Origin of the sequence: Streptomyces zingiberis (assembly GCF_012034935.1) — a bacterium.
Lineage (GTDB): Bacteria > Actinomycetota > Actinomycetes > Streptomycetales > Streptomycetaceae > Streptomyces > Streptomyces zingiberis.
In genome coordinates this window covers 57672-115342 of record NZ_JAATEN010000008.1, presented here as the reverse complement: position 1 = coordinate 115342, position 57671 = coordinate 57672, and the positions used below count along the sequence as shown (strand labels likewise).

At 75.8% G+C, this 57671-nt stretch carries 45 protein-coding genes, 1 tRNA gene and 2 pseudogenes (2 of these 48 cut by a window edge); 25 read left to right on the top strand and 23 right to left on the bottom strand.

The annotated features are described in order from the left end of the window. The 3 genes and pseudogenes from glpK to HCK00_RS12845 form a co-directional block, all read left to right on the top strand. Positions 1–102, top strand: a pseudogene (gene glpK / locus HCK00_RS12855) (glycerol kinase GlpK) (its annotated part extends 1425 nt beyond the left edge of the window); the annotation flags it as partial. A gap of 95 nt (positions 103–197) precedes the next feature. Further along, complete coding sequence (locus HCK00_RS12850) at positions 198–1811, top strand: glycerol-3-phosphate dehydrogenase/oxidase (protein WP_168101994.1); 1614 nt, start codon at positions 198–200, stop codon at positions 1809–1811. A gap of 443 nt (positions 1812–2254) precedes the next feature. Further along, the gene (locus HCK00_RS12845) at positions 2255–3502 is read left to right on the top strand and encodes a PAC2 family protein (protein WP_168101993.1); all 1248 of its coding nucleotides are present in this window, start codon (positions 2255–2257) and stop codon (positions 3500–3502) included. Between the two features lie 423 nt (positions 3503–3925). Here HCK00_RS12845 and mshC read toward each other — a convergent pair whose 3' ends face one another. The 4 genes from mshC to HCK00_RS12825 form a co-directional block, all read right to left on the bottom strand. Then, positions 3926–5155, bottom strand: coding sequence for a cysteine--1-D-myo-inosityl 2-amino-2-deoxy-alpha-D-glucopyranoside ligase (gene mshC, locus HCK00_RS12840; RefSeq protein ID WP_168101992.1), 1230 nt, complete (start codon positions 5153–5155; stop codon positions 3926–3928). A gap of 543 nt (positions 5156–5698) precedes the next feature. Further along, complete coding sequence (locus tag HCK00_RS12835) at positions 5699–6547, bottom strand: Rv2133c family protein (RefSeq protein WP_168101991.1); 849 nt, start codon at positions 6545–6547, stop codon at positions 5699–5701. Continuing rightward, positions 6511–7101, bottom strand: a complete 591-nt coding sequence (locus HCK00_RS12830; protein WP_168102159.1) for an Rv2134c family protein — start codon at positions 7099–7101, stop codon at positions 6511–6513. Before HCK00_RS12830 ends, HCK00_RS12835 begins: the two co-directional genes overlap by 37 nt. Before the next feature lie 132 nt (positions 7102–7233). Beyond that, on the bottom strand, positions 7234–7938 hold the full coding sequence (locus tag HCK00_RS12825; protein ID WP_168101990.1) for a histidine phosphatase family protein: 705 nt from the start codon (positions 7936–7938) through the stop codon (positions 7234–7236). 61 nt (positions 7939–7999) lie between these two features. Between HCK00_RS12825 and corA the strand changes: the two genes are divergently transcribed. Next, on the top strand, positions 8000–8986 hold the full coding sequence (corA, locus tag HCK00_RS12820; RefSeq protein ID WP_311765294.1) for a magnesium/cobalt transporter CorA: 987 nt from the start codon (positions 8000–8002) through the stop codon (positions 8984–8986). Between the two features lie 161 nt (positions 8987–9147). Further along, complete coding sequence (locus HCK00_RS12815; RefSeq protein ID WP_311765293.1) at positions 9148–9762, top strand: hypothetical protein; 615 nt, start codon at positions 9148–9150, stop codon at positions 9760–9762. A 143-nt stretch (positions 9763–9905) separates the two neighbouring features. Here the strand turns inward: HCK00_RS12815 and HCK00_RS12810 are convergent, their stop codons facing one another. Further along, positions 9906–10955, bottom strand: coding sequence for an LLM class F420-dependent oxidoreductase (locus HCK00_RS12810; RefSeq protein WP_168101988.1), 1050 nt, complete (start codon positions 10953–10955; stop codon positions 9906–9908). A 175-nt stretch (positions 10956–11130) separates the two neighbouring features. On the opposite strand from HCK00_RS12810, the gene HCK00_RS12805 reads away from it, so the two are divergent. Together HCK00_RS12805 and HCK00_RS12800 are read left to right on the top strand one after the other, a co-directional pair. Then, positions 11131–12111, top strand: coding sequence for an aldo/keto reductase (locus tag HCK00_RS12805; RefSeq protein WP_168101987.1), 981 nt, complete (start codon positions 11131–11133; stop codon positions 12109–12111). Continuing rightward, positions 12096–14483 (top strand): helix-hairpin-helix domain-containing protein, encoded by a 2388-nt coding sequence (locus tag HCK00_RS12800; protein ID WP_446459017.1) that lies wholly within the window; start codon positions 12096–12098, stop codon positions 14481–14483. Before HCK00_RS12805 ends, HCK00_RS12800 begins: the two co-directional genes overlap by 16 nt. 205 nt (positions 14484–14688) lie before the next feature. Here HCK00_RS12800 and HCK00_RS12795 read toward each other — a convergent pair whose 3' ends face one another. Beyond that, a complete protein-coding gene (locus tag HCK00_RS12795) occupies positions 14689–15486 on the bottom strand; it encodes a hypothetical protein (RefSeq protein WP_240965541.1) in 798 nt (265 codons plus the stop codon). 47 nt (positions 15487–15533) lie between these two features. On the opposite strand from HCK00_RS12795, the gene HCK00_RS12790 reads away from it, so the two are divergent. Next, a complete protein-coding gene (locus HCK00_RS12790) occupies positions 15534–15722 on the top strand; it encodes a DUF5703 family protein (protein WP_168101986.1) in 189 nt (62 codons plus the stop codon). Between the two features lie 103 nt (positions 15723–15825). Here HCK00_RS12790 and HCK00_RS12785 read toward each other — a convergent pair whose 3' ends face one another. The 3 genes from HCK00_RS12785 to HCK00_RS12775 form a co-directional block, all read right to left on the bottom strand. Further along, positions 15826–16602 (bottom strand): chaplin, encoded by a 777-nt coding sequence (locus HCK00_RS12785; protein ID WP_168101985.1) that lies wholly within the window; start codon positions 16600–16602, stop codon positions 15826–15828. A gap of 140 nt (positions 16603–16742) precedes the next feature. Beyond that, positions 16743–16976: a chaplin gene (locus tag HCK00_RS12780; RefSeq protein ID WP_168102156.1), complete on the bottom strand. Its 234-nt coding sequence runs from the start codon at positions 16974–16976 to the stop codon at positions 16743–16745. 366 nt (positions 16977–17342) lie between these two features. Further along, positions 17343–18680: a M20/M25/M40 family metallo-hydrolase gene (locus HCK00_RS12775; RefSeq protein WP_168101984.1), complete on the bottom strand. Its 1338-nt coding sequence runs from the start codon at positions 18678–18680 to the stop codon at positions 17343–17345. 326 nt (positions 18681–19006) lie between these two features. On the opposite strand from HCK00_RS12775, the gene HCK00_RS12770 reads away from it, so the two are divergent. The 3 genes from HCK00_RS12770 (at position 19007) to glxA (ending at position 23732) form a co-directional block, all read left to right on the top strand. After that, positions 19007–19091, top strand: a tRNA-Leu gene (locus HCK00_RS12770). Positions 19092–19854: 763 nt separating this feature from the next. Next, positions 19855–21813: a glycosyltransferase family 2 protein gene (locus HCK00_RS12765; protein WP_168101983.1), complete on the top strand. Its 1959-nt coding sequence runs from the start codon at positions 19855–19857 to the stop codon at positions 21811–21813. Further along, positions 21810–23732, top strand: coding sequence for a radical copper oxidase GlxA (glxA, locus tag HCK00_RS12760; RefSeq protein WP_168101982.1), 1923 nt, complete (start codon positions 21810–21812; stop codon positions 23730–23732). Before HCK00_RS12765 ends, glxA begins: the two co-directional genes overlap by 4 nt. 67 nt (positions 23733–23799) lie before the next feature. On the opposite strand, the gene HCK00_RS12755 is transcribed toward glxA, so the two are convergent. From HCK00_RS12755 to HCK00_RS12745, 3 genes are all read right to left on the bottom strand, one after another. Further along, positions 23800–25632 carry an AMP-dependent synthetase/ligase gene (locus tag HCK00_RS12755; protein WP_168101981.1) on the bottom strand — a complete coding sequence of 611 codons (1833 nt, stop codon included), beginning with the start codon at positions 25630–25632 and terminating at the stop codon, positions 23800–23802. A gap of 183 nt (positions 25633–25815) precedes the next feature. Next, positions 25816–27360 carry an APC family permease gene (locus tag HCK00_RS12750; protein ID WP_168101980.1) on the bottom strand — a complete coding sequence of 515 codons (1545 nt, stop codon included), beginning with the start codon at positions 27358–27360 and terminating at the stop codon, positions 25816–25818. 179 nt (positions 27361–27539) lie between these two features. Beyond that, on the bottom strand, positions 27540–28496 hold the full coding sequence (locus HCK00_RS12745) for a hypothetical protein (RefSeq protein ID WP_168101979.1): 957 nt from the start codon (positions 28494–28496) through the stop codon (positions 27540–27542). Positions 28497–28876: 380 nt separating this feature from the next. Between HCK00_RS12745 and HCK00_RS12740 the strand changes: the two genes are divergently transcribed. The 4 genes from HCK00_RS12740 to HCK00_RS12725 all read left to right on the top strand — a co-directional run bounded on the left by HCK00_RS12740 (position 28877) and on the right by HCK00_RS12725 (position 32104). Beyond that, positions 28877–29272, top strand: coding sequence for a YidH family protein (locus HCK00_RS12740; RefSeq protein WP_375781958.1), 396 nt, complete (start codon positions 28877–28879; stop codon positions 29270–29272). Then, positions 29269–29583, top strand: a complete 315-nt coding sequence (locus HCK00_RS12735; RefSeq protein ID WP_168101978.1) for a DUF202 domain-containing protein — start codon at positions 29269–29271, stop codon at positions 29581–29583. Before HCK00_RS12740 ends, HCK00_RS12735 begins: the two co-directional genes overlap by 4 nt. A 277-nt stretch (positions 29584–29860) precedes the next feature. Then, entirely contained in the window at positions 29861–30883 is a 1023-nt protein-coding gene (locus HCK00_RS12730) for a phosphotransferase family protein (protein ID WP_168101977.1), read from the top strand. Between the two features lie 3 nt (positions 30884–30886). Further along, positions 30887–32104 (top strand): acyl-CoA dehydrogenase family protein, encoded by a 1218-nt coding sequence (locus tag HCK00_RS12725; protein WP_168101976.1) that lies wholly within the window; start codon positions 30887–30889, stop codon positions 32102–32104. Positions 32105–32308: 204 nt separating this feature from the next. Here the strand turns inward: HCK00_RS12725 and HCK00_RS12720 are convergent, their stop codons facing one another. Beyond that, on the bottom strand, positions 32309–32902 hold the full coding sequence (locus HCK00_RS12720; RefSeq protein ID WP_168101975.1) for a TetR/AcrR family transcriptional regulator: 594 nt from the start codon (positions 32900–32902) through the stop codon (positions 32309–32311). A 460-nt stretch (positions 32903–33362) separates the two neighbouring features. Between HCK00_RS12720 and HCK00_RS12715 the strand changes: the two genes are divergently transcribed. Next, positions 33363–34646, top strand: a complete 1284-nt coding sequence (locus HCK00_RS12715; RefSeq protein ID WP_168101974.1) for an exo-beta-N-acetylmuramidase NamZ family protein — start codon at positions 33363–33365, stop codon at positions 34644–34646. 82 nt (positions 34647–34728) lie between these two features. Here HCK00_RS12715 and HCK00_RS12710 read toward each other — a convergent pair whose 3' ends face one another. After that, a complete protein-coding gene (locus HCK00_RS12710; protein WP_168101973.1) occupies positions 34729–37590 on the bottom strand; it encodes a penicillin acylase family protein in 2862 nt (953 codons plus the stop codon). Positions 37591–37860: 270 nt separating this feature from the next. Here HCK00_RS12710 and HCK00_RS12705 point away from each other — a divergent pair, with 270 nt between their 5' ends. Further along, entirely contained in the window at positions 37861–38472 is a 612-nt protein-coding gene (locus HCK00_RS12705) for a hypothetical protein (protein WP_168101972.1), read from the top strand. 85 nt (positions 38473–38557) lie between these two features. On the opposite strand, the gene soxR is transcribed toward HCK00_RS12705, so the two are convergent. After that, a complete protein-coding gene (gene soxR / locus HCK00_RS12700; RefSeq protein ID WP_168101971.1) occupies positions 38558–39031 on the bottom strand; it encodes a redox-sensitive transcriptional activator SoxR in 474 nt (157 codons plus the stop codon). A 162-nt stretch (positions 39032–39193) separates the two neighbouring features. Between soxR and HCK00_RS12695 the strand changes: the two genes are divergently transcribed. Further along, the gene (locus tag HCK00_RS12695; RefSeq protein ID WP_168101970.1) at positions 39194–39655 is read left to right on the top strand and encodes a MaoC family dehydratase; all 462 of its coding nucleotides are present in this window, start codon (positions 39194–39196) and stop codon (positions 39653–39655) included. 232 nt (positions 39656–39887) lie between these two features. On the opposite strand, the gene HCK00_RS12690 is transcribed toward HCK00_RS12695, so the two are convergent. Next, entirely contained in the window at positions 39888–40508 is a 621-nt protein-coding gene (locus tag HCK00_RS12690) for a TetR/AcrR family transcriptional regulator (protein WP_168101969.1), read from the bottom strand. A 553-nt stretch (positions 40509–41061) separates the two neighbouring features. On the opposite strand from HCK00_RS12690, the gene HCK00_RS12685 reads away from it, so the two are divergent. The 4 genes from HCK00_RS12685 to HCK00_RS12670 all read left to right on the top strand — a co-directional run bounded on the left by HCK00_RS12685 (position 41062) and on the right by HCK00_RS12670 (position 46674). After that, positions 41062–42459 carry an MBL fold metallo-hydrolase gene (locus tag HCK00_RS12685; RefSeq protein WP_168101968.1) on the top strand — a complete coding sequence of 466 codons (1398 nt, stop codon included), beginning with the start codon at positions 41062–41064 and terminating at the stop codon, positions 42457–42459. Between the two features lie 132 nt (positions 42460–42591). After that, positions 42592–43980: a homogentisate 1,2-dioxygenase gene (hmgA, locus tag HCK00_RS12680; protein ID WP_168101967.1), complete on the top strand. Its 1389-nt coding sequence runs from the start codon at positions 42592–42594 to the stop codon at positions 43978–43980. Between the two features lie 209 nt (positions 43981–44189). Continuing rightward, positions 44190–44945 carry a GntR family transcriptional regulator gene (locus tag HCK00_RS12675; RefSeq protein ID WP_168101966.1) on the top strand — a complete coding sequence of 252 codons (756 nt, stop codon included), beginning with the start codon at positions 44190–44192 and terminating at the stop codon, positions 44943–44945. 439 nt (positions 44946–45384) lie between these two features. Continuing rightward, entirely contained in the window at positions 45385–46674 is a 1290-nt protein-coding gene (locus tag HCK00_RS12670) for a type ISP restriction/modification enzyme (protein WP_168102154.1), read from the top strand. Between the two features lie 425 nt (positions 46675–47099). Here HCK00_RS12670 and HCK00_RS12665 read toward each other — a convergent pair whose 3' ends face one another. The 5 genes from HCK00_RS12665 to HCK00_RS12645 form a co-directional block, all read right to left on the bottom strand. Continuing rightward, the gene (locus HCK00_RS12665; protein ID WP_168101965.1) at positions 47100–47372 is read right to left on the bottom strand and encodes a hypothetical protein; all 273 of its coding nucleotides are present in this window, start codon (positions 47370–47372) and stop codon (positions 47100–47102) included. A 429-nt stretch (positions 47373–47801) separates the two neighbouring features. Then, a complete protein-coding gene (locus HCK00_RS12660) occupies positions 47802–48602 on the bottom strand; it encodes an SGNH/GDSL hydrolase family protein (protein WP_168101964.1) in 801 nt (266 codons plus the stop codon). 590 nt (positions 48603–49192) lie between these two features. Beyond that, positions 49193–49567, bottom strand: coding sequence for a GntR family transcriptional regulator (locus HCK00_RS12655; protein WP_168101963.1), 375 nt, complete (start codon positions 49565–49567; stop codon positions 49193–49195). A 152-nt stretch (positions 49568–49719) separates the two neighbouring features. Continuing rightward, a complete protein-coding gene (locus HCK00_RS12650) occupies positions 49720–50100 on the bottom strand; it encodes a type II toxin-antitoxin system VapC family toxin (protein WP_311765291.1) in 381 nt (126 codons plus the stop codon). Positions 50101–50120: 20 nt separating this feature from the next. Then, positions 50121–50393, bottom strand: a complete 273-nt coding sequence (locus tag HCK00_RS12645; protein ID WP_168101961.1) for a type II toxin-antitoxin system Phd/YefM family antitoxin — start codon at positions 50391–50393, stop codon at positions 50121–50123. Positions 50394–50679: 286 nt separating this feature from the next. Between HCK00_RS12645 and HCK00_RS12640 the strand changes: the two genes are divergently transcribed. Continuing rightward, complete coding sequence (locus HCK00_RS12640; protein WP_168101960.1) at positions 50680–51720, top strand: lytic polysaccharide monooxygenase auxiliary activity family 9 protein; 1041 nt, start codon at positions 50680–50682, stop codon at positions 51718–51720. A gap of 696 nt (positions 51721–52416) precedes the next feature. Beyond that, positions 52417–53520: pseudogene (locus tag HCK00_RS12635) on the top strand (pectate lyase family protein); the annotation flags it as partial. Positions 53521–53669: 149 nt separating this feature from the next. Here the strand turns inward: HCK00_RS12635 and HCK00_RS12630 are convergent. Then, a complete protein-coding gene (locus HCK00_RS12630) occupies positions 53670–54689 on the bottom strand; it encodes a DNA polymerase Y family protein (protein ID WP_311765290.1) in 1020 nt (339 codons plus the stop codon). 352 nt (positions 54690–55041) lie between these two features. Between HCK00_RS12630 and HCK00_RS12625 the strand changes: the two genes are divergently transcribed. Continuing rightward, positions 55042–55941, top strand: coding sequence for an alpha/beta hydrolase family protein (locus tag HCK00_RS12625; protein WP_168101958.1), 900 nt, complete (start codon positions 55042–55044; stop codon positions 55939–55941). 218 nt (positions 55942–56159) lie between these two features. Here HCK00_RS12625 and HCK00_RS12620 read toward each other — a convergent pair whose 3' ends face one another. Further along, on the bottom strand, positions 56160–57671 hold the 3' portion of the coding sequence (locus tag HCK00_RS12620) for a DNA polymerase III subunit alpha (protein ID WP_168101957.1). 2004 nt of this gene lie beyond the right edge of the window; only the last 1512 of its 3516 coding nucleotides appear in the window; its start codon lies beyond the right edge, outside the window; it ends in the stop codon at positions 56160–56162.

The following is a 57671-nucleotide window of genomic DNA, read 5'->3' as shown; positions in this document are numbered from 1 at the left end:
GAGTGGACACCGGACATGGACGCCGGCGAGCGCGAGCGGGAGTACCGCAAGTGGCTGAAGGCCGTCGAACGGACCATGGGCTGGCTCGACGACAGCGACAGCGACAGCGGCGGCAGCAGCGACAGCGGCGGCACCGGCGGCAGGAAGGCCTCCGGGGACGCCGGGAACGACCAGCCCGGCAAGGAGCACTGAGCACGATGACGATCCCGCAGAGCGTCCCGCCCGCCGGGACCTCCCCGGCGGCGGCCACCCGCCCGGCCGGCCGCGCCGAGACCCGCCACCGCCTCTCCCGGGGGACGTACGACCTCCTGGTGATCGGCGGCGGGATCCTGGGGACCTCGGTCGCCTGGCACGCGTCGCAGTCGGGGCTGCGGGTGGCGATGGTGGACGCCGGCGACTTCGCCGGCGCCACCTCCTCCGCCTCCTCCAAACTCGTCCACGGCGGGCTGCGCTACCTGCAGACCGGCGCGGTCAAGCTGGTGGCGGAGAACCACCACGAGCGGCGGGTGCTGGCCAAGGACGTGGCCCCGCACCTGGTCAACCCGCTCACCTTCCATCTGCCGGTGTACCGGGACGGGCCGCACGGCGCGGGCAAGCTCGGCGCCGGTGTCTTCGCCTACTCGGCGCTCTCCGCCTTCGGCGACGGCGTCGGCCGGCTGATATCCCCGGCCCGCGCGGCCGCCGCCAACCCGGCGCTGCGCACCGAGAACCTCAAGGCCGTGGCCGTCTACGGCGACCACCAGATGAACGACTCCCGGGTGGCCGTGACGACCGTGCGCGCGGCCGCGGACGCCGGGGCCGTGGTGCTCAACCACGCCGAGGTCACCGGCTTGCGCCGGTCCCGCGGCCGGATCACCGGGGCCGAGCTCCGCGACCGCCTGGACGGCACCGGGTTCGGGGTGGACGCGCGGCTGGTGCTCAACGCCACCGGCCCGTGGATCGACCACCTGCGCCGGATGGAGGACCCGGCGGCGGCGCCCAGCATCCGGCTCTCCAAGGGCGCGCACCTGGTGCTCCGGCGCACGGTGCCCTGGCGCGCGGCCCTGGCCACCCCCATCGACCGGTACCGCATCACCTTCGCCCTCCCCTGGGAGGACCAGCTGCTGCTGGGCACCACCGACGAGCCCTACGAGGGCGACCCGGCGGACGTGCGGGTCACCGAGGCGGACATCGCGCAGATCCTGGACGAGGCGGGCCACTCGGTGCGCGACGAGCACCTCACCCGCTCGCTGATGACCTACGCCTTCGCGGGGCTGCGGGTGCTGCCCGGCGGCCCCGGCGGGGTCGAGAAGGCCAAGCGGGAGACGGTGGTCACCGAGGGCCGCGGCGGCATGCTCTCGGTGGCGGGCGGCAAGTGGACCACGTACCGGCACATCGGCCGGACGGTGCTGCGGAAGCTGGCCACCCTGCCGGGCGGGGTGCTGGCCGAGGAGATGGAGCCGCTGTCCCGGCTGCCGCGCCGGGTACCGCTGCCGGGCCTCGCCAACCCGGACGCCGTCACCCACCGGCTGCTGGCCGACCGTGAGCCGGGCTGCCGGATGGACCCGCTGACGGCCCGCCACCTCGCCACCCACTACGGCTCGCTGGCCCTGGAGGTGGCCCGCCTCGTCGACGAGGACGCCTCCCTCGGCGAACGGATCCACCCGGACGGCCCGGAGATCTGGGCGCAGGTCGTCCACGCCCGGGACCGTGAGTGGGCGGAGACCGCCGACGACGTGCTGCGGCGCCGCACCACCCTGACCGTCCGCGGGCTGGACACCGACGCGGTGCGCGCCCGGGTCACGGAGCTCCTGGCCGCCCGCCGGGGCTGAGCACCCGGGGGTGACGGCCCGCCCGGCTTCCCCCGGCCCGCGCGCCCGTGCCGGGGGAAGCCGTGGGAAGCCGGGTGAACCGGAGAATGAACCGGCGGCGGGCGGCGGCACGGAGGGGGAAGCGCCGGGCGCGCCTCTCCCGGGCGCGCCTCTCCCGGCCGTCCCGCCCCCGGCCGCCCGCCGCACCCCGGCCCGCCGCGTCACCCCGTCGCCCTGTCACCCCGCCACCAGGACGTCGCCCCATCGCGCGACGTCCCGCGCACGAAAGTCACCCGTCAGGGCGGACCCAGGGCCCGTCTCCGGCTTCCCCCGCGCGCCCTCACCCCGTTCTCCCCTCCTGGGACGCCGGCGCGTGACGGGGACGCCGTAGGGTGGTGCCGCACGTGACGGAACGGCAGCCGAGGTACCGGGACGGACCGGACCCCGGCGGAAGGAGGCGCTGGGTGATCGAGCTCGAGGGGGTTCCCGAGCTGGTCGACCCCGTCATGGTGGCCGCGTTCGAGGGCTGGAACGACGCGGGTGACGCCGCCTCCGGCGCGGTGCTCCACCTCGACCGGGAGTGGAAGGGCGAGGTCTTCGCCGCGCTGGACGCCGAGGACTACTACGACTTCCAGGTCAACCGGCCCACGATCTTCCTGGAGAACGGCGTCCGCAAGATCACCTGGCCGACGACCCGGCTCTCGGTGGTCCGGGCCGGCGGTGAGCGCCCCCGGGACCTGGTCCTGATCCGCGGCATCGAGCCGAGCATGCGCTGGCGCTCGTTCTGCAACGAACTGCTGGGCTTCGCCCACGAGCTGGGCGTGGAGATGGTCGTGATTCTCGGCGCGCTGCTCGGCGACACCCCGCACACCCGTCCGGTACCGGTCAGCGCCGTCACCTCGGACCCGCAGCTCGCCCGCACCCTGAGCCTGGAGGAGAGCCGCTACGAGGGCCCCACCGGCATCGTCGGCATCCTGCAGGAGGCGTGCACCCACGCCGGCGTGCCGGCGGTGAGCCTGTGGGCGGCCGTGCCGCACTACGTCTCCCAGCCGCCCAACCCCAAGGCGACGCTGGCGCTGCTCAACCGCCTGGAGGACCTGCTCGGGATGCGCATTCCCACCGGCGAGCTGGTGGAGGACGCCCGGGCCTGGCAGGTCGGCGTGGACCAGCTCGCGTCGGAGGACAGCGAGGTGGCCGAGTACGTGCAGACGCTGGAGGAGGCCCGGGACACCGCGGAGCTGCCGGAGGCGTCCGGCGAGGCCATCGCGCGGGAGTTCGAGCGCTATCTCCGCCGCCGCGACGGCCGTCCCGGCACGGCGCCCGGCGACCGCGCCACGGAGAGCGGCACCCCGCCGGAGGGCCGGGAGAGCGGCTCCTACCTGCGCGACCCCTCCGCCGGACCGGCCGGCCGGCCGCCGAAACGGCCGTCGCCGGGCGGCGGGACGGACCGTGAGCCCGGCCCGGACGACGCCGACGCAGATGCCGGTGCCGACTCCGATGCCGATGCCGATGCCGATGCCGATGCCGATGGCGATGGCGATGGCGAGGCCCGCGCCTCGGACGACGCGGGCGCCACCGGCGGGGCCTCCGGCCCGGAGGGCGCGGAGGACGGCGGACGGCGGCCCGGCGCGGGCGGCGGCACCGGTGACGGCCCGTCCGACGGCTCCCCTCCGGAGCGGGAGGGGAACGACCGGAGCGACGACGAGGACTAGACCTTCCCCGAGTCAGGTCTCCCGGGGGCCGGATCCGCGTCACAACCGTCCGCGCCCTGCCGGGAACGGCCCCCTCGCAGAGCGGGGAGCACGGACTCACCCCGCCGCATCTGGCGACGCCCGCGCAAGCCGGTACGGGAACTGGCACCGTTGGTGACCTGGTGACGAAAGCCCCGGGCCCGCCTCTGCTGCGCACGCCGCCCGGGGCACGGCCCTGCGGACCCCTGGCAGCCGACGGCTGCCAGGGGTTTCGCCGTTCTTCCGCTCACGGCGCCCTGAGGACGACGGTGGCGGACGCCGCTCCCGCGGTACAGGCGCAGCGCAGTGCGCCCGATGGTGTCCCCTCTCCATCCGGCCGGCCGCCCGTCGCAGGGCCCGGTCACCGGGACCCCCGTGGCGGGCGGCCGGGGCCGGCCGGGCGGGCTAGAGCGCCACGCCCAGCAGCGCGTCCACGGTGCGGGAGACCAGGCCGGGGGCCGACTCGTCGGTGCCGCCGCCGTCGCGCTGCGCGGCGGCCCAGCGGTCCACCGCGGCGAGCGCCGCCGGGGCGTCCAGGTCGTCGGCGAGGGTCGCGCGCACCTCGTCCAGAAGGGCGTCCGCGGCGGGGCCGTCAGGGCGGGAGACGGCGGCGCGCCACCGCGCCAGCCGGTCCTGGGCCGCCGTCAGCACCCCGCCCGTCCATTCCCAGTCGGAGCGGTAGTGGTGGGCGAGGATCGCCAGCCGGATCGCCGCCGGGTCCACACCGTCCCGGCGCAGCGCCGAGACGAAGACGAGGTTCCCCTTGGACTTGGACATCTTCTCGCCGTCCAGGGCGACCATCCCCGCGTGCACGTACGCCCGGGCGAAGGGGTGCTCGCCGGTCAGGGCGTGGGCGTGCGAGGCGCCCATCTCGTGGTGCGGGAAGGCCAGGTCGGAGCCGCCGCCCTGGACGTCGAAGCCCATGCCCAGGTGGTCCAGGGCGATGGCGACGCACTCGATGTGCCAGCCGGGCCGGCCGCGGCCGAGGCTCCCGCCGTCCCAGCTGGGCTCGCCCTCGCGCGCCGCCATCCAGACCATCGGGTCGAGGGGGTCCTTCTTGCCGGGCCGCTCCGGGTCGCCGCCGCGCTCGGCGGACAGCTGCCGCATGGTCCGGGCGTCCAGTCCGGAGACCTCGCCGAAGTGGCGGTCGGACTGGACGGAGAAGTAGAGGTCGCCGTCGAGTTCGTAGACGGCGCCCGCCTCGCGGAGCCGCTCCACCAGCGGCACGATGGCCGGTATGGCCTCGACCGCGCCGATGTAGTGCCGGGGTGGGAGCATCCGCAGCGCCGTCATGTCCTCGCGGAAGAGGACCGTCTCCCGCTCGGCGAGCGCGGCCCAGTCCTCCCCGTGCGCCGCGGCCCGCTCCAGCAGCGGGTCGTCGACGTCGGTGACGTTCTGGACGTAGTGGACCTGCCGTCCGGAGTCCAGCCAGACGCGCTGGAGGAGGTCGAAGGCGGTGTAGGTGGCCGCATGTCCCAGATGGGTGGCGTCGTAGGGAGTGATGCCGCAGACGTAGAGACGGGCGACGGGACCGGGGTCGAGGGTGATCGCCTTCCCGGTCGCGGTGTCGTGGATCCGGAGGTCGCGGCCACGGCCGGGCAGGGCGGGGACCTCGGAAGCAGGCCAGGCATACATGGCATGAGCGTAACCGGACGCACTGTCCGGATACGAACCGGTGGCCACGTCCGGCCACGTCCGGCCGGATCCGCGGGTCCGGCGGGCCGCGCGTCACGGAGTGGCGGCGGCGGGGCGGTTGACGTGGTGCTCCCCCTGACACCGGGCGTCGGCACCCCTGGGCCGTCCCGCCGCGGCGGTCCTGTTCGGCCCCGGAGGGGGCCGCGGCACCCCGGTGGCACGGCCGGCGCGACCGGGCCACGCCCCCATCCGGGCCGGGGACGGACGGCCGCCGGGCCGGGACGGCGGGGGCCGGCGGGAGGCGGGGATCGCCGGACGGACCCGCAACCGGGCCGGGAACCGGGACCGGAACGGGGACAGGGACAGGGAGAGGAACGGGGACAGGGACGGGGTCGGGCGGTCCGCCGCACGGGGCCGGGCGGCGGCGCCGTCAGCGTCCCGGGGGATCCCGGTGCCGGATCCCCCGGTGGAGGAGCTCTGAGCCCTCATGGGGCAGCCCCTCCGGAGGACTCCCCGGGCGAGCGGGCCGGGAGCCGGCCGGGATCAGATCGGCGGCCAGGGGATCGCCGGCCACTCCCCGCCCGGTTCCGGATGGCGTCCGCCGCGCAGCAGCAGCCGCACCCGGTCCCGCACCGCGTCCGTCTCGGCGGGCGTGATCAGCTCCCGCAGGCGCTCCGTCAGCGGGCCGGCCGGGGCCAGTTCCGTCTCCAGCCGCTCCAGCACCTCCACCGCCTCGGCGGGCAGCGGCTCGCCGGCCCAGCCCCACAGCAGGGTGCGGAGTTTGTCCTCGGTGGCGAAGGTGACGCCGTGGTCGATGGCGTACAGCCGGCCGCCCGGCGCGGGCAGCAGATGGCCCCCCTTGCGGTCGGCGTTGTTGACGACGGCGTCGAAGACGGCCACCCGCCGCAGCCGCGGGTCGTCGGCGTGGACGAGCAGCGCGGTGCGCCCCTCCCCCACCTCGGCGAGGCCGACGGCCTTCCAGCCGGGCCCCGGCTCCTCCGCGTCCACCAGCGCCAGCAGTTCCGCCTCCGGCTCGGCGTCGATCCACAGCTGGCACATGCCCTCGCCGTAGGGGCCGTCCCGGAGCACGGTCGGCGGGACGAGGTCCCAGCCGGTGGCCCGGGAGACCTCGAACGCCGCGGTCTCGCGCCGGGCGAGGCTGCCGTCGGGGAAGTCCCACAGCGGACGTTCCCCGGCGACCGGTTTGTAGACACAGGCGGCACTCCGCCCGTCCAGCTCGGCCGTGCAGTACAGCACCGCGTTGGACGCCCCGCCCACGCGGCCCTCCACCCGCAGTTCCCCGCGCGTCAGGAGGTCCAGCGCCCCCGCGGCCGTCCCGGCCGCTCCGGCGGTGGTCACAGGCCGCGGCGGTATCCGTTCTGGCGCGGACATACGTGTCCTTCCGGGTCGAGCGGCAGGCTGCACAGCGGGCACGGCGGCCGGCCGGCGTTGACGACGTCCAGCGCGCGCTTGGCGAACGCCCGGGCCTTGGCCCCGGTGAGCCGGACCCGCAGCATGGGCGGGCCGTTCTCGTCGTCCTGCAGGAGCTTCTCCTCGGCCTCGGCGAGGTCCTCCTCGGACTCTGCCTCCAGCTCGACGAGCGCCTGGGCCTCGACGATCATGCGCTCCTCCTCACCGTCCCAGGCGAGCGCCATGGTGCCGACGCGGAACTCCTCCTCCACCGGGGTCCGGAGCGGTTCGCTGTCGGACTCCTCGGTGGGCGCGACCGCCGGCACGGGGGCGCTGCCGCCGGTGCGGCGGACCACCTCGTCCAGCAACTCGTCGATCCGCTCGGCCAACGCCTCAACCTGGGCCTTCTCCAGGGAGACGCTCGTGGTCCGGCCGCCCGCCGTCGCCTGGAGGAAGAAGGTCCGGCGGCCAGGCAGCCCGACCGTACCGGCGACGAACCGGTCCGGCTGGTCGTAGAGGAACACCTGACGGGGCACGTCCTGCTCCATGTCTGCTCGGTGGTCTCGGGTGTGCCGACGGTTCTCGGCCACGGTGCGGTTCCGCTCGCGGCGGCCCTCCGGAGGAGGGCCTTCCCACCCGCGGGCTGTCCACCCTACTGGGACCGGAGATCACGCCGCGCCCGCACCGCCCCCCACCGCGGCGTCACCCTCCGCGGTGGGGGAGGGCGGGGTCTCGGGCGGCGCGAGGGAGGCCAGTGAGCCGGTGTCGCCGAGCCGCAGCAGGAAGGGCCGCAGCGGGGTGTAACGGATGGCGGTGACGGAGGCGGGGTCGGCGGCCAGCCGCTGGAAGTGGTCCAGGTGCAGCCCCACGGCGTCGGCCACCACCGCCTTGATGACGTCCCCGTGCGAGCACATCACGTAGACGGCGCCCGGCCCGTGCTCCGCCTCGATCCGGGCGTTCCAGTCGCGGACGGCGTCCACCGCGCGGGTCTGCATGGCCCGCAGGGACTCACCGCCCTCCCCGGGGAAGGCCGCGGCCGAGGGGTGGCGCTGCACGGTGGTCCACAGCGGTTCCTCGGCGAGTTCGGCCAGCTTCCGGCCCGACCAGTCGCCGTAGTGGCACTCGCCGATCCGCTCGTCGAGGTGGCGGGGCAGGTCCGGCCGGGCGTCCAGCAGCGGGCGCAGCGTCTCCTGGCAGCGTTGCAGGGGGCTGCTGACGGCGGCGGCGAGCGGCAGGTCCGCGAGCCGGGCGGGGAGCGCGGCGGCCTGCGCGGCACCGTGTTCGTCGAGCCCGACGCCCGGGGTCCAGCCGGCGAGGATCCCGGCGGTGTTGGCGGTGGACCGGCCGTGGCGGACGAGAAGCAGGGTGGGCATGGACGCCAGCGTAGGCGGTCGCGCCAGGCATGACTCCCGCAGGCGGGGAACACTCATCCGCGTGATCGTGGATTGCGCCATCTACCAGGACGGACAGCGCGCGGAGCAGAGCGCGCCGGACATCTCCGCGGCGCTCGCCGAAGCGCGCGAGCGGCACGACGCCTTCCTCTGGATCGGGCTGCACGAGCCGGCGCCGGAGGAGTTCGACCGGGTCAGCCGCGAGTTCGGGCTCCACCCGCTGGCGGTGGAGGACGCCCTCAAGGCGCACCAGCGGCCCAAGCTGGAGGTCTACGACGACTCGCTGTTCGTGGTGCTGAAACCGGTGGTGTACGACGCGGCGGAGGACACCGTCACCGCCGAGGAACTGATGATCTTTCTCGGGGACTCCTTCGTGGTCACCGTGCGGCACGGCGACGGCAGCCCGCTGGGCGCGGTGCGGCACCGCCTGGAGCGGGAGCGTGAGGTGCTGCGCCACGGGCCGACCGCCGTGCTCTACGCGCTGAGCGACTCCGTGGTGGACCACTACATCGACGTCGCCGCCGAACTCCAGCTCGACCTGGAGGAGCTGGAGGCGTCGGTGTTCGCGCCGGACGTCCCCGACATGCGGAACACCGCCGCCCGCATCTACACCCTCAAGCGGCAGATCCTGGAGTTCCGGCGCGCCACCGGGCCGCTCGCGGCGCCGATGGACCGGCTGACGCACGCCGCCCTGCCCTTCGTGGACACCTCCTCCCGGCCCTTCTTCCGGGACGTCAGCGACCACCTGACCCGGGCCAACGAGAGCGTGGAGGGGCTGGACCGGCTGATCTCCGACGTCCTCGCCGCCCACCTCGCGCAGACCGGGGTCCGGCAGAACGACGACATGCGGAAGATCTCCGCCTGGGCGGCGATGGCCGCGGTGCCGACCCTGGTGGCCGGGATCTACGGCATGAACTTCGACACGATGCCGGAGCTGCACGCCAGTTGGGGCTATCCGGCGGTGCTCGGGCTGATGGCCGGCGCGGTCCTGCTGCTGCGGCGCACGTTCAAGCGGCGCGGCTGGCTCTGAGGCCCGCCGGCTCCCGGGGACCGCGTCGCGGCGCGCGGCCCGGGACGCACCGCCCGCCGCCGGCGGACCGGCGCGCTCCGGAAGCCCTCCGGAACCATTCCGGCCACGGTCCGCTGTCGTTCCCCCTGGGTAGGGTGAGGACATCGCGGAGGGGGTGGCGGGTGAGTCTGTTCGGCAGGGCGGCGCGGGGTGGTCTCGCGCAGCGGCAGCGGGGTCCGGCCGGGTCCGACTGGTCACCGTACGGACGGTTCGAGGACGCGGCCCGCGCCTACTTCCTCCACGCCGACGTGGCGCTGGAGGCGGTCGGCGGGGTGCTCGGCCGCCGCCGGGTCCGGGGCTTCACCCTCGAACGGGTCGTCGATCTCACGGAGTCGGGCGCCTCGGTCTGGCAGGAGGCCGCGGTCTGCGACGGCCGGCGGCTGATCCTGTGGCACAGCGAGGAGACGGCCGACGAGCAGGCACCGGGGACCACGGTGCTGGACTCCTCGGTGCAGGTGCTGCCGCTGGGGTCCATCCGGCACGTCGGGATGCGCACGATGGTGGGCCGGGACGCGGCCGGCCGGCGGGTGGACCGCGGGGTGCACGTCGTCCTGGCCACGTCCACCCCGCACGAGCTGAACCCGGTGCCCGGCGGGGACCCGGAGGCGCCGATCGCGGCCGCCCGGTTCCGCCCGGAGGCGTTCCGGTTCAGCAAGTCCCTGGAGGACGGCGGGCCGGGCCAGATCGCGCGGCTGATCTCCTTCGGCCGGCTGCTGGGGCGGCTGGTCCCGGGCTGATCCGGGCCCGCCCCGCCGCCCCGCCAACGCCGCCCCCGGACGCGGGGCCGCCGTCCCGCGGGTCGCCGCCACCCGGCGGGCGGGGCCGCCGTCACCACGGCACCCCGGCCGTCCTCCGTGGCGGCCGGCCGGGGTGCCTGCCGTCAGGCGAGGCCGGCGCGTTCCAGGGCGTCGACGGCCGTGCGCAGCCCGGCGATCCGCTCCTCCAGGGTGAATCCGGCCGGGGTGACGGAGAGCGTGGTGACCCCCGCCGCGGCGTAGGCCTGCATCCGGTCGGCGATCCGCTCCATGGGGCCGAGCAGCGAGGTGGAGTCGATGAGCTGCCGGGGCACGGCCGCCGCGGCGGCGTCCCGCTCCCCCGCGAGGTACTTCTCCTGGATCTCCGCGGCCTCCTTCTCGTATCCCATCCGCCGGGCCAGCTTGTTGTAGAAGTTCTGCTTGGCGCTGCCCATGCCGCCGACGTACAGCGCGGTGTAGGGACGGAAGAGGTCGGCCAGCGCGTCCACGTCCTCGCCGACCGCCAGCGGCAGCGTGGGCACCAGGTCGAAGCCGTCCAGGGTCAGGCCCGCCTTCTCCCGGCCGGCGCGCAGCGGCGCCAGGGTGGTCTCCCCGGCGTGTTCCGGGGCGAAGAAGAGGACCAGCGCGCCGTCGGCGATCTCGCCGGTCTGCTCCAGGTTCTTCGGGCCGATCGCGGCGATGTAGAGCGGGATCCGCTCGCGCACCGGGTGAACGGTGAGCTTGAGCGCCTTGCCGGGTCCGTCCGGGAGCGGCAGCGTCCAGTTCGCGCCCTGGTGCGTCAGCCGTTCGCGGGACATCGCCTTGCGGACGATCTCCACGTACTCGCGGGTGCGGGCCAGCGGCTTGTCGAACCTGACCCCGTACCACCCCTCGGAGACCTGCGGGCCGGAGACGCCCAGCCCCAGCCGGAAACGGCCGCCGGAGAGCGAGTCGAGGGTGGCGGCGGTCATCGCGGTCATGGCCGGGGTGCGGGCCGGGATCTGCAGGATCGCGGAGCCGACGTCGATGCGCTCGGTCTGCGCGGCGACCCAGGACAGCACGGAGGGCGCGTCGGAGCCGTACGCCTCCGCGGCCCAGCAGACCGCGTAGCCGAGCCGGTCCGCCTCCCGGGCCACCGCCAGGTTGTCGGCGTCCATGCCGGCACCCCAGTAGCCGAGGTTGATCCCGAGCCGCATATCGCTCCCCTTACCGATGAGACCACCGTTGAGATTACCGATGAGTAATGTCTTCCGCCCTGGACTCTAGCGCGGCGGCCGGGGTCCCGTCAGCGCCCGGGGGGACACCGGGCGGCGGCCCGGGCCATGACACGCGTCACCGCCCGCGGCCCGGCGGCCAGTAACCTCTGCGCCCATGAAGCAGAGGCACCTCGGCCGGACGGGCCTGCGGGTATCGCGGATCGGGCTCGGCACCCTGACCTGGGGCCGGGACACCGGTGAGAACGACGCGGCCGAGCAGCTCAAGGCGTTCTGGGAGGCGGGCGGCACCCTCGTCGACACCGCGGACGTCTACGCGGACGGCGGTGCCGAGTATCTCCTCGGGCGGTTCCTGGACGGCCTGGTCCCGCGGGGCGATCTCGTCCTGGCGACCAAGGCGGGCAGCGTCCCGGACCCGGAGCGGCGCTTCGACTGCTCGCGCCGCCACCTGCTCGCGGCGCTCGACGCCTCCCTGGAGCGGCTCGGTACCGACCACGTCGACCTGTGGCAGCTCCACGCCTTCGACCCGCAGACCCCGCTGGAGGAGTCGCTGGAGGCGGTGGACGCCGCCGTGCGTAGCGGCCGCGCCCGCTACGCCGGGGTCTCCAACTACAGCGGCTGGCAGCTCGCCAAGGCGGCGACCTGGCAGCTCGGCGCGGCCGGCCGCACCCGGCTGGCCAGTACGCAGATGGAGTACTCGCTGGTGCAGCGCGGCGTCGAGCGGGAGGTGCTGCCCGCGGCGCGGGACCTCGGGGTGGGCCTGCTGCCGTCCTCCCCTCTGGGGCGCGGCGTGCTCACCGGCAAGTACCGGCACACGACCCCGGCCGACTCCCGCGGCGCCTCGGCCCGCCTCTCCGGTTTCGTCGCCCCGTACCTCGACGAGACGGCGCGGCGCGTCGTCGACGCCGTGGCCATCGCCGCCGAAGGGCTGGCGGCGACCCCGCTGCAGGTGGCCCTCGCCTGGGTCCGGGACCAGCCGGGGGTGGCCGCCCCCGTCGTCGGGGCCCGGACGGCGGCGCAGCTCGCCGCGGCCCTGTCAGTGGAGACGCTTAGTCTTCCCGACGAGATCTGCCAGGCGCTGGACGACGTGTCCGCGCCGGTGCACCGCTACCCCGACCAGGACTGGAGCACGCTGTGACCACGGACCGCCCCGCCGACCGGACCGCCCCGGAGCCCGACGGCCCGTCCGCGGCGGAGCCCCCGGCGGACCCGGCCACGCCCGCCCCGGCCGCGGCCCCGCACAGCGCGGCGGGTGCCGTGGCCCCGGGGCCGGCCGGTCCGGATCCCGGTGGCCCGGATCCGCACGCCCCGGCGCCGGAGACGGCGGTGACGGCCCCCGGACCGGCGGAGACGGCGGACGGCCGGGCGGGTGCCGGGCCGCGGCGGTCCCCGGCGGCCGAGGCGCTGGCCGCGGCCGTGCGGGCGGTGGAGAGCGGCGAGCGTTCCGCCGCCTCGTTCTTCGCCGAGCCGCGTCCCCCCGCGCCCCGGCGCCCGGCCGCCCCGGCGGGCGCCCCCGCTCCGGCCGGTGGCGCCTTCGGCCCGCGTCCCGGCCCGCCGTCCCCGGGCGGCTCCGGCTCCGCCGCGCCGGCCCCGGCGCTGCCCGCGGCCCGGCGGGCGGAGCTGAGCGGGGAGGTACGGGAGGTCCTGGCCCGGGGCGGCGCGCCGGAGTCCCTGACGGAGCCGGTGGTGGACGCGCTCGGGGAGCCCGCCGCGGTGGCGCTCCAGGAGAACCCCTGGCAGTTGCTGTCGGTACCCCGTGTCCGGCCGGAGCAGGCCGACGGCTTCGCGCGGGCCCTGCTCGGCCCCGGCGCCGGCCCGGGTGACGGGCGGCGCGCCGAGGCGCTCGTCCAGTGGCTGCTGGAGCGGGCGGCGCTGCGCGGGCACACCGTGCTGGAGCCGTCCGCGCTGCGTGAGGCGCTGGCGCGGCAGTCCGTGCCCGACCCGGACGCGGCGCTGCGGGACGCGGTGGACGCCGGCGGGGTGCTCCTCTTCGAGGACCCGGTGGACGAACCCGGCCCCTCCCGGGGAGCCGCCGGGCCCGCCGCGGGCCCCGGCACGGGCGCCCGCACGGACCCCGGCACGGACCCCGGCACGGACGGTCAGGATCCGGAGGCGGAGCGGCCGGTGCGGGTCCTGCTGGGCCTGGAGCGGCACGCCCTGGCGGAGGAGAGCCTCGCCGAGGGCCTCGGCCGGATCCTCGCCACCTTCACCGCGGGGGCCGGCGCCGGCGGGGACGCCGGCTGGCGGGCCGCGGCGGAGGCGGCGCCCTCCCCGTCCGCCGCCGAACTGATCCGGGCCGCCGCCCGGCACGGTCTCGTGGCACACACCGGCGGTGAGGCGGCGCGCGCCGAGCCCCTGGCGCTGCTCGCAGCCGCGGCCGGGCTGGGGCTGCGCGCCTGCGCCGCGGTGCACGGCCCGGCCGGCCGGCTCCGTGCCGCCGCCCTGCTCTCCCCGGGCCCCTCCGCTGCCTCGGAGACCGCTCCCGGGGCCCCCGGGAGCGGCGGGAGGGACGGCGGACCGGCCGGCGGCGAAGGGCCCGGCGCGGCCGGGAGCGCCCCGGTGGTGACGGTCGCCGGACTGCTGGCGGGCACCGAGGGCCCGGCCCGTGACCAGGACGGCGCCCTCGCCCTGGACCTGCTCGTCGTCCTCGACGCGCCCCTGCTCGACGTGGAGACCGCCGCCGCGCTGGTGGAGTCCGTGCCGGACGGCGCGCGGCTGGTCCTCAGCGGAGACCCGGGCCTGCTCCGGCCGGCCGGCCCCGGCGAGGTCTTCGCCGATCTGCTCGCCGCCGCGGTCTGCCCGCGGCTCGCCTCCCGCACCCCCGACCCCGGGCCGCTCGGGGAGCTGGTCTCCGCCGTCGGGGCCGGGGAGCTGCCCGCGGTGGACGCCCCGGGGAAGGAAGTGGTGATCGTGCCGGTCCAGGACGCCGGCGAAGCGGTGCACCGCACCGTGCAGCTCGTCGCCGACTCCGTGCCGCGCGCGATCGGGGTGGCGAGCGAGGCGACGCAGGTCATCACGCCCGTCCACGGCGGTCCGGCGGGCACCCGTGCGCTCAACGCGGCGCTGAAGGAGCGCCTCAACCCCGGGCCGGGCCGGTTCGGCGGCTTCGACCCGGGGGACCGCGTGGTCCACTCCCCCGCGCCGGGCCGGGCGCTCGTCGCCACGGTGGCCGGCGCGGACGCGGAGGGCCTGTGGCTGGAGTGGGAGGGCGGCCGGCTGGCGGTCCCCCGGGAGCAGGTGGCCGCCGGCGCCCTCCGTCACGGCTGGGCCGTCACCGCCCATCAGGCGGCCGGCACGGTGTGGCCCGCGGCCGTGGTCGTCCTCCCGGGGGACGCCGCGGACACGCTGACCCGCGCCTGGGTCTACACGGCCTTCGGCCGGGCCGAACGTCATCTCTCCGTGGTGCACGGTGTGGAGCAGGCCCTGCCCCGGGCCGTGGCCGGGGTGCCCGTCACCGCGCGCACCACCCGGCTGCGGACCTTGCTGCGGGCCCTGCCGCCACCCGCCTGAGGTCCCGCGGGCACCGGCCGTTTCCGTCCCTCAGGGCGGCCGGCCGGGCCCGCGGCCGGAAGGGGAGGACGGTCGGCGAAACAGGACGGCCGGCGGCGCCCCGGGAGCAGGTGGCGCCGGCACCTGCCGACACCTGCCGGCACCGCACGGCCCGGCCGTCACCGGCCCTCTCCGCGGACGGTCCCGTCCGGTGCCGGGCGCCGGATCAGCCGCGGCCGGGGAGCTCCGGCCCCCCGGCGGCCCGGGCCCCGGGGCCCGCCGCCCCGGACCGTTCGCCGCTCCCCGGGTCCTCCGCCACGTCGGCGCCGCCCTCCGCGGCCTCGTCGGCGTCCTCGATCTCTTCGGCGTCCTCGGCGTCCTCGGCGTCCTCGAAATCCTCCTCGTCGAAGACGGAGCTGACATCGAAGCGGCAGAGAACCTGCTGGGAGTCGACCTCCTCGAAGGGCGCGCTGAGCCACTCGCCCGCCTCGGGCGGCTCGTCCACCGCCGTCACCCAGAGGGTGGAGTCGCCCTCCTCCAGCCCGAACTCCTGGTGCCGGGAGGCGATCTCGTCCGGCTCGAACTCGCCGAACAGCACACCCAGGGCCGTGTGCACACTGCTGCCCACTCCGGCGATCCCGGTCCGGGCCCCCGTCACGGCGGGCTCCGCGTCCGGGTCGAGCTCGATGATCCGCTCGGCCTGGGCGAAGAGCCGGCGGGGTTCGGCCACCGCGTAGTCGCGGCGGATCAGCACGCTCAGGAAGCTCGGGTTCTCCGGGCCCGTGTAGGCGGGCGGCGAGTCCTCCCCGGGGATCTCGAAGGGGGTGACCTCGTCGTACGCGTCGTAGAGCAGTTCGTCGTAGACCTCGGCCGCCGCGGCCAGCTCGTTGAAGGCGGTGAAGACGGCCGGGTCGTCCTCGCCGGAGCGCCGCTCGACCGCGGCGAGGTGGCGGTCCAGCGCGGCCTTGACCGCCTCGGCGGCGGCGCGTACCTCGGCGGCGGATCGCCGCGCAGCATCAGACATGGTGCAGACGCTATCCGTACCGGGCCCCTGCCCGCACAATAGATACGATGCCGGAATACGAATTTCGTGACGTGTATGTGCCGCGCGGGGTCTCCCGGGCCGCGGCCACCCGACTGCTGACCGACCACGCCGAATACGGGCACTGGGAGCTGCACCGGCTCCTGCTGAAGCGCGACGGCAGCCGCACCGTGCGGCTGCGCCGCCGGATCATCCGCCAGGTCCGCGCCACCTGGTAGCGGCCCCGGGACACGCGAGGAGAGCGGGCCCCGTTCGGGACCCGCTCCCCGGAGCGGTGTGCCGGCGCCCCTCCACTCCCGGAGGATCAGGCGCCGTGGCGGCTCAGGCCCTGACGCGGGAGCGCCGGTAGAGCAGGGCGCCACCGGTCAGCAGACCCGCGCCGACCGGGACGGTGAGCGCCAGCGAACCGGCACCCGTGTGGGCGAGTTCCTCGACGGCCTTCGGCTGCTCGGCCTCGGCCGTCTCCGCGCCGCTCGTCTCCACGGTGTCGTCGCCGCCCCCCGAGGCCTCGGTGTCCTCGTCCGGGCCGCAGGGGCAGTCCTCGTCGTCCGGGCCCTCGGGGTAGCCCGGGTCTCCGGGCTCACCGGGGCCGCCCGGGTCCCCGGGGTCACCCGGCTCGCCGGGTCCACCCGGCGTCCCCGGGTCCGGGTAGCCGGGGGGCGGGGTGCTGGGGGGCGGGGTGCCGGGACCGTCGGAGCCCGTCGAGCAGTCGTTCGGGCCGGCGTCGTTCCCCACCCCGATGACGCTGACACCGGTGCCGCAGACGTTCGCCGGCACGTGGACCGGGGCCTGGACGTTGTTGCCGGAGGCGATGCCCCCGGACTCGGTGGTCGCCCCGGTCGCCGTGGAGCCGCTGCCACCCGTGTCGCAGGCGTTGCCCTGCGACGGGTTGAACAGCCCGATGACGTTCACGGTGGTGCCGCAGGCGTTCACCGGCACGTGCAGCGGGGCCTGGATGTTGTTCCCCGAGAGCACGCCCGGCGAGTTGGCGGCGCCACCGTCGGCGCCCGCGTCAGCGGCCGCGTAGCCCGCCGTGGCGGCGAATACGCCACCCGCGGCGGCCGCGGTGATCAGGGTTTTCCTCGCGACGTGTCGCATGGATCTCGTTCCTCTGTCTCTGCCGTTCGAAAAGCGCGCGGGACTGCCTCCCGCCCGCGGGAAACGGACGGCCCCGGAGTGCGTGGCGTGCACTCCGGGGCCACCCGGCGATCACACCCCGTCGGGTCGTCGCTGCGAAGTCAGCTGTGGGTGCAGCCGTTGTCCGTGGCGGGGTTGAGCAGGCCGATCACGGAGACGGTGGTTCCGCAGAGGTTGACCGGGACGTGCGCCGGCACCTGGATGGTGTTGCCGGAGACGACGCCCGGCGAGTCCGTGGCGGTCCCCCCGGCGGCGGAATCGGCAGCCGCCATGCCCGCGCCCGCGAGCATCAGTCCACCGGCGGCGGCGGTGACCGCCGCGACCTTCTTGATCATCTGGATGTTCCTCCTCGTTGGCAGTGCGAACCCGACCTCGGATCGCATCTCCTGTAACGAAGAAGGAGTAGGGGAGGAACGAGCCGCCGCCACGCTTCACCCGTTCCGGCGAGGCGGCGGCACGAAGTTGATCCCCGGCCCGCGGGCGGGCCCGCACCGCCGCGGTCACGGGCCCGCCCCGCTCCGGGCCCACCGGCGCGGGGTCTCAGCAGCCGAAACGGTGACCGGCGGAGACCGGCGGACGCCCGGACGGCGGGGAGAACGGCAGAGACGGCACGGGCAGAGACGGCGCGGACGGCGGAGACGGCACGGGCAGAGGCCGCGCGGACGGCGGAGACGCCGGCGCGCGGCCCGGGCCGGCGCCGGTCAGCACTGGTCGAGGAAGCGGTCGAGCACGCGCACCCCGAAGGTCAGTCCGTCCACCGGAACCCGCTCGTCCACGCCGTGGAACATGCCGGCGAAGTCCAGCTCCGGCGGGAGCTTCAGCGGGGCGAACCCGAAGCAGCGGATGCCGAGGTCGTCGAAGGACTTCGCGTCGGTGCCGCCGGAGAGGCAGTACGGCACGGCGTGCGCGATGGGGTCCTCGGCCTTCAGGGCGTTCCGCATGGCGTCGACCAGCGAGCCGTCGAACCCGGTCTCCAGGGCCTTGTCGGTGTGGACGTCCTCGCGCCGCACCCGCGGGCCGAGGATCCGGTCCAGGTCGGCCAGGAACTCCTCCTCGTACCCCGGCAGGAAGCGGCCGTCCACGTGCGCGGTGGCCTGTCCCGGGATCACGTTCACCTTGTAGCCGGCGCCGAGCATCGTGGGGGCGGCGGTGTTCCGCAGGGTGGCGCCGATGATCTTGGCGATGCCGCCGAGCTTGGCGAGCGTCTCGTCCATGTCCTCGGGGTCCAGCGGGGTGCCCAGCGCGTCGGAGAGCTCGTCGAGGAAGGACCGGACGGTCTTGGTGACCCGCACCGGGAACTGGTGACGGCCCAGCCGGCCCACGGCCTCGCAGAGCTCGGTGATGGCGTTGTCGGTGTTGGTCATCGAGCCGTGGCCGGCGGTGCCGTCCACGGTGAGCCGCATCCAGTGCATGCCTTTCTGCGCGGTCTCCACCAGGTAGAGCCGGAGGTTCTCGTTGACGGTGAACGAGAAGCCGCCGACCTCGCCGATGGCCTCGGTGACGCCCTCGAACAGGCCGGGGTGGTGGTCGACCAGGTGGCGGGCGCCGTAGACGCCGCCGGCCTCCTCGTCGGCGAGGAAGGCCAGCACGATGTCGCGGGGCGGCTTGCGCCCGCTGCGCAGCCGGTCGCGGACGACCGCCAGGGTCATCGCGTCCATGTCCTTCATGTCGACCGCGCCCCGGCCCCAGACGCAGCCGTCGGCGATCTCGCCGGAGAAGGGGTGGTGCGTCCAGTCGTCGGCGTTGGCCGGGACGACGTCGGTGTGGCCGTGGATGAGCAGCGCGGGCCGGGACGGGTCCTCGCCCTCGATCCGCGCCACGGTGGAGGCGCGTCCCCGGTGCGACTCGATGATCCGCGGTTCCAGGCCGACCTCGGCCAGCTTCTCCGCGACGTACTCCGCGGCGGCGCGCTCGCCGGGCCCGGAGTGGTCCCCGTAGTTGCTGGTGTCGATGCGGATGAGGTCCCGGCAGAGATCGACGACCTCGTCCTCGCCGGTGACTGCTCCGGTCGCCGCCGCGGCGGAATGCGATGCGCTCACGCTGCCCTGCCTCTCCGATGCTCTGATGCGGCTGCTCTGATGCGGCCCGGGTGCGGCACGGCCGAGCCCGGGCGGGTTACCGCTCGTTCCTGGCCCCATCCTCCCCCGCCCCCGCCTCCCGCCCCAAGGTCCCCACCCTCAGTGGCCCCGCACCAGGGCACCGGGGCACCGGAGCCCGCGGCACCGTGGCCCGGCCGGCACCCTCGGGGCCACCTCGCGCCGGGGCAAGCCGGACCCCGGGGGGCCCGGCCGTGTGATCGAACGGCCGCGGATGTTTGCTATGGTTTCCACGTCGCCACGGCCCACGGCCACGGCGGCGACACCTCGTCCGGGTGGCGGAATGGCAGACGCGCTAGCTTGAGGTGCTAGTGCCCTTTATCGGGCGTGGGGGTTCAAGTCCCCCCTCGGACACCTCTGACGGAGCCCGTGCGAGCCGGTGGAAACCGGCCCGCACGGGCTCCGCGCGTGTGTCCACGCGCGCCTCCCCGGCAAACGCTGCCGAGGCGAGGCCCCCCGCCCGCTTCCGGGCCCTCGCGGCTCCCCGCAGGCACCCCACCCGGCGCCGCCGCGCCCGGCCCACCCCGCCGCCCACACGTTCCCCACCGGCCCGGCCACGCACACCCGCCCCGGCCACCCACGCGCTCCCCCGGCCGCGCCGTCCCGCCCAGCCCGCCCGGCCCGCCCGGCGCCGGTCCCACCGAGCCCTGTCGCTGCCGGTTCCGCCCAGCCCCGTCGCTGCCCGTCCCGCCGAGCCCCGTCGCCGCCGGTCCCGGTTAGCCCACTCGGTGGCGGCTCCCGGTGCACCTCTCACCCGTACGGCCTTCCCTCTCCCGGACGCGGCCGGGATGCGGCTACCCCGGCCCGCCTTCCCCGCCGGGCCGTTCACGGGATTCCCCCGCGCCCACCGTCCGGGCGCCGGGGCGGTGAGCCTTGATCAAGGACGCGCAGGGCGACGGGAATTGACCGCTCGACGACCTCCGCCGTTCCGCCCCCGGCCCCCGCCGGGCCCCCGGAGAAACCGCCCGGGGTCATTATCATGGCGCGCCGAACATCACATTTCCGCAGGATTCTTCCTGCTGATTGTTACCTTCTCGTCTCGGTCGATGACATGAAAAATCCGGGCCCGGGTCATCGCCTCCCCGCATTCCGTCCAGTCAGTCACGGGAGTGCCCCGATGGCGTCACCGAATTCCGTTGCCGAGCCGACCGAAGAGCCCCTCCCCGGGCTCTCACCGGCCTATGACTACGAGCGGTACAGCCGGCTTGCCGGACCGCTCCGCGAGCCGGAGGAGGGGCGGGAGAAGGAAAGGAAGGGAAGGAGAGGCCGGAAAGCAAGGAGACGGGGCGGGGGGAGCCCGGGGAGCCGGGGGTCCACGCCGTACCGGGTGGCCTACCGGAGTCTGCTGGCGCAGGAGCCGCACCGGGTCCGCGCCACCCTGCTGCTCTGCGCCGCGCCGCTCGTCTCCGCGCTCCTCCTGGTCTGGCTGCTCCAGCCGTCGCACTGGGTCCACCGCGACTACGTCTCCTCCTGGGAGTCGGCGGCGGACACCGTCATGCTGGTCTCGATCGGGCTGATCGAGTTCTTCCGGCTCTGCACAGTCTTCTCGAACGCGCACGCGACGCTGGTGGCGCGCGATCCCGTGCCTGTCGTCCCGGAGCCCGGTACCCGGGTGGCCTTCCTCACCTCGTTCGTGCCCGGCAAGGAGCCGATCGAGATGGTGACCCGGACCCTGGAGGCGGCGGTCCGGGTCCGGCACCGCGGCACGGTGCACGTCTGGCTGCTCGACGAGGGCGACGACCCCGCGGCCAAGGCGGTCTGCGCCCGGCTCGGCGTCCGCCACTTCACCCGCAAGGGCGTCGAGAAGTGGAACCGGCCCACGGGTCCGCACCGGGCCCGCACCAAGCACGGCAACTACAACGCCTGGCTGGACGCGCACGGCGACGCCTACGAGTTCTTCGCCTCGGTGGACACCGACCACGTGCCGCTCCCCAATTACCTGGAACGCATGCTCGGCTTCTTCCGGGACCCGGATGTCGCCTTCGTCATCGGCCCCCAGGTGTACGGGAATTACGACAGCGCCGTCACCAAGGCGGCGGAGAGCCAGCAGTTCCTGTTCCACGCCCTCATCCAGCGGGCCGGAAACGCCTACGGCTCGCCCATGTTCGTGGGCACCTCCAACGCGGTGCGCATCTCCGCCGTGAAGGGAATCGGCGGCCTGTACGACTCCATCACCGAGGACATGGCGACCGGTTTCGAGATCCACCGGGCGCGGAATCCGGAGACCGGCCGGAAGTGGCGTTCCGTCTACACCCCGGACGTCCTCGCGGTCGGCGAGGGCCCCGCCTCCTGGACGGATTTCTTCACCCAGCAGCTCCGCTGGTCGCGCGGCACCTACGAGACGCTGCTCAAGCAGTTCTGGAAGGCGCCGTTCTCCCTCTCCCCGGGGCGGCTGCTCAACTACACCCTGATGGTCGTCTACTACCCGATGACCGCCCTCAACTGGCTGCTGGCCGCGTTGAGCTGCACACTCTTCCTGATCGTCGGCGCCTCCGGGCTGCATGTCCCCGCCGAGGTGTGGCTGATGCTCTACAGCGACGCGGCGGCCCTGCAGATCGGCCTCTACATCTGGAACCGGCGGCACAACATCTCCCCGCACGAGCCCGAGGGGTCGGGCGGCCTCGCGGGCATGGCGATGTCCGCGCTGTCGGCGCCCGTCTACGCGAAGGCGCTGGTGGACGCGGTGCTGCGGCGCAGGAGCGGGTTCGTGGTCACCCCGAAGGGCGACTCCGTCAGCCCCGACCGGCTCGCCACCTTCCGTATCCACCTGATGTGGGCGGCCCTCTTCGGCGGTTCCGTCACCGCCGCCGTGTTCCTCGGCCACACCCACGCCGCCATGACGGCCTGGGCGCTGATCGCCCTCGCCCTGTGTCTCGCCCCCGTCGTGGTGTGGGCCGCCGGCGCCCGGCGCCGCCGCGCCGTCGCCGCCGCCCGCCCGGCCGTGCCCGCGGCGCGGGCGGACTCCCCCGCGCCGGGCGCGGGCCGCCGGCCCCGCTCCCCCGCCCCCGCCGTCCCCACGGCCGTGACCACCCCCGCCCCGGAGACCACCGAGAAGGACCCGCTGTGCGCCCTGTGACCCGACCGAGCTCCCGCTTCCGCACCACCGCCCTCGGTGCCGCCGCCTTCCTCACCCTGGCCGGCCTCAACGCGCCCGCGGCCATCAGCTACGCCGAACGGACCTACCACGCCTACCGGATCGAGCAGCCGGACTACAAGGCGCGCCACGGCCACTGGGAACTGCTCGGCGTGCCCGAGAAGTACCGGGTCCATGCCATCCACGCGGCGCTGCTGCACACCGGCAAGGTGCTGCTCATCGCCGGGTCGGGCAACAACGAGGAGATGTTCGAGGCCGGCACGTTCAAGACGCTGCTGTGGGATCCCGCGGACAACAGTTTCCGGCTGATCCCCACGCCCGAGGACCTGTTCTGCTCCGGCCACGCCCAGCTCCCCAACGGCCGGCTGCTGGTGGCCGGGGGCACCGCCCGCTACGAGGTGCTGGAGGGCGAGGTGGAGCGCGCGGGCGGCGGCATGCTGGTGAAGAACGAGGACCCGGACAGGGCGCACCGCTTCCGCAAGGGCACCGTCTTCCGGGCGCCCGACGGCCGGCGCTACCGCACCACCCGTGCCTTCACGCTGCCCGCGGCCGAGAAGACGAAGCGCAAGGGGGGCCGGGTCACCGTCACCGCGAGCGAGGAGCGGGTCTTCGTCGAGGCGGTGCGCACCGGCGGCGGCCAGGTGGCGCGGCGGCCCGCGCAGTACGCGGTGGAGGGGCTGCGGGGCGCGGACCGGCGCAACGTCTACGGGCTCGCCCAGGCCCTGACCCTGGACAAGCAGGACTACCACGGCCTGGACGTGGCCTTCGAGTTCGACCCCGTCGCCGAGCGGTACGTCCCGGTGGACCCCATGGCGGAGGCCCGCTGGTACCCCACGCTGGTGACCCTGGCGGACGGGAAGGTGCTCGCCGTCTCCGGACTGGACGAGATCGGGCAGGTCGTGCCCGGCAAGAACGAGGTCTTCGACCCGGAGACCCGGACCTGGTCCCCGGCGCCGGACCGGTACTTCCCGACGTACCCGGCGCTCTTCCTCACCCGGGGCGGCGATCTGTTCTACTCGGGCTCCAACGCGGGGTACGGCCCCGCCGACCGCGGCCGCGACCCGGGCCTGTGGGACGTGGCGGGGAACACCTTCCGCCCGGTGCCGGGGCTGACCGACACCGACCAGCTGGAGACCTCGGCCTCGGTGCTGCTGCCGCCCGCGCAGCGGCAGCAGGTGATGGTGCTGGGCGGCGGGGGCGTCGGGGAGTCCGCGAAGTCCACGGCGCGCACCGCGGTGGCGGACCTGGCGCGGAAGGACCCGCGGTTCACCCCGGGCCCCGACCTGCCGCACCCCACCCGCTACCTCTCCAGCGTCCTGCTGCCCGACGACACGGTGTTCACCACCGGCGGCTCGTCGGACTACCGCGGCAAGGGCGCCAGCGACCTGCACTCGGCGCAGTTCTACCTGCCGGACCGGAAGACCTTCGCCCCGGCGGCCCCGCCGGTCGTGGGGCGCAACTACCACTCCGAGGCGCTGCTGCTGCCCGACGGGAGGGTGGCCACCTTCGGCTCCGACCCGCTCTACGCCGATCCGGACAACACCCAGCCGGGCACCTTCGAGCAGCGGGTGGAGATCTTCTCACCGCCGTACCTCTTCCGGCCCGGCCGGCCGGCGGTGACGGGCGGTCCGGTGGAGGTGGACCGGGGTGACACGGCCGAGTGGACCGTGCGCTCGGCGGAGCGGCCGGTGGCGGCGCGGCTGATGCGGCCGAGCGCCGTCACCCACACCACCGATGTCGAGCAGCGCTCGGTCGCGCTCGGCCTGGAGCGCCGCCCGGGCGGCCGGCTGGCGCTGACGGTGCCCGAGGATCCCACGCTGGTGCCGCGCGGCTGGTACATGCTCTTCGTGACGGACTCCGAGGGCACCCCCTCGACGGCACGGTGGGTGCACGTCCGCTGAGCGGCCGGCGCCTCTCTCCCCGGGGAGGGCCCGGCCGCCGGGTCCCCCCGGCCCGGCGGCCGGGCCCTCACTGGGCGTACAGCTCCGCGATCTCCGCCGCGTAGGCCTGGACGACAGCGGCCCGGCGGACGTTGAGCGAGGGGGTGAGCAACCCCTCCTGGACGGTGAAGTCACCCGGCAGGACGCGGAAGGCGCGGATCGACTCGCTGCGGGAGACCGCGGCGTTGGCCCGGGACACCGCACGCTGGATCTCCTCCTGGAGCTCCGGCCGCCGCGCGGCCACCCGCGGCTCCACCGGGTGCGGGAAGTGGAGCCGCTGCCAGTGGTCCAGGGCCTCCGCGTCGAGGGTGATCAGGGCCACGACGAACGGGCGGTTGTCGCCGACCACCACGCAGCGGGAGATCAGCGGATGGGCCCGCAGCCGCTCCTCCAGCTGCACCGGGGACACGCTCCGGCCGCCGCTGGTGACGATGGTGTCCCGCTTGCGGCCGGTGAGGTGGAGGTAGCCGTCCTCGTCGAGGTGGCCGATGTCGCCGGTGGCGAGCCAGCCGCCGCGGAAGACCTCCTCGGTGGCCCGCCGGTCGTCGAGGTAGCCCGCGAAGACGTTGTGCCCGCGCACCCAGATCTCACCGTCCTCCGCGATCCGCACGGAACAGCCGGGCAGCGGCCGGCCCACGGTGCCGAACTTGGGCCGGCCGGCCGGGTGCCCGGTGACGGCGGCCGCGGTCTCCGTGAGGCCGTAACCGTCGTGGACGGTGACACCGGCGCCGTGGAAGAGCAGGCCCACCTCCCGGGAGAGCGGCGAGCCCACGGAGACGGCGTAACGCACCCGGCCGCCGAGCGCGTCCCGCAGCCGGGCGTAGACCGAGCGATCGTGCAGGGCGTGCTGGAGGCGCAGCGCCGGTCCCGGTCCGGGCCCCCGGCCCAGCGCGCGGCGCTCCACGGCCCCGGCGTAGCGCACCGCGACGTCCACGGCGTGGTCGAAGGTCTCCGCCCGGCCCTCCCGCTCCGCGGCCCGGCGGGCGGTGCGGTAGATCCGCTCGAAGAGGTACGGCACCGCGAAGAGGAAGGTCGGCCGGAAGGAGGCCAGGGCGGAGAGCAGGTGCGCGGAGCCGGTGTCCGGCTGGTGGCCCACGCGGACGCCGTGGCGCTGGCAGCTCACCTGCACCATGAGCCCGTAGATGTGCGCCGGCGGCAGGAAGGCGAGCACGGAGGGGGGCTCGCCGGTCCCGGCGAGCAGCTCCCTGCGCCCCTCCAGGAGGGTGTCGCACTCGAAGGCCAGATTCGCGTGGGTGATCACGCAGCCGCGGGGGCGGCCGGTGGTGCCGGCGGTGTACGTGATGGTGGCCGCCGCGTCCGGGCTGACCTGGGCACGCTGCCGGTGCACGAGTTCCTCGGGGATGCCGCGGCCCAGGGTGCACAGCTCGGCCACGCAGCCGTGGTCGAACTGCCAGATGCGGCGCAGGCCGGGCAGCGCGCCGCAGATGGCGCCGACGGTCATGGCCTCCTCGGCGTGTTCGACGACCACGGCGGAGGCGCGGGTGTCGGAGAGGATCCAGTGCACCTGCTCGGCGGAGGCGGTCGGGTGGATCGGGACGAGCTGGGCGCCGAGACTCCACAGGGCGTAGGCGAAGAGGGTCCACTCGTAGCGGGTGCGGGACATCACCGCGACCCGGTCCCCGGGGCCGACGCCGTCCGCCATCAGCCCCTTGGCCAGGGCCAGCACCTCGTTGCGGAAACCGAGGGCGGTGACGGGGAGCCAGCGCGTGGCGCGGGGGCAGTCCTCGCGGCGGGAGAACTGCACCAGGTCGGGGGTCTCCTCCGCGATGGCGTAGACGGAATCCGCGAGCCCGCCCGAGCGGATCTTCGGCACCAGGGGCGGAAGGCTGAGTTCGCGCACCGCGTCACCTCTCTTGAGCGCGGGCCCGCCGCGGCGGGCCCGTTGTGTTACCGCAAGTTACCGCCGTACTTCGCCAACTGCCCAATGAACCCCGCCTGTTCCGCACCCGAAGGAGTGGTGGGCTGACGGTACGGCCTCCCGGGCGGGCGGCACCGTGCACGCGCCGCCCACCCGGTCACCCGATCAGCCGCGCGGGGCCGGCGGCCGGGCGGCCCCGGCGGTGGCCGTCCGTTCCAGCTGGAACGCCTCGTTGCCCAGGCCGATCCGGCGGTGCGCCGCGGGCCGCACCGACCGCAGCACCAGGCCGTGGACCAGGCCCACGACGGCGGCGAGCCCGATGATGCCGGGCAGCGCCCACCGCAGCGCGGAGCCGGGGCCGGCGCCGAGCAGCACGTCGAAGTCCTTCACCGTGTACACGACGATGGTGACCAGCGCGGCGCAGGCGACGGCGGAACACGCCAGCCGGTGGGCCTGCGCCCGGGCGGCGCCCCGCCGGGCGAAGAAGACGATGACGGCGACGGAGGCCACGGCCATCAAGGTGATCACGCCGAGCGCGCCGACGTTGCCCATCCAGGTGAACAGCCGCAGCACCGGGGCCGTGGGGTCGCCGGTGGGCCGTCCGTCGGTGGCGGCGAAGACCACGATCACCGCCACCGAGACGGCGCTCTGCAGCAGGGAACCCGTGCCCGGGGCGCCGCTGCCGCGCGTGGTGCGGCCGAGGGAGGAGGGCAGCAGCCCCTCGCGTCCCATGGCGAAGGCGTAGCGGGCGACCACGTTGTGGAAGCTGAGCATGGCCGCGAACATGCCGGTGACGAAGAAGAGGTGCATGATCTCCGCGAAGCCGGTGCCCAGCCGCCCCTCGGCGAGGGCGAAGAGGAGCCCGGCGCTCTGCGTCCGCGCGTCCTCGACGATGCGGGACGGGCCGGAGGCGACGTTGAGCGCCCAGGAGCTGAGGGCGAGGAAGAGCGCGGCGAAGCCCACGGCGAGGAACATGGCGCGGGCGACGACGACCTGGGGGCGCCGGGTCTCCTCGGCGTAGACGGGAGCCTGCTCGAAGCCGACGAAGGAGGCGAAGGCGAAGCACAAGGCGGTACCGAGCCCGGCGCCCGCCAGCGTCCCGGGGTCGAACGCCTGGAGGGAGAGGCCCTCCGGGCCGGGGGAGCCGATCGCCGCCACATCGAAGATCACGACCATCACCACCTCGACCGCCAGCAGGACACCGAGGACCTTGGCGCTGAGGTCGATCTTGAGCCAGCCGAGCACGCCGACCACCGCCACCGCGGCGAGGGACGGAATCCACCAGGGGACGAGCAGCCCGAGGTGGCGGTCGGCGAGGCCGCTGATCTCGAAGCCGAAGATGCCGTAGATGCCGACCTGCATGGCGCTGTAGGCGACCAGGGCGACCACCGAGGCCCCGGCGCCGGCCGTGGGGCCGAGACCGCGGGCGATGTAGGCGTAGAAGGCCCCCGCGTTGTGGACGTGGCGGCTCATCTCCGCGTATCCCACGCTGAACAGGAGCAGGGCCACCCCGAGCAGCACGAAGAGCAGCGGCTGTCCCACGATGCCCATCACCGCGTATGTGGTGGGCATGACACCCGCGACCACCAGCAGGGGTGCGCTGGCGGCGAGGACGGACAGCAGCAGGCCCCCCAGCCCGATCCGGCCGGCGCGCAGCGCCCGCTCCTCGCCCTTGTACGTACTGATCCCGGTTCCGTTCCCGGCGGACATGGTCACTCTCCCCCTCGGTCGGTTGCGGTCGGTTGCGTTCGTGCGCTCTCGCTGTCGCTCAGTGCCCTGCGCCGGCGTGCGCCGCCGGCCGCCGCGCGGTGCCGCGCGGTGCCGCGCGGCGGGTACCGGTGGCGGTCAGGGGCCGCCCGGGCGGGGCGGCGGACGGCGGGGCCGGCGCCTCACCGGAGGTCCGCGCCGGTCGCGGCGGTGTGCGCGGCGCGGTACGCCGCGCGGGGGTCGAGGTCCGGATAGCACCAGGGGGCCCGGGTGACGTGCCGGCCGATGCGGTGGAAGAGGGCGGCGGCCTCCCACGGCCGGCCCTCGTGGTACTTGGCGTGCGCCAGGAAGTTGAGGTCCACCAGCCGGCGGGGGTGCTCCTCGCAGCCCCACTCCAGCCAGCAGTCGAAAGCGGCCTTCATGACCTGCCGGGCGCGCCGGCTCTTCCAGTGGCCGGAGCGGGCGGGGTCGGGCGGCTCGACGCCCGCCCGCGCCAGGGCCCGGTAGCGCTCGGTGTGCGCGACGACGGGCAGGGCGCTCAGCGGCGAGCCGGCCCCGGCCTGCTCGGCGGCCCAGGACGCGAAGTCGTAGACCTCGTGGAAGGGATCGTCCCGGTCCGCCTGCCGGCTCTCGGCCAGCGAGGCCGCCATCAGGTGGTGCGCGTGGTGGTGCTCGCGGTGACGGCCGCGCACCTGGTCGAAGACCTGGAGCCGCTCCTCGTCGGTGCCGGTGTGGCGGACCAGGATGAGCAGCGCGAGCCAGGGGGTGGGATCGGCCGGGTACATCCGGGCGGCCGCGCGGCACGCGGCGCGGGCGGACCCCGGGTCCTCCTTGCCGCGCAGCGCGTGGAAGACACGGGCGCAGGCGTGCAGCGCGGCCGCGTCCACGCTGTCGGGCTCCGCGAGCCGCCACTCCTCGGCCCACGCGGCACTGGTGGGCTCCCTGCCCAGGACGACCAGCCGGTGGCCACGGCGGTCCCAGTCCTGGCCGGTGCCGGCGAGCAGCTCGCGGGTCTCGGCCCAGCGGCCCTGGGTGAGGGCGTCGCGGACCCCGGCGAGCTCGGCGTCGTCGAGGGCGGGGTCCAGCCGGAGCGCGTCCCGCTTGCGGAATCCGCCCCACGGCGGCGGCGGAGGGGTCATCCGCGAGCCTCTTCCTCCACCACGGCCCCCACGGCGTCACGCCACTTCCCGCCCGGACGGGGCGCCTCGCGGACGGTCCGGCGAACCGGCCCGCCGGGCCCCGTCGCCGCCCACCGATGATCACAGACAGCAAACCGTTAGTCACCGCTCCGCGTCAAGGCGTATCCAGCGTCCGCCACCCTCAAGGGCCTTTGTTTACAACGTGTTGACGTACGGGCCACCTCCACGCCCCCGGCCGCCGGGGCCCGCCCCAGCTCAGCCCCGGGACCATGACGGCCGTGCTGTTTCCGGCCCGTCCCGGCCGCCCGGCGGGGCCGATCACCGGCCGGGCCCCGGGCTCTGCTTGGATGGACCGCGTGACAGGCACGGCGTCCGGACGGCTGCGGGGCATGACCGCCACGGTGCGGCTGTGGCTCTCCCCCGGGCGGATCCGCGGCGAGGGCACCACCCCGGACTACCGCTTCTCCCTGGCCAACGAACGGACCTTCCTCGCCTGGCTGCGCACCGCCCTGGCGCTGATCGGCGGCGGGTTCGCGGTCGTCCAGTTCCTGCCCGAGCTGCACCGCTCCTTCCGGACGGCGCTCGCCGCGCTGCTGCTGGCGAGCGGCGCGCTCTGCGCCCTGCGGGCGGTACACCACTGGGTCCGGGTGGAGCGGGCGATGCGGCGGGGCGAGGACCTCCCCCTGTCCCGGTTCCCCGCGGTGCTGACGGCCGGGGTGGTCCTGATCGCGGCGGGCACGCTGGTCGCCGTCGCCACCGGCTGGGCCTCCCGGTGACGGAGGCGCACCCCCGTGACCCGGCGGCGCAGCCCGAGCGCACCCGGCTCGCCTGGCGGCGCTCCACCCTGGCGGCCTCGGTGACCGCCCTGCTGGCGGCGCGCCTGGCGCTGCGCGAGGGCGCCCACCCGGCGGGGCTGCTCGCGGCGGCCCTGGTGGCCGCGGCGTGGCTGCTGCTGCTGGCCACCGCCCACCGCCGGATCCGGGCGCTGGCGGTACCCCGCCCGGACGCCGCGCCGGCCCGGACGCTGGCGCTCGCCACGGGGTGCGCCGTGGCCACGGCGGTGTGCGGGGCGCTGCTGCTCCGCTGAGCGCGGACCCCCACCGCGGCTGGTCCGCCGAGCGCGGATCCCCACCGGCCGTGCGCGGATACGGAGACCGTGCGGGCACCGGGACCGCGCGGGCGCGGAGCCGGTGCGGGGCGAGCCCACCGGCCGATGGGACGCGCCCGCCGTGGCCGCCGTGCCCCGGGCCGGCTCGCCGGGCCCCCGCCCCGGGCGGGCCTGGACGTCATACCGACTGGTCGGCATGATGTCGGGGACCCGTCGTCACCGGTCACCGGTACGCCCCCTCGGCGAAGGAGCAGCGATGAGCAAGGACCACCCGCCCGGCCTCGACCCGGAGCGGCTGCGGGCCCATCTGGACCGCGTCCGCCCCGGGCTGGCGCGCGGCCCGCTGACCGCCCGGCTGATCGAGGGCGGCCGGTCCAACCTCACCTACGCGGTCACCGACGGCGTCTCACGCTGGGTGGTCCGCCGCCCGCCCCTGGGGCACGTGCTGGACACCGCGCACGACATGGAGCGCGAGCACCGGGTGATCAGCGCGCTGCACGGGACGGCCGTCCCCGTCCCGCGGACGGAGCTGCTCTGCCCGGACGAGACGGTGCTCGGCGCGCCGTTCTACGTCATGGAGCACGTCGACGGCACGCCCTACCGGCGGCCGGAGGAGCTGGCCGAACTGGGACCGGAGCGCACCCGGCGGGTGGTGCTCTCCCTGGTGGACACCCTCGTCGACCTGCACGCCGTCCACCCCGTGGAGGCGGGGCTGGCGGACTTCGGCCGGCCCCAGGGGTTCCTCGGCCGGCAGCTGCGCCGCTGGGGCAAGCAGCTCGACGCCTCGCGCAGCCGGGAGCTGCCGGGCATCGACGAGCTGCACACCGCACTGGACCGGGCGCTGCCGGACTCCCCCGCCCCCGCCGTGGTCCACGGCGACTACCGGCTGGACAACGTCCTGATCGGACCCGACGACACCCTCCGCGCCGTGCTCGACTGGGAGATGTCCACCCTGGGCGACCCGCTGACCGACCTGGGCCTGCTGATGATGTACAGCGGGCTGCGGCTCCCCCCGGGCACCCCGGTCGGCACCACCGGGGACGCGCCCGGCCACCCCACGCCCGCCGAGCTGGCCGAGGCGTACGCGGCGCGCTCGGGCCGGGACGTCTCCCGGATCTCCTGGTACACCGCCTTCGCCTCCTTCAAGCTCGCCGTGATCCTCGAGGGGATCCACTACCGCCACGCCCTCGGCCGCACCGTGGGAGCGGACTTCGACCGCATCGGGGCCCTCGTCCCCGTCTTCGTCGAGCAGGGCCTCAGCACCCTGCGGGAGGGATGACCCGTGGACTTCGCGTTCGACGCCCGTACCGAGGAACTCCGCGCCCGGCTCCTGGAGTTCATGGACGAGCACGTGTACCCGGCGGAGCGTACGGCGGCGGAGCAGCGCGCCCGGCAGGGTGACCGCTGGGCCGTGCCGCCGGTGGTGGAGGAGCTGAAGGCCGAGGCGCGCCGCCGGGGCCTGTGGAACCTGTTCCTGCCCGGCGAGCGGTACGGGGCGGGGCTCAGCAACCTGCGGTACGCGCCGCTCGCCGAGATCACCGGCCGGAGCCCGCAGCTCGCCCCCACCGCGCTCAACTGCGCCGCCCCGGACACCGGCAACATGGAGCTGCTGGCCGAGTTCGGCAGCGAGGAGCAGCGGAGGCGGTGGCTGGAACCGCTGCTCGCCGGGGAGATCCGCTCGGCCTTCGCGATGACCGAGCCCGAGGTGGCCTCCTCCGACGCCACCAATGTGGCCACCCGCATCGAACGGGACGGCGACAGCTATGTGATCACCGGCCGCAAGTGGTACATCTCCGGGGCGCTCCACCCCGACTGCCGGATCCTGGTGGTGATGGGGCAGACCGACCCCGGCGGCGCCGACGTCCGCCGCCGCCAGTCCATGGTGCTGGTCCCCCGGGACACCCCGGGCGTCGAGATCCGCCGGGCGATGCGGGTCTACGGCTACGAGGACGAGTACCACGGCGGCCACGCCGAGGTGGTCTTCGACCGGGTCCGGGTGCCCGTGTCGCATCTGGTCGGCGAGGAGGGCGGCGGCTTCGCCATCGCCCAGGCCCGGCTCGGCCCGGGCCGGATCCACCACTGCATGCGGCTGATCGGCATGGCCGAACGGGCGATCGAGCTGATGTGCCGGCGCGCGGTCTCCCGTACGGCCTTCGGCCGTCCGCTGGCCGACCAGGGCGTCGTCCGGGCGTGGATCGCGGACGCGCGGGTGTCGGTGGAACAGCTCCGGCTGCTGGTGCTGAAGACCGCCTGGCTGATGGACACCGCCGGCAACCGGGGGGCGCACACCGAGATCCAGGCCATCAAGATCGCCACCCCGCGCACGGTGGTGGACATCCTGGACCGGGCGGTGCAGCTGCACGGCGCCGCCGGGGTCAGCCAGGACACCCCCCTGGCGGAGCTGTGGGCGGCGGCCCGGACGCTGCGGCTCGCGGACGGGCCGGACGAGGTGCACCAGCGCTCCCTGGCCCGGCGGGAGATCCGGCGCCACACCGGCTGAGGGCGGACGGGCCCGGCCGCCGGACAGGCCCGGGAGAGCCGCCGGGCGTGCGGCGCGGACCGGCCGGGGAACCGGCGGCACCCCCGCGGCCGTGCGTCCGGCGCCCGGCGGGCCGTCGTGCCCCGGTCCCCCGGCCCGTCCACCGGCTCCGGGAGGCTCCGGGCGGCGCCGGGCGGCGCCTTCGCGTCGGCGCGCCGGCGCGTCCTAGGGGCGCAGGGCGCGCAGCAGCAGGTCGGCGAGGTGGTCGGCGACCTCACGCGGGGTCAGCGGGCCGTCCGGCCGGTACCAGGTGACCAGGTGGTGGACCGACCCGAAGTGGTAGTCGACGACCAGATCGGCCGGAGTGGCCGTGGAGAACTCCCCGGTACGCCCGCCCTCCTCGACCAGGGCGCGGAACCGCTCGTGGTAGCGGCGCCGTTCCGCGCGTACCTGGCGGTTCTTCTCCGGGGAGAGCTGGTGCATCGAGCGGGAGAAGATGGTGGCGTCGTCCAGGTGTTCCAGGGTGGTGACGACCACGTCGGCCGCCGCGGCCCGCAGCCGCTCCGCCACCGGCCCGTCGGCGTCGGCGAAGGCGTCCAGCCGCTCCTGCTGGAGGCGGAGGAGCCGGCCGTAGATCTCGTGCAGCAGGTCGTCCTTGGAACCGAAGTAGTGGTACAGGGCGCCCTTGGTCACCCCGGCGGCCTCGACGATGTCCTGGACGGACGTCCGGTCGTAGCCGCGCTCCGCGAACAGGCGGGTGGCCGCGGCCAGCAGCCGCTGCGGAACGGGTCTTCCGCCGCCTTCCGTCGTTGGGGCCATCACCGCCACCTTGCCTCTCTGTGCGTCGTTCCCGTGTCGATGGTGCCGCACGGGGCGCGCGGCGGGACCACCGCGCCGTGGTTCACCGTGGGCCGTGGTTCACCGTGGGCCGCCGGACGCGCGGCCCGGCACCCGGCGCACCGCGTGGGGCCCGGCGCGCGGCTCCCGTCGCAGGATCTTCCCACTGCCCGCCTCCCGCCCGGCGCCCGGCCGGTCCCCACCGCCGCGGCGGGCCGCCCCGCGCCCGGGGGCCGGGCCCACCGGGCCCACCGGCCCGCGCGGCTCCCCGCCGTGCCCGGTGGCCGCGTCGCCCGTCCGTGGCCCGGGCCGGGCGCGGCGGGGACCGGCCGCCGCCGGGGTCGTTCCGCGCGGCGGTCCCGCGGGTTAGCGTGCCGGTGCACAGCGCAGTCGCCGGGACGGTTCCGCCGCGTCCCGGCTCCGCCGAGCCCGGAGGTGCCGGATGTCCCTGTCCCGGAGGAATCTGCTGACGGCCGCGGGGGCGGCCGGAGCGGCGGCTACGGCGCCGGCCGCCGGCGCGGCGGCGGCCACCGGGGCCGCGGAGCCGGCGCCCCGGGCGCGGGGCCGGGTGCGCACGGGCTTCGACCGGCTGGCGGCCGCGGGGTACGCGGCGCTGGCGGGGCAGCGGGTCGGCGTCGTCACCAACCCCACCGGGGTCACCGCGGACCTGCGCCACCTGGTGGACGTCATGCACGCCGACGAACGGGTGGACCTGACGGCCGTCTTCGGCCCGGAACACGGCTTCCGCGGAACGGCGCAGGCGGGCGGCTCCGAGGGCCGCTTCGAGGACCCGGCGACGGGGCTGCCGGTGTACGACACCTACCTCAAGAGCGGTCAGGAGCTGGCCGGCGTCCTGACCGCGTCCGGGGTGGACACGGTGGTCTTCGACATCCAGGACGCCGGCGCCCGCTTCTACACCTACATCTGGACGCTGTACGACTGCATGGTGGCCGCCGTCCTCGCGGGGAAGCGCCTCGTGGTGCTGGACCGGCCGAACCCGGTGAGCGGGCGGGCGGCGGCCGGGCCGGTGCTCCACAAGGAGTTCGCGACCTTCGTCGGCCGGGAACCGATCGCGCAGGCGCACGGCATGACGGTGGGTGAGCTGGCGCTGCTGTTCAACGCGGAGTTCGTCCCCGAGGCCGCGGGCCGCGCGGCGGAGCTGGACGTGGTCCGGATGTCGGGCTGGCGCCGCGGGGACTTCTTCGACACGACGGGGCTGCCCTGGGTGCCGCCGAGCCCCAACATGCCCACCCCGGACACGGCGCTGGTCTACCCGGGCACCTGCCTGTTCGAGGGCACCAATCTGTCGGAGGGGCGCGGCACCACCCGCCCCTTCGAACTGCTGGGCGCCGAGGGGATCGACCGCCGCTGGGCCGAGGCGGCGAACGGGCTGGAGCTGCCGGGCGTGAGGTTCCGGGAGGCGTACTTCCAGCCGGTGTTCTCCAAGTTCGCGGGGGACACCGCCGGCGGGGTGCAGCTCCACGTCCACGACCGGGCGGCGTTCGACCCGGTACGGACGGGGATCGGGCTGCTGGTCACCGCCCGGCGGGTGTGGGACGGCTTCGCCTGGCGCTCCGACGGGTGGATCGACAAGCTGACCGGCTCCACCTGGGTCCGTACCGCGATCGACCGGGGCGCCGGCACCGACGAGGTGGTGGCGGGCTGGCGGGAGGAACTGGCCGCCTTCCGCCGGCTCCGCCGGGAGCACCTCCTCTACCGGGACTGACGGGCCGGCGCGGGGCCCGCCGGTCCCGGAGCGGTGCGGCGGCCGGCCGGGGAGACCGGCCGCCGCCCGCCGCGGGCGGCCGTCAGCGGCGGCCGGGGAACTCCACGACCTGCTGGTAGGTGGGCCGGTTCTGCCAGTTGACGGTCGCGTGGGTCAGACCGCCCAGCGGGCGGTGGACCAGGGCGTCGGCGCACCACTGGTCACCGGCCTCGCAGTGCTCGTCACCCGGGTAGACCTGCGCCGCCGGGGTGGCCGCCGCCCGGGTGAGGGTGGTGAGCAGCGTCTCCCGGCAGGCGGACGCGTCCCCGCCGCCGCAGAACTCCGCCGCCAGCGGGCCCCGGACCTCCTCACCGAGCACCGCGCGGAGGTCCTTGTCGACATAGCTCCACCAGCCGGCGAGGAAGGCCGAGCCCGCGTGCCCGCCCGTCGCGCCGTGGCTCGCCGAGGGCGGCTCGTCCGGCGGCAGCTTGGCGCGGAGCGCGTCGTAGAGGCCGTCGCCGAGGCCGGGGGCGAACTGGGCCTCGACGAGCAGCGGCCACCAGGCGTCCATGATCCGGATGGCCTCCGCGTGGCCGTAGACGCGCGAACCGGCGCTCGTCTCCTTGCGCCTGGCACCGGCGTCCACCCAGGACTCCAGGGACTGCACGGCCTCGGCTGCCGCCGGGTCGCTCACGCTCCCGCCGCGCACGGCCCGCAGCAGCAGGGGCAGCACCTTCTCGCCGCGCAGGTCGGTGACGCCCGCCTCGGCCATGGCACGGGTGAGCGAGGCGCGGGTCACCCCGCCCTTGCCGACGAGGCGTTTCACCCGGCTGTCGAGCAGGTCGCCGCGGTGCACCGAGCCGTCGCCGAACTTCGCCGCGGCGTACCCCTTCGCCTGCCGGTTGTTCCAGGAGATGTAGTAGTCCTGGTTGACGGAGCGCGGGTGCTCGGCGTCCGGGGTGTAGCGGGCGGTGTTGTCCCGCGGCTCGAAGTCCCGCCACGCGTAGGCCGCCTCCGCCCGGACCGGCAGGGAGGCGTCCACCCCCTCGGCGCGCACCGGGTTGGTGCCGCTGTTGAAATAGGCCGTGTCGCGGGAGTCGGCGTAGAACCAGTTGAAGGTGTAGTTGACGTGCCCGGCCGCGCGCTGGAACGACGCGGCGTCCGTCACGTAGCCGGGGTCGTTGAACATCTGGAAGCCGATGATGGACTCGGCCTCGTGGCGGTAGGTGGAGCGCAGGGACGTGAAGGCCACCGGTTCGCCGTCCACCGTCGCCCGGTGGGTGACGATGCCGTAGTCCGTCCGGTACACCTGCATCCGGTAGGAGCCCTTGGCCGTGGAGTCGGCGAGCGAGGGCTTCCAGGCGTTCCGCTTCTCCAGCTTCTCCATCGGCTCGCAGGCGCCGTGGTTCCGGTAGTGGGCGGACGCCGTGGTCGGCGCGGAGCCGTCGGGTTCGCACAGTTCGACGGCGTAGGTGTCGGTGATGTCCTGCCCGGCGGAGGTGGCGCTCCAGGCGTAGTCCTGGCCGCGGCCGAGCTGGACATACATGCCGACGCCGGCGAAGGAGGCGCCGCGGGCGCTGATGCCGGGCCCCTGGAGCTCCTGGAGCATGAGCAGCTGCGGGGCGAAGTACCCGGTCTGCGGGCCGAAGACGGCGACGGGGTTGCCGCTCGCGGTGTGCGCGCCGGAGACCATCAGGGCGTTGGACATACCGTGCTGCCGGCTGAAGAGGTCCGCGGGCAGCACCCCGTCGCCGTGCAGGTCGCGCAGGGGCCGCAGGCGCGGTGAGGTCGTCACCGGCGCTTCGGCGTCCTTCACCGCGGTGCCCTGCCGGTCGTGGACCAGCGGCTCGGCGGTGACGGAGCCCGGGTCGGGCAGGGCGGTGCCGCGCGCCCGCGCGGGTTTGCCGGCGTAGGGGAAGGACTCGCCGCCGTGCAGGGTGAGCACGGCCTCGGGGTCGTCACGCTGCCGGAAGGACTCCCAGACCTCGGTGCCCTTCTCGGCGCCGTACCGCTCCTGGGCGGCGAGCAGCGCGAGCGCGGACTCCACCTCACCGCCCCCGCCGCCGCCGAAGAGGGCGCCGATGACGGAGGCGAGCGCCACCATGTCGGTCAGCTGGAACTTCTCGATGGTGCCGAGGTTGGTGACGGCGTCCACGTGGCCGGTGAGGACGTACTCGCCGGGGAAGTAGCGGCCCTTCCTGGACTTCTCGATGTAGGCGTTGATGCCGTCGAGGTACGCCTGGGCGTCGGCCATGGCCTGCGCCCCGCGCTCGCCGGCGGCGGCGATGCGGTCGATCTGCGCCCGGAGGTCGGCCTCGGTGTACGGGGCCTGCGGCCAGAACTGCTGCTCCAGCTCCTGGTTGCCGGCGGCGCCACCGGCGAAGGGGGTGAGCTCGCCGCGGCCGATGTGGCGGAAGAGGTCCATCAGCCAGAGCCGGTCCTGCGCGGCGGCGTACCCCGCGCCGAACTCGGTGCCCTCGCGGGTGGTGCCCTGGATGTGCGGGACGCCGGTCTTCTTGTCCCGGGTGATCGTCACGTCCGCCCGGGGCCGGGTGACGGAGGCGACCTGGCCCTCCGGGACGCCGAAGGAGGCGTCGTTGAAGAACTCCTGGAGCCCGGAGTCGGTGAGGGACGGGTAGCCGGCGACCAGGCCGTCGTACGGGCCGAGCTGGTCGGAGCTGTGCGCGGGACGGGTCCCGAGCACCCGGTGGGCGAGGATCTCGGCGAGGGTGGCGTTGCCGTCGGCGCCGGGCGGCAGGATGTCGGAGCACTGACCGCCGCAGTGGTCCCCGGTGCCTGCCGCAGTGGCCGTGGTGGTCTCGGCCGGGGTGGCGGGGGTGCCGCCCGCCGCGGCGGCGGGCGGGGAGAGCAGCCCCGCGCCGAGGGCGAGCAGCGCGGTGAGGGTAAGGGCGCGGCGCGGTCGCCGTGCGGCACGGTTGCGGGAACGCGGGATCCACCGTCGCATTCCTGCTCCTTCCGTTGGGGGTGCGCCGGACGTTACCGCCGGGTACACCCACCGGGAAGGGAGGCGGCGGCAGATTCTGCGGCCACCTGCCGGCCGCCCGGCGGCACGTGCGCGGACAGGGCGGTCCGGTCGGGTCCCGATGACCGCCGGGGAGGACGCAAGAGGGCCGAACGGGACACTTTCCCGGCCAACTCCCGCCCCCGGGAGCCATTTCGGCGGCCGGTACGTCCATTCCACATCGCCGCAGGACGAGCGTCGGAGGTGGAAGCGATGGCAGGTTTCAGAAGTCTGGCGGAGCAGGTGCGTGACCCGGGGCTGACCCCGGAGCAACGCCGCACGGCGCTCCGCCGCTGCCTGGAGAAGTTCGCCCCCTACGGACACCGCGCGACCTGGCACCACCTGTGCGGCCGGGTCGGCATCCCCACCGGTGACCGGAGGCCGGAGCCGGAACGGCTGGTGCGGGCGCTGGCGGAGCTGGAGGAGGCCCGCCGGGTCTGGCTCGCCTACGAGATGGACTTCGGGGCCCACCGCAAGCGCGAGAAGCGCCTGGGCATACGGCAGCCCGGCGCCCTGCACGACTGGCACCGCCGCACCTGGGGCGGGTGCGGCGTCGCCTGGTGCGACGACCCGGCGGTGCACCCGGACGCGCCGCTGGCCGAGGTGTTGCGCCGGATGATCCAAGCGCTGGAGTCGGAGCCCGGCTCGGTCTGCCCGGTGTGCCGTTCGCCGCGGCTCGCCTGGCGCGGCGGGCTGGACCATGTGCCCAGTTCGGCGCCGGTCTGCGCGGACTGCGGCATCGTCGTGCCCGAGCCGGTCCTGACCGAGGGCGCGCTGGCCACCGCCCACCGGCCCCTGCGCGCCGCCCTGGCCACCGCCTCCTGAGCCGCCGGACGGCGGGAGGCACCCGGGGCGCCGGGGCCGTGACGCCGCGCTCCCGGCGCGCGGCGGAGCCCGCCACGCGGGGCCGTCAGCCGCGGCCCCGCCGGCCGCGCTCCGGGAGCAGCGCCGAGCCGCTGCCCAGACCGCCGAGCCGGTCGTCGGGGTTGGAGAGCACACAGGTCTCCAGGGAGAGGCAGCCGCAGCCGATGCAGTCCGTCAGGTGGTCACGGAGCCGGCCGAGCTGCGCGATGCGCCGGTCCAGTTCGGAACGCCAGGACTCCGACAGGCGCGCCCAGTCCTCCGGGGTGGGCGTCCGCCCGTCGGGCAGTTCGGTGAGGGCGTCACGGATGGTGGCCAGCGGGATGCCGACCCGCTGGGCGGCCCGGACGAAGGCCACCCGGCGCAGGGTGTCCCGGGGGTAACGGCGCTGGTTGCCAGCCGTACGGCGGCTGCTGATCAGCCCCTTCTCCTCGTAGAAGCGCAGGGCGGAGACCGCGGCTCCGCTGCGCGCGGCGAGCTGGCCCACGGTCAGTTCCGTCAGTCGTGCGGGAATCTGCGGCACGCCGCCAGGCTACGGGTCCGGTCCGGGGCGCGGAGCCCCGGGCCGACCAGGGGGAACACCGGGAGAGCCGCTTCCGGGGAGCCCCGTGGGACGTTGACAGCCGTGCCGGTGGCCAGCATGCTGAGCAACCGCTCAGTACGTCCGGTGGGAGGCGGGAAGAAGATGGCGGAGCCGCGGGTGTTCGCGTCGCTCGACGAGTTGCAGGCCGCGGTCGGCGAGGAGCTGGGCCCGGGTGAGTGGCTGGAGGTGGACCAGCGCCGCGTCGACCTCTTCGCCGAGGCGACCGGCGACCACCAGTGGATCCACGTGGACCCCGAGCGGGCCGCCGCCGGCCCCTTCGGCACGACGATCGCGCACGGCTATCTCACCCTTTCCCTGCTGCCGGCGCTGGTACCGGGCCTGATGCGGGTGGAGGGAGTGCGCATGGGCGTCAACTACGGCACCGGCAAGGTCCGTTTCCCCGCGCCGGTGCCCGTGGGGTCCCGGCTGCGGGCCCGGGCGGTGATCGGGGAGGTGCGTGAGGTGCCGGGTGGCGTCCAGCTGACCACGGCCGTCACCGTGGAGCGCGAGGGCGGCGAGAAGCCGGTCTGCGTCGCGGAGAGCCTCAGCCGCTACTACCGCTGAGCGCGCGGGCGCGGGGCCGGCCGCCCAGGGCGGGGGTCTCGCCCCGGTGGAGTGGTCCGGCGGTGCGGTCTCCCCCGGTCGCGGATCTGTGCGCGGGCCCGCCCTCCGGGGGTGACGGCCGGACGGTGGCCCGTCCGGGGCGCGGCCCGGCCGCCCGACGCGCCCGACGCGCCCGCCGTCCCGCCGGACGCCGGGCCCGCCCGGCCGGGCGGGCCGCGGGGGGACGCCCCCGTCACTCCCCCGCCGGCTCCGCCCCCACCATGCGCAGCACGAGGTCCGCGTAGAGCTCCCCGACCTCCTCGGGCGTGCGGCGCCCGTCCGGCCGGAACCAGCGGGCCACGTCGGTGCAGAGCGACAGCACCGCCAGGGTGGTGCCGCCGACGTCGGGAACGTGGAAGTCGCCGGCGTCCACCCCGTCCTGGACGATCCGGCGCACGGCGCGGTCGGTGGCCCGGCGCAGGGCGAGGACCTCGGCGTAGTGCTCCTCGGCCAGCGCGCCCAGTTCGTACTGGACGACACGGGCCGTGGTGTGGTGCTCGGCGTGCCAGCGGGCGAAGCCGCGTACGGCCAGGGCGAGCCGGCCGGCGGGGCCGGCGTCGGAGTCGGCCGCCCGCTCCAGCATCGCGAGGGCGAGCCGGTGCCCCACCCGGCTGATCCGGTGGAGCAGCTCCTCCTTGGTGCGGTAGTGGATGTAGAGGGCGGCCGGGCTCATCCCGGCGCGGCCCGCGATGTCGCGCGTGGTGGTGGCGTGGTAGCCGCGCTCGGCGAAGGCCTCGACGGCCGCCGTCAGCAGCCGCCTGGCGGCGTCGGGCGTGACATCCGCCCACTGCGCCTTCTCCGCCTCGCTGCCCATCGCGCCCCGCTCCTGAAGGTGCCCGGCGGTCCCTCCGCCGCGGCGAACACCCTACAGGGTGGTGAGCAAGCGCTTAGGGAAGGCGCCGCGCCGGGTGCGGCGCCGGGGCCCGGGGCCGGCCGCCGGGGCACCGCCACCGCGCGGGCCCGGGTACGTGGCGCCCGCGTCACCGCCGGAGGCCGACGGGCCCGCGCGGCGAACGGCCCGGGGGCGTGGTGCGCGGGGAAGGCCGCGGCCCGAAGTGCGCCCCGGCCGGCGGCGAAGCCGCACGGCGCCGCGGAGGGCGGCGCGGAGGGCGGCGGCCACCGCGCGGACCACGGTGCCCGGCCGCTCCGGTCCGGCCGGCCGAAGGGCCGCGGCGCACGCCCCGGCCCGGGGAGGGCTGGACGGCCGTCTCCCGGGTACGCGGTGCGGGCGCGCACGGGAGGGACCGGGCGCGCCCGGGAAGGGCCGGCAGGACCTCCGTGATCCCCCGGCATCCCCCCGCGATCCCCGCGATCCGGGGCGGGAGGCGCGGAGGAGGCGGCAGGAGCACGAGAAGGGAACGCGTTCGTTGTTCTTCGTGGACGTCGTGGAGACCGAAGGGCTCGGCAACCGCGGTTATCTCGCGGGCGGCCCGCACACCGCCGTGGCCGTGGACCCACCGCGGGACGTCGACCGGGTGGTGAGCGCGGCGGCCCGGCGGGGGGTGCGGATCACCGCCGTGGTGGAGACCCATGTGCACAACGACTACGTCAGCGGCGGCCGCGAGCTGGCCCGGATCACCGGGGCGCGCCACCTGCTCCCCGCCGGCGCGGGTGTGGAGTTCGCGCACACGCCGGTCACGGACGGCGACACCATCGAGGTCGGCGACAGCGCAGGCGGTGGACCGGAGCTGCGCGCGGTGGCCACCCCGGGCCACACCCCGCACCACATGACGTACGTCCTGGCCGAGGAGGGCCGTGAGACCGCCGCGTTCACCGGCGGCTCGCTGCTCATCGGCGGTGTCGGCCGCCCGGACCTGGTGGAGCCCCGGCTGACCGGGCGGCTGGCGCGCGACCAGCACGCCTCGGCCCGCCGGCTGGCCGGGGAACTGGCGGACGAGGTGCGGGTGCTGCCGACGCACGGCTTCGGCAGCTTCTGCTCCTCCTCGCCACGGTCCGGGCAGCGGGACGCCACCACGATCGGCGCGGAACGGAAGAGCAACGACGCCCTGCGGAAGGACGTGGACACCTTCGTCGCCGACCTGCTCGCCGGGCTGGACGACGTCCCCGCCTACTACGCGCACCTCGGCCCGCTCAACGCCCGCGGCCCGGACCCGGTGGACCTCACCCCGCCCGCGCCGGCCGGCGCCGGGGAGATCGCGCGCCGGCTGGCCGCCGGCGAGTGGGTGGTGGACCTGCGGGACCGGCGGGCGTTCGCGGCGGGCCATGTCGGCGGCGCGTACAACATCGAGGCGGAGGGGCAGCTCGCCACCTACCTGGCCTGGCTGATCCCGTGGGGCCGGCCCGTCACCCTGCTCGCCGCGGACCGGGACCAGCTGGCCCACGCGCAGCGGGAGCTGGTCCGGGTCGGCGTCGACCGGCCGGCCGCCGCGGCCACCGGGGGCCCGGAGCGCTGGCTGCCCGCCGGCACGGAGCCGCGCGTCTCCGGGCTGGGCACCTTCGCGGAGCTGGCGGCGCGGTGGCGGGTCCACCCGGGCGGCGGTGACGTGCTGCTGGACGTCCGCCGCGACTCCGAGCGCGCGGAGGGGCACATCGGCGGCTCGGCGCACATCCCCGTCCATGAACTGCGGGAGCGGCTGGCGGAGGTGCCCCCGGGCCGGGTCTGGGTGCATTGCGGGAGCGGGTTGCGGGCCACCGTCGCCGCCTCGCTGCTGGACGCGGCCGGGCGGGAGGTGGTCGTGGTCGACGAGGCCTACGGCGCCGCCGGGGAGGCCGGGCTGCCGGTCGTGACGCCCGGGGAGGGCTGACCGGAGGGGACGGCCCCGGCCCGCCGCCCCGCCCGGCCGCGGACCGGCCGCCACCGCGCAGTCGTTGACGGGCCCACGCCCCCATTCCTATGGTTCGGCGAAGGAATCGGCCGGCGGGACGAGGGAGCAGGGATGGACGGCACGGGCACGGCGCGGGCGGCGCACGCGAACGGCGCGCCGGGGCAGGCGGCGGCCCCGGCGGAGGAGCGCGGGGCGGAGCGGCCGGGCGATCTCGCGTATCTCTCCGGGTTCGGCAACGAGCACAGCTCCGAGGCGGTCCCCGGGGCGCTGCCGGCCGGCCGCAACTCCCCGCAGCGCGCCCCGCTCGGCCTCTACGCGGAGCAGCTCAGCGGCAGCGCGTTCACCGAACCGCGCCACACCAACCGCCGTTCCTGGCTCTACCGCATCCGCCCCTCCGCCGCGCACCCCCCGTTCCGCCGCACCGCGAACGGTTCGCTGCGCGGCGCCCCGTTCACCGAGACCGAGCCCGACCCCAACCGGCTGCGCTGGGACCCGCTGCCGGACCCGGCCCCGGGCACCGACTTCGTCACCGGCCTGTGGACGCTCGGCGGCAACGGCGACATCCGGCAGCGGGCGGGCATGGCCATCCACCTCTACGCCGCCGACACCTCCATGACGGACCGCGTGTTCTCCGACGCCGACGGCGAGCTGCTGATCGTCCCCGAGCGGGGCGGGCTGCTGCTGCACACCGAGTTCGGCCGGCTGCTCGCCGGGCCGGGCCAGGTGGCGCTGGTGCCGCGCGGGGTCCGGTTCCGGGTGGAGCTGACGGGGACGGCCGCGCGCGGTTACGTCTGCGAGAACTACGGCAGCCCGTTCACCCTGCCCGAGCTGGGCCCGATCGGAGCGAACGGGCTGGCGAACCCGCGGGACTTCCTGGCGCCCGTCGCCGCGTTCGAGGACCGTGAGGAGCCGGTGGAGGTCGTCACCAAGTACGGCGGCAACCTGTGGGCGGCCGAGTACGGCCACTCCCCCCTGGACGTCGTCGCCTGGCACGGCACCCATCTGCCCTACGTCTACGACCTGCGCCGCTTCAACGTCATCGGCAGCATCAGCTACGACCACCCCGATCCGTCGATCTTCACCGTGCTGACCTCGCCGTCGGACACCCCGGGGCTGGCCTCCGTCGACTTCGTGGTCTTCGCGCCCCGCTGGCTGGTCGGCGAGGACACCTTCCGCCCGCCGTACTTCCACCGCAACGTGATGAGCGAGTACATGGGGCTGATCGAGGGCGCCTACGACGCCAAGGCCTCCGGCCCCGGCGGTTTCGTACCGGGCGGCGGTTCGCTGCACCCCATGATGTCGGCGCACGGACCGGACCGGGAGACCTTCGAGAAGGCGAGCCACGCGGAGCTGCGGCCGCAGAAGATCGACGACGGCCTCGCCTTCATGTTCGAGACGCGCTGGCCGGTGACGGCCACCCGGCAGGCGCTCGACGCCGGCCATCTGCAACGCGGTTACGACCGGGTGTGGGAGGGGCTGGAGCGCCACTTCCGCCGGTGACACGGCGGGGCCGGGCCGGCCCCGCCACCGGGCAGCGGTGCCACTGCCCGCCCGGCCCGTGTCGACGCGTGGGTGTCCCCCTGCCGGGACGGCGGCCGTCCGCGTAACCTCACCCTCCCGCCCCGCGCCTCCCCTCCGTTCGCCCGGCACCGCGCGGGGCGGGGCGGGCCGCCGACAGCCGTCCCGAGACCCGCCGGAGTGCCTCAGCCGTGACCGCCTTCTCGCCCGACTCCCTGGTCCTCAACCGCAAGCTGCCGCTGTGGTACCAGGTCTCCCAGTCCCTGCGCGCCTCCATACTGGGCCGCCGCCCGGAGGAGCCGCTGCGGCTCCCGACCGAGGACCGGCTCGCCGCGCACTACGGGGTCAGCGTGCTGACGATGCGCCAGGCGCTGAAGGAACTGGAGACCGAGGGGCTGATCAGCCGCCACCGCCGGCGCGGCACCTTCATCGAGCCCGCCGCCCGGCGCGGTGCCCCCGTGCGGCTGCTGGGCTCGGTGGACACCGTCGTCGCCCGGCAGTCCGGCGAGTCCGCCACCGTCCTGAGGCACGGCCGGGTGCCCGTGCCGGCGGAGGTGGCGGAGCACTTCCCGGATCTGGAGGAGGTCGTGGAGTTCCGCCGGCTGCGCCGGGACGGGACCACCGGCGAGCCCACCAACTGGGCGGAGAACGCGGTCCGTCCGGAGATCGCCGAACGGTTCGACCCGGCGGAGCTGGAGCGGTGGCCGATGACCAAGATCCTGCGCGACACGGCGGGCGTGCGGGTCAGCCGGATCACGGACACCGTCGAGGCACGGCTCGCCGACCCCGAGACGGCGGCGCTGCTGGAGGTGCCGCTGCTCAGCCCGGTCCTGCACTGCACCGGCGTGGTCCACGACGACCGGGGCCGGGTGGTGGACGTCGCCCGCATCCGCTACCGGGGTGACCGGTTCTCGTTCGCCGTGACCACCTTGACCATGGAGTCCTGAGCACCCGCCGGGCCGTGTCCCCGGCCGCCGTTACGATGGCCGGGCCGGGCCCGCGGCCGGACCGCGCGGGCAGCCGCGCGGCGGGGAACCCGACGGACGCGCGGCGTCCGGCGCGGCGGAGAGGGAAGCAGCCCCGGGGACCGCGGCCCGCCGGCGGCGGTCCGGGCCACCGCGGCAGGGGCCGGCGGCCGTACCGAACCCGGACGGGGAGGGGGGAACCGCAGTGACGGCGCGAGAGGACACCGCGGCCGCCGGAACCGGGAACCGCACCCCGCCGGCCGGCGACGGGCCCGCGTCCCCGTCGGCGGGCCCGCCCGGCGCCACCGGTGCCGACGCCCTCCTGCCACCGCCCACCGCCCCCGGGGCCCGCTCCACGGCGCGCGCCCCCTCCCCGACCCCGCGCCGGGCGCCCGCGCCGCGGCCCGGCCGCCCCACCGCCTTGGGGGACGACCCGCTCCTCGCCGACCTGCTGCCCTGGTCGGTGGCGCCGCTGCGCACCGGCCGCTCCTGGGTGCTGGCCCCGGAGCCCGCCACCCTGACCGCGCGCTGGGACCGGCTGACCCGCCTCACCCCCGTCACCGAACGCGCCGAACGGGAACGGCTGTTCCGTCCCTCCCGGGCCCGGAACATCCGGCTGGCCCTGCCGCACCTGCCCGGCCACCCCGCCACCACGGGCCCGCTCGCCGAGGAGACCGGGCCCTGCCCGGAGCCCGTGCGGCTGCTGCACGGCCCGTTCGACCGCCAGTGGCTCATCCCCGACCAGCGGCTGCTGGACGCGGCCCGCCCGGAGCTGTGGCGGGTCGCCGACGGCCACCAGCTGTTCGCCGTGGAGACGGGCGCGGTGCCGGGCCCGGCCGGCGGTGGCCGGAGCGGCCACGGCGGCGAAGGCTGTGTGGAGGATCTGCTGCACTTCTCGGCGCTGCTTCCCGAGGGGCGCTCCCCGGCGGGCCGGCCCGGGCGCATCCGGCCGCTGTTCCGCCGCCCCGGCGGCGCGGAACCCAACCTCGCCCCCGGCCTGACCGCCCTGCTCACCGAGCGCCTCGCCACCCCGGTGACCGCGGAGGACGTGCTGGCCTGGACGGCGTCCGCGGTCCGGCGCCACGGCGGGGACCGGACCGTGCCGCTGCCCCGGTCCGCCGCGCTGTGGCGCGAGGGGGTCGCGCTGGGCCGCCGCGTGCTGTGGCTGCACTCCTTCGGTGCGCGCGGCGCCGGTGGCACGGGCGCGCCGGGCGAGCGCCCCCGGCTGCCCGGCGGCCGGCGCCCGTACGTCCGCGCCGCGCTCCCGGAGAACCTGGGCGCCCTCCCCCCGGAACCGCTGTACGACGCCGCGGAACGGGCGCTGCTGCTCGGCGAGGGCCGCATCGCGCCCGTGGAACCCGCCGCCTGGGAGTTCGAGGTGTCCGGGGTCCCGGTGCTCGCCGAGTGGTACGCGCGGCGCGTGGCCCCTGCCGACCCGGGCACGCTGGCCGCGATCGGTCCGGCACGGTGGCCGCGCGACCGGACCTCCGAACTGCTGGAGCTGATCACCGTGCTGACCCTGCTGGACGAACTCCGCCCGGAACGCCGCCGGCTGGCGCAGCGGCTGGCGGGACTGCGGCCGGAGGAGCGGCTGACCACGGCCGAGCTGCGCGGCGCCGGGGTACTGCCGGTACCGGCGGCCGCCCGCCGCCCCGCCTCCGTCCTGGACCACCCGGAGGAGGGGCCCGGCGGCCAGTTCGCGCTGCTCTGAGGTCCGGGCGCGGAGGGTATGCGCGGCGGCCGCCGGACGCGGCGGGCCCGTGGCTGCGTTGACGCTCGACGTGCCCCGCAGCGTGGGACGGACCGTCCGCCGCCCGCCGTGCAGGGACGCGGGGCATCCGGGCACGGGCCGGCGTAGGCCGTGACCGCCCCGTACGGCGCGCGGGCTGCCGGGAACGGGAGGGAAGAGGGGGCCGGGCGAGAGCCACGGGCGCCGAGCCGGCCGACACGCGGCCCGATGGGGCGCGTGCGGCCGGGCGCGCCGGGCCGGGCGGGGAGTGCGGCGGTCCGGGTGGTGGGCGCCGTGCGGAGCGGCCGGTGTGTCCGCGAGCCGGGGATGCGCGGAGGCCGGGCAGGCGGCGGGGTCACCGGGCGCCGTGGCGCCCGGTGGGGCCGGGCGGGAAGCTGCCGGCCGGTCTACCCGTGGTTGCCGAGGAGTGACCGCCGCAGCCGCCGGAGCGGCGCGAAGAGCGACACCCGCGAGACGCGGGCACGCCGGGTCGTCGTGGCGCGGGGACCCCCGCGCGAGGTGATCTCCCGCATCAGCAGGGTCGCCTCCTCGGTGTCGCGCTGTGGCACGGCGGGGCCGGCCAGCACGGCGAGATGGCGGTCGAGACGCGAGCTGTGCACGCCGCTTCCGCAGTTGACGGCAGGCACTCGGGGCCTGCTCCGCGTTGTTATCTGATCCATGACACTCCCCACCCGAACGAGGGCACCCGGCCCGGGCAGGCTAACCCTACCGCCCCGGCGCGTCACCCGTGTATCCGCGTATCCCCGACTGGCCTCCCCGGCACGGTGGTTGGCCTCTCGGAAGGATTACCCACCCGGCGCACGGGCACTCGGGTGCGCTGCCCACCGCGCGGAGCACGCCGGGCGTGTCGCGAGAGCGCACGGGCCCGCGGGGCGCCCGGACCCGGTCGTGTCCGGACACCGGGCCGGGCTCCGGACGGGGCGGCGCGGGCCGTGCAGTGCGGGCCGCGCGGCGTACGGGGGCCGGCCGGCGCGGGGGCACATCCGCGCCGGCCGGTCCGTCACGGTCCGCCGGTGACACCGCGCCCGCCGGTGACACCGGCCGGGCGGGGCGTCACCGGCGGACGGCGCCGGTACCGCGTCCGTCCGTCACGCGAGGGAGCGGAGCACCGGCAGATAGCCGCCGGACTGGCCGGCGGCGGTGGGGTGGTAGGAGTCGTTGATGGGCAAGGTGACGCTGTGGATCCAGGAGTCACCGGAGCAGATCTCGTGCCCGGCGAAGGTGGGGCGGACGTCGCCGAAGGAGAAGCCGTGGTCGGCCGCGCGCTTGGCGGTGACCTCGTTGAGATTGTCGGAGGCGGCGTTGAGCGCGGAGCGCTCCGCCTCGCTCAGCCCGGCGATGCAGGTGCCCTTGAGCTGGTAGAGGCGGGGGTAGCCCAGCACGACGACCCGGGCGGCGGGCGCCTTGGCGCGGATGGCCGCGTACACCTGGTCGAGCTTGCCGGGCAGGGTGGCGTTCATGTAGTCGCGCGCCTGCTGCACCCGGCTGAGGCAGGTGGACTGGGAGCTGAGCACACAGGTGGTCATGACGTCGGCGAATCCGGCGTCGTTGCCGCCGACGGAGATGCTGACCAGGCCGGTCGAGGAGCTGAGCGGGCCGAGCTGGCTGTTCAGCACGTCACCGGTCCTGGCGCCGGAACAGGCGGTGAAGTGGAAGGACGAGGGGGAGTTGGCGGCGGCCCACAGGGGCCCGTAGGCCCGGTTGCTGCGCTTGCAGTCGCCGCTCGCGCTGTCGTAGCTGCCGGCGCCGAGGCCGGAGGCGTACGAGTCGCCCAGCGCCACATAGCCGGTGGCCGCGGGCGCGGCCGTGGCGGCGCCGGCGCCGGTCAGGGTCAGCGCGGCGGCGAGGAGCAGGGCGGACAGGGGGGCGGCGTGGCGGAAGAGTCTCACGGGACCTCCGGTGGCAGGGACACTGCGGGGGGACGGGGCGGCAGGTCGCGCTGTGCTGTCAGGGCCGGGCCGGCGTGATCGCGTCCGGCGGGCACCGGCGGGGCCGGATTGGCGAGGTCATGTCAAAGCAGACCCGGCCGGCCATGGTGGGGAACCTGCTGGGCATGGTGGGGACATCCCCCGGAAACAGCGAATCTACGCGCGTGCGCGGGTGAAACTTTCGGCCGCGGCCGGGACCTGACGGGACGTCCACATCTGCCACGCGGACCCGGACGGCCTCACCCCCGCGCCGGCGGGGCCCTGCCGTCTCCCCCGGTCCCGTGCCCTCGCGGGCACGCGGCGACGGACGGGCACGCGGCGGCGGGCCGCGGGCGGTGCGGTCCGCCCGCCGTCCCGGCACACCCGCAGACCGGCACACCCGGGCGCCGGAGCACCGGCCTGCCGGCCTGCCGGCCTGCCGGCCTGCCGGGAGAAGATCCCCCGGACCCCAGGGGCGCACCCGTCGCCCCTGCCGAAGCGGGAGGCCCGCACCGGGCCGCCTTCCCCACCGCCCCTCCCGGCGGGCACGGCCGGGCGGGTCCGGCGTCCGGTCAGCCGGCGTATGCGGCGCGCAGAGCCTCCTCGGCCGCCGCCAGCGCCGCCGCCCGGTCCAGCCCCAGCCGGCGGGCGCGCCGGGCGAACTCCTGCGCCGCGGCGGCGGCCTCCCGCGCCGCGCCCTCCTCGGCCGCGGCCACGAAGGTGCCGCTCCGGCCCCGGGTCTCGACCACCCCGTCGGCCTCCAGCGCCCGGTACGCCTTGGCCACCGTGTTGACCGCGAGCCCGAGCTGCCCGGCGAGCGCGCGCACGGTCGGCAGCCGGTACCCGACGGGGAGCCGCCCCGACCGCGCCTGCGCGGCGATCTGCGCCCGGAGTTGCTCGTACGGCGGCTCGGCGGCGCCGGGAACGACGGTGACCTTCAGACTCACGGACGGCTCTCCTCGGGGCGTGCCGGACTGGTGCCCCATTGTGGGCCGCGGCGCCCCGCCACCGCGACGCGAGGGGCCCGCGGCAGGCAGGAGCCGCGGGCCTGTGGCTGTGGCTGCGGCCGGCCCCGTGGCCGTGGCCGTGGCCGTGGCCGTCAGACCGGAACGACGGTCACGGCACTCTCCAGCCCCTCGAAGTCATCCGGATTGCGCGTGAACAACGGCAGACCGCGCACCGAGGCGGTGGCGGCGATCATGAGATCCAGCCTCCGGGGGCGCGGATTCCGTTCGGCCGCGAGCGTCAGGGAGACCAGGGTGCCGTACCGCGTGGCCGCGTCGCCGTCGAAGGGCAGCGGATCGAAGTCGGCCACGGCGGCCCCCAGCCTCTCCATACGTGCGGCCCTGACAGCCGGATCCTTCGCCAGCATGACTCCCTGCTGGAGTTCGGCCATGGTGACGGCGGTGAGCAGGGGGACCGTGGGCAGGGCGGCAGGGGTGATCCCGTGGAGGCCGATGTAGACACAGGTATCCAGCACGCCGGAAGGATGGGAGGCGATCACCGCCGGAGCCCCTGCGGGTCGTCGCCGACACGGTCCTCGGAACCGAAGAACTCATCGGCCTCCCGGCGCATGGCCTCATGGTCCACCGGAGGCAGCCGGCGGTGGCGCTCCACCAACTCCTCAGCGGTGAGGGAACGTTTGCGCCGGATGGGGCGGAGTTCGGCAACTTCGGTGCCGTTGCGGGTGATGTGGTAGGTCTCACCGGCTTCCACCGCGTCCATGACAGCGGCGGAGTTGTTCCGGAACTCACGCTGACTGATGGTCTTCATGGAGCCGGCGTAGCGCGCCGTGCCCCGGTGGGCTACAGGCGGAGGCGACGCCGGCCGACGCGACCGGTGCGGTGCCGGCCCTTAACCACCGCTCAGCCGTTCCTTAACGGCGGCATAAGGATCGCCTCCGGCCCGCCCGGACAGGGTTTTCCGCCCGCCGGCGGGGCTAGCGTGCGGAGCGCCGGGACGGATTCCGGCGGCCGGCGGCGCCCCTTCGGAGCCGCTCCGGGCCGCGGGTCCGGCCCTGCGACGCACCCCCGAGTCACCTCTGTGAGGAGCCCCCACGATGACCGCACGCCGCACGACCGCGACCGTTCTCGCCGGCGCCGCCGCACCGCTGGCGCTCACCGTGCTGGCGGCCGCCCCCGCCTCCGCGCACGGCTCGATGTCCGACCCGGTCAGCCGGGTGGCCGCCTGCTTCGCCGAGAACCCGGAGAGCCCGCAGTCGGCGGCCTGCAAGGCGGCCGTCGCGGCCAGCGGCACCCAGGCGTTCTACGACTGGAACGAGGTCAACATCGCGGACGCGGCCGGGCGGCACAAGGAGATCATCCCGGACGGCAAGCTGTGCAGCGCCGGCCGCGACAAGTACAAGGGACTCGACCTGGCGCGCGCCGACTGGCCGGCCAGCCCGATGTCCGCCGGCTCGCACACCTTCCGCTACAAGGCGACCGCGCCGCACAAGGGCTCGTTCGAGCTGTACATGACCAAGCCGGGCTACGACCCCTCCTCCCCGCTGACCTGGAACGACCTGGAGGCACAGCCCTTCGCCAAGGTCACCGACCCGACGCTGAGCAATGGCGAGTACGTGTTCGAGGGCACCGTGCCGGCGCGTTCGGGCCGCCACCTGATCTACAGCGTCTGGCAGCGCTCGGACAGCCCCGAGGCCTTCTACACCTGCTCGGACGTCACCTTCGGCGGCGCGGCCTCGTCCGGCGGCCCCGCGGCGGAGGCCCCGGACGACAAGCGGATCGAGGCCGCCGCCGGCCGGTCCACCGTCAGCCACGGCGGCAACGGCGGTGACGCACACGGCGAGGGCCACGGCGACGGTGAGCGGCAGGCGGAGAAGCCGGTCGCCAAGGCCGCTCCGGCGGAGGCGGACGGCACGGACGAGAAGGCCCCGGCCGCCGACGAGGGCAACGCTCCGCGGGCCGCCGGCGCCGGCGGCTCCGCGCCGGCCGGCGAGCGCGCCGGCACGGAGGAGCTGGCGCAGACGGGCGGGGACAGCGCCACCACCCCGCTCGCCGTGGGCGGCGCGGCCGCCGCCGCGCTCGGCGCCGCGTTCATGCTGACCAGCGCCCGCCGCCGGGCGGCCCGCCGACGCGGCTGAGCCACCACCGCGCCCGGGCCGGATGCCGGTCCCCCAGCCGGCATCCGGTCCTTCCCCGGGGGGAACCCCCGGACCGGCCGGCCCCCTCCTGCTGCACCAGGAGGGGGCCGGTCCGGTCCGGGGGACAGCCATGAGCGGGGCGGGGCGCGGGGCGCGCGAACCCGGCCCGCCCCGCGCCCCACCAGCCTTTCCGGCCACCGCCGCACACCCCGGCCCGCCCCGCTCGCCTCCCGGGCGCCCGCCTCCGCCTCCGGGCGGCCGCGCCGCCCCGCCCCGCGCGCCGCCGGGCTCGCGGCGCCAGGACCACCGGCCCCCACGCACCAGAAGCGGAGGGGAGGCTTCCACTACGGTACGGAGTCTTGCCGCTTCACGGACGCCGCCCTATCGTCCTCGACAGAAAGCGCTTTCCCCCCACGCGCGGCACCACGGGAGAGCTGCCGCCGATCCACGCGGAGACCCCCGCACCCCCGGAACACCGCCCCGCCCCCACCCCGGACCACACCGGCCGGGTCCGGCGGCCGCGGGCCCCGGACGCCGGAGGACCGCCGGACCGGGCTCCGACGAGGGAGAAAACACCCAAGCCGGCCCGTACGGCGACCTCTCTCCGGTGGTCCGGCCTCCGGCGGCCCGCGGGGACGACCACGGCGTGCGGCCGGCCTGTGCGCCACCGCGCCACAACGAAAGGGCTGGGCAAGAATGAATCGATCACGCGTGACACGGCTCCGGGCGATGCTCGCCATGACAGCGCTTGCAGTGGCCGCCGCGACCAGCGCGGCACTGCCGGCCCCCGAGGCTTCGGCCGCGACCGGCGGCGTCACCGGTTACGCCACGCAGAACGGTGGCACCACCGGCGGGGCGGGCGGGCAGACCGTCCGGGCGACCACGGGCACCGCGATCCACACGGCCCTGTGCAACCGGGCGAGCAGCAGCACCCCCATCACCATCCAGGTCGAGGGGACGATCAACCACGGCAACACGTCCAAGGTCTCCGGCAGCAGCTGCAACACCGCCGCCGGCGTCATCGAGCTGAAGCAGATCAGCAACGTCACCATCGTCGGGGTCGGCGGCGGGGCCGTCTTCGACCAGCTGGGCATCCACATCCGCGACTCCCGCAACATCATCATCCAGAACGTGACCGTGCGGAACGTCAAGAAGTCCGGCTCGCCCACCTCCAACGGCGGGGACGCCATCGGGATGGAGAAGGACGTCCGGAACGTCTGGGTGGACCACACCACCCTGGAGGCGTCCGGCGGGGAGTCGGAGGGCTTCGACGGCCTCTTCGACCTGAAGGACAACACCCAGTACGTGACGCTCTCCTACAGCATCCTGCGCAACTCCGGCCGGGGTGGCCTCGTCGGCTCCAGCGAGAGCGACCGCTCGAACGGCTACATCACGTACCACCACAACCTGTACCAGAACATCGACTCACGGGCGCCCCTGCTGCGCGGCGGCATCGCCCACATCTACAACAACCACTATGTGAAGCTCAACGAATCGGGCATCAACTCGCGCGCCGGGGCCCGCGCCAAGGTGGACAACAACTACTTCAAGGATTCCAAGAACGTCCTCGGCACCTTCTACACCAGCGAGGCCGGGTACTGGCAGGTCAGCGGCAACATCTTCGACAACGTGCAGTGGTCCGCCCGCAGCGGCGACACCAACCCGGCCGGGCCGAACCCGCAGTCGAACACGACGGTCTCCATCCCCTACGCCTACACGCTCGACTCGGCGAGCTGCGTGCCGAACGTCGTCGCCTCGACGGCGGGCGCGGGCAAGGGCCTGCAGGTCTCGGGCGACTGCTGAACCGCCCCCGCCCGGCCCGCTCCGGAGCCGGTCCCGCCCGGGAGGTGCCCCCTCCCGCCGCGGGGCCGGCTCCGGCGTTCCTGCCCCCCGGGCGCACCCGGACTGCGTCCGCACGCCCCGGCCGCGGGAGAGACGGCCGGCGGTCCTCAGTCGGCCAGGGTCGCCGGGCGTACGGCCTCCGGCCCGAAGCGCCGGCGGGCGCGGTCGGCCGCGGCCTCGGCGGCCCGGGCGCGGTCGTCACCGGGGTCCAGGGAGAGCTGGCGGGAGGCGCCGGCGGCCGGCAGCAGGGCGTCGGCGCGGACCGCGAAGGCCCTGACCCTCGCCCGCTGCAGACCGAGGGCGGCCAGCAGCCCCAGCGCCGCCGTGGCGAGCGCGGGCGAATGGCCGGTGGGCTCCGGCAGCGCGCGCGTCCGCGTGGTGGAGCCGCGGTCGGCGTACCGCACGGTGAGGGTGAGCCGGCCGGTGACCTGCTGTTCCGCGCGCAGCCGCCGGCCGATCCGGTCGGTCAGGGTGAGGACGGCCCGGTGGTGCCGGACGGGGTCGAGGCAGTCCCGGTCGAGGACGAGGTCCTCGGAGAGCGACGCGACGGCCTCCCGGGACCGGACCGGGCGCGGGTCGTGGCCGCGGGCGCATTCGGCGAGCAGCCGGGCCGGCCCGGCGCCGAGCAGCCGCTGGAGGGTGGCCGCGGGAAGGTCGGCGACCTGGCCGACAGTGCGCACCCCGTAGCGGCCGAGCAGCTCGGCCGTACCGCGGCCGGCGCCGGGCAGGACGGAGACCGGCCAGGGCCGCAGCCAGTCGGCGGCCCGCCCGTCGGGCACCTGTGTGGTGGCGCCCGGCGGGGAGGCGCCGGCCGCCACGGTGGCCAGCATCCGGTTGCCGCCGAGCCCGGCGGCGGCGTCGATGCCGTGGAGGGCCAGCAGCCGGAGCTTGGCGAGCTGGACGAGGTCGTAGGGGCCGAGGCCGAAGTAACGGAGCGCCGAGGTCAGATCGAGCTGGACGGCGTCGGGCGGCATCGCGCGCACATGAGGGGTGATGCCGTGCATCAGCTCCACCACCTCGGCGTACCGGTCCTCGTCCGGTACGGGATGCAGCCGCAGATGGGCGATGGACCGGCCGCCCCGGCCGCTCCCGTTCCCGCCGCCGGGCCCGTCCGGCCGGGCGCTCACCCCGCGCCCCCGGGGTCCGCCGGACGCCCCGGAGCGCGCCGGGCGTGAGCACCGGGCGGCGGGACGGCCGTCCGCGGGCGGGGGACGTACGGGGGTGTCATGGGGTCGTGCGCTTCCTTGCCGCCTCGTGCCGGTCCTGCGATGCCTCGCTCTCACGGTACCCCTTGTTCGAATATTTGTGCGAAAACAACAGGCCCCCGCCAACGGGGCCCGCAGCCACCACCCCAGGGCGCTTGACAAAACGGAACGACGCTCCGAATATAACTGGAACGACGCTCCGCTTCGGCTCCGGCCGGAGCCGGACCCGTCCGGCCACCCGCCCGCGGCCGGCCCCAGAAGGGAACCGCGCACCATGAGTGGATCCGGCGACACCGCCGTCCCCGGCTCGTCCGCCCCCGTCCTGTCGTACGGCCCGATGGTGCTGCCCGCCCCCGGGCGGCCCGTGGACCTCCGGATCCGCGTCTCCGCGCCCGCCGGCGGGACGAACCTGCCCGTCGTCCTGCTCTCCCACGGGCAGGGCGGCTCCAACAACCTCTCCTCCCTCAACGGGTACGCGCCCCTCGCCCACCTCTGGGCGGCGGCGGGGCTCGTCGTCGTCCAGCCCACCCACCTCAGCTCCCGGACCTTGAGCCGGCAGCTCGCCGGCGCCCCGGGAGCCCCCTTCTTCTGGGGGTCGCAGGCCGGGGACATGCGCCACATCCTCGACCGGCTCGACGTGATCGAGGAGACCGTGCCGCGGCTCGCCGGGCGCGTCGACCACGGCAGCGTCGCGGTCGCCGGGCACTCCTTCGGCGGTCACACCGCGAGCCTCCTGCTGGGCGCCCGGACCACCGACCCCGCCACCGGGGAGGAGGTGAACCTGTTCGAGCCCCGGATCACGGCGGGGGTGCTGCTGGCCGCGCCGGGCAGCGGCGGCGACGCCCTCAACGGGCCGGCGGCCGGGAACGTCCCGTACCTCCACGGCACCGACTTCTCCACGATGACCACACCCACGCTGGTCGTCGCCGGCGACCAGGACGACTCCCGGCACTTCACCGACGCCGGCCCCGGCTGGCACGCCGATCCCTACCGGCTGGCCCCCGCGCCCAAGACCCTGCTCACCCTGTTCGGCGCCGGGCACCTGCTCGGCGGCATCTCCGGGTACGACGCCGGGGAGACCACCGACGAGAACCCCGGGCGGGTCGCCGCCCTCGGGCGCCTCACCTCGGCCTATCTGCGCACCCGGTTCCGGCCCGGCGACCCCGCCTGGTAGGCCGCGTGCGAGGCGCTGACCACCGGGGAGGGGGCGGTGGGGGAGGTCGCGTCGAAGTAGACACGAAGACCGCCGGGGCGGCCCGCCCCGGCCGTCACCGCCGCGCCGGGCCCGGGCGCCGCCACGGCCCGCCGGAGCACGCCGCCCGCCCGGGATCGCGCGCCACGGCCGCCCCCGGCACAGGGGCGGCCGGGTCCGGCGGCCGCACCGGCCCCGGCTCAGCCCGCCGAGCCGGGGCTGGTGTGACCGAGCCGGCGCACATCGGCCGAGCGGCTGCCGGCGGGCTGCAGATCGGCGTAGGGGTGCAGCCGGGCGCCCGCGGTGCCGTCGGCCAGGGTGCGCCGGGGCTGGGCGGGGGTCGGGTGCGGCCGGTCGGCGCCGAGGAGGGCGAGCGCGGCCTCGGGCCCCTGGTCGCGGCGGGCGGCGGCGATCTCGTCCAGGTCCCAGGCCATGGTGCCGACGACGGTCCGCCGGGTGCCGCGCACCTGTACGGTGCCGCGGACCAGCAGCAGCCCGCTGTGGAAGACGGTGTACGCGCAGGCGGGGTGGGAGTCCTCGAAGAACGCCAGGTCGACCAGGCCGGAGCCGTCCTCCAGGGTGACGAAGACGATCCGCTTGCCGCTGGCGATCGGCGGGGTCTGGGTCGCCGACCGCACCCCGGCGACCAGCACCTGCCGCCCCGCGTCCACCCCGGCCAGCCGGGCCGCGTCGGTGGCGCCGAGCTCCCGCAGCAGCCGGTGGTGATGATCCATCAGGTGGCGGGAGACGTCGATGCCGAGCGTGTTCAGCTCCGCGCCCAGCGCCTCCCGTCCCGTCATCTCCGGCAGGCCGCTCGGCTCCGCGCCGCCGGCCGGGCCCGCCGCGAGGGGGAGCTGGCCGCCGCCCGCGGAACGGGCCCGGGAGGCCCGGTGGAGTTCGGCGATCTGCAGCAGCAGGTCCCGGCGGGTGAGGCGGCCGTCGTGCAGGGAGTCCAGGGCCCCGATCCCCGCGAGGCGCTCGGCCACCGGCCGGCTGGGGCGGGCCCGCTGCCAGAAGTCCGACAGTGAGCCGTACGGCCGGCCGGCCGCGATGCGCTCGCATTCGTCCGCGCCGATGCCCCGCACCTCCGACAGAGCGAGCCGGACCCCCCACCGCCCCTCCCCGGCCCCCTCCGTCCCCTCCTCCCGCTCCACACGATGGTGCGCCCCGGAGCGGTTGACGTCCACGGGCAGCACGGGAACGCCGTGCCGGCGGGCGTCGGCGACCAGGACGCGCTTGGGCCACATCCCCGGGTCGTGTTCGAGCAGACCGGCCAGGAGGAAGGCCGGGTGGTGCGCCTTCAGCCAGGCGCTCTGCAACGCCGGCACGGCGAAGGCGACGGCGTGCGCGCGGCAGAAACCGTAGGCGCCGAAGGACTCGACGGTCCGCCACACCGTCTCCCGGACCTCCGGGGTGTAGCCGCGGGCCGCGGCCCGGCGGTGGAACCAGTCCCGCAGGGCGGGCAGGCGGCCGGGGTCCCCGAGCGCCCGCCGGGCCACCTCGCCCAGCGCCCGGTCGCAGCCGGTCAGCACCGTCAGGGTCTCGATGACCTGTTCGTGCCAGATGGTCACGCCGTAGGTGTCGGCGAGGACCGGCTCCAGGTCCGGATGGGCGTACCCCGGTGAGCCGCCGTGCCGCGCGGCGATGTACCGCTCGGGCATGCCGCCGGCGACCGGGCCGGGCCGGAAGAGGCTGATGTCGGCGATGACGTC

Excerpts from the sequence above, each read along its gene's own strand:
- HCK00_RS12745 (WP_168101979.1), bottom strand. The coding sequence starts at position 28,496 with ATGACCCCTCCGCCGCCGCCGTGGGGCGGATTCCGCAAGCGGGACGCG.
- HCK00_RS12730 (WP_168101977.1), top strand. The coding sequence starts at position 29,861 with ATGAGCAAGGACCACCCGCCCGGCCTCGACCCGGAGCGGCTGCGGGCC.
- HCK00_RS12780 (WP_168102156.1), bottom strand. The coding sequence starts at position 16,976 with ATGATCAAGAAGGTCGCGGCGGTCACCGCCGCCGCCGGTGGACTGATG.
- HCK00_RS12795 (WP_240965541.1), bottom strand. The coding sequence starts at position 15,486 with ATGTCTGATGCTGCGCGGCGATCCGCCGCCGAGGTACGCGCCGCCGCC.
- HCK00_RS12825 (WP_168101990.1), bottom strand. The coding sequence starts at position 7,938 with ATGCCCACCCTGCTTCTCGTCCGCCACGGCCGGTCCACCGCCAACACC.
- HCK00_RS12625 (WP_168101958.1), top strand. The coding sequence starts at position 55,042 with ATGAGTGGATCCGGCGACACCGCCGTCCCCGGCTCGTCCGCCCCCGTC.
- HCK00_RS12850 (WP_168101994.1), top strand. The coding sequence starts at position 198 with ATGACGATCCCGCAGAGCGTCCCGCCCGCCGGGACCTCCCCGGCGGCG.
- HCK00_RS12715 (WP_168101974.1), top strand. The coding sequence starts at position 33,363 with ATGTCCCTGTCCCGGAGGAATCTGCTGACGGCCGCGGGGGCGGCCGGA.
- HCK00_RS12695 (WP_168101970.1), top strand. The coding sequence starts at position 39,194 with ATGGCGGAGCCGCGGGTGTTCGCGTCGCTCGACGAGTTGCAGGCCGCG.
- HCK00_RS12705 (WP_168101972.1), top strand. The coding sequence starts at position 37,861 with ATGGCAGGTTTCAGAAGTCTGGCGGAGCAGGTGCGTGACCCGGGGCTG.
- hmgA (WP_168101967.1), top strand. The coding sequence starts at position 42,592 with ATGGACGGCACGGGCACGGCGCGGGCGGCGCACGCGAACGGCGCGCCG.
- HCK00_RS12805 (WP_168101987.1), top strand. The coding sequence starts at position 11,131 with ATGAAGCAGAGGCACCTCGGCCGGACGGGCCTGCGGGTATCGCGGATC.
- HCK00_RS12750 (WP_168101980.1), bottom strand. The coding sequence starts at position 27,360 with ATGTCCGCCGGGAACGGAACCGGGATCAGTACGTACAAGGGCGAGGAG.
- HCK00_RS12690 (WP_168101969.1), bottom strand. The coding sequence starts at position 40,508 with ATGGGCAGCGAGGCGGAGAAGGCGCAGTGGGCGGATGTCACGCCCGAC.
- HCK00_RS12835 (WP_168101991.1), bottom strand. The coding sequence starts at position 6,547 with ATGTCCGCGCCAGAACGGATACCGCCGCGGCCTGTGACCACCGCCGGA.
- HCK00_RS12710 (WP_168101973.1), bottom strand. The coding sequence starts at position 37,590 with ATGCGACGGTGGATCCCGCGTTCCCGCAACCGTGCCGCACGGCGACCG.
- HCK00_RS12720 (WP_168101975.1), bottom strand. The coding sequence starts at position 32,902 with ATGGCCCCAACGACGGAAGGCGGCGGAAGACCCGTTCCGCAGCGGCTG.
- HCK00_RS12665 (WP_168101965.1), bottom strand. The coding sequence starts at position 47,372 with ATGGATCAGATAACAACGCGGAGCAGGCCCCGAGTGCCTGCCGTCAAC.
- HCK00_RS12645 (WP_168101961.1), bottom strand. The coding sequence starts at position 50,393 with ATGAAGACCATCAGTCAGCGTGAGTTCCGGAACAACTCCGCCGCTGTC.
- HCK00_RS12640 (WP_168101960.1), top strand. The coding sequence starts at position 50,680 with ATGACCGCACGCCGCACGACCGCGACCGTTCTCGCCGGCGCCGCCGCA.
- mshC (WP_168101992.1), bottom strand. The coding sequence starts at position 5,155 with ATGTATGCCTGGCCTGCTTCCGAGGTCCCCGCCCTGCCCGGCCGTGGC.
- HCK00_RS12785 (WP_168101985.1), bottom strand. The coding sequence starts at position 16,602 with ATGCGACACGTCGCGAGGAAAACCCTGATCACCGCGGCCGCCGCGGGT.
- HCK00_RS12765 (WP_168101983.1), top strand. The coding sequence starts at position 19,855 with ATGGCGTCACCGAATTCCGTTGCCGAGCCGACCGAAGAGCCCCTCCCC.
- HCK00_RS12810 (WP_168101988.1), bottom strand. The coding sequence starts at position 10,955 with ATGCGGCTCGGGATCAACCTCGGCTACTGGGGTGCCGGCATGGACGCC.
- HCK00_RS12790 (WP_168101986.1), top strand. The coding sequence starts at position 15,534 with ATGCCGGAATACGAATTTCGTGACGTGTATGTGCCGCGCGGGGTCTCC.